General features: G+C 73.3%; 48 protein-coding genes and 1 tRNA gene (2 of these 49 running past the window's edge). 26 read left to right on the top strand and 23 right to left on the bottom strand.

Features of this window, described 5'->3' with window-relative positions; translation table 11 throughout:
- The 6 genes from WMF11_RS14460 to WMF11_RS14435 form a co-directional block, all read right to left on the bottom strand.
- A protein-coding gene (locus WMF11_RS14460) for a foldase protein PrsA (RefSeq protein WP_437977859.1) crosses the window boundary here: on the bottom strand, window positions 1-738 show its 5' portion. It extends 138 nt beyond the left edge of the window; only the first 738 of its 876 coding nucleotides appear in the window; its start codon is at window positions 736-738; its stop codon lies off the left edge, out of view.
- 104 nt (window positions 739-842) lie between these two features.
- Window positions 843-1025: a hypothetical protein gene (locus WMF11_RS14455; protein WP_157906650.1), complete on the bottom strand. Its 183-nt coding sequence runs from the start codon at window positions 1023-1025 to the stop codon at window positions 843-845.
- A 94-nt stretch (window positions 1026-1119) separates the two neighbouring features.
- Entirely contained in the window at window positions 1120-1962 is an 843-nt protein-coding gene (locus tag WMF11_RS14450; protein ID WP_437908968.1) for a hypothetical protein, read from the bottom strand.
- 9 nt (window positions 1963-1971) lie between these two features.
- Window positions 1972-2823, bottom strand: coding sequence for a tRNA 2-thiocytidine(32) synthetase TtcA (ttcA, locus tag WMF11_RS14445; protein WP_437908967.1), 852 nt, complete (start codon window positions 2821-2823; stop codon window positions 1972-1974).
- A gap of 3 nt (window positions 2824-2826) precedes the next feature.
- The gene (locus WMF11_RS14440) at window positions 2827-4311 is read right to left on the bottom strand and encodes a leucyl aminopeptidase (RefSeq protein WP_437908966.1); all 1485 of its coding nucleotides are present in this window, start codon (window positions 4309-4311) and stop codon (window positions 2827-2829) included.
- A gap of 280 nt (window positions 4312-4591) precedes the next feature.
- A complete protein-coding gene (locus tag WMF11_RS14435) occupies window positions 4592-5518 on the bottom strand; it encodes a class I fructose-bisphosphate aldolase (protein ID WP_437908965.1) in 927 nt (308 codons plus the stop codon).
- 309 nt (window positions 5519-5827) lie between these two features.
- Between WMF11_RS14435 and fbp the strand changes: the two genes are divergently transcribed.
- Window positions 5828-6871 (top strand): class 1 fructose-bisphosphatase, encoded by a 1044-nt coding sequence (gene fbp, locus WMF11_RS14430; RefSeq protein ID WP_437977858.1) that lies wholly within the window; start codon window positions 5828-5830, stop codon window positions 6869-6871.
- Window positions 6872-6933: 62 nt separating this feature from the next.
- Here the strand turns inward: fbp and WMF11_RS14425 are convergent, their stop codons facing one another.
- The 3 genes from WMF11_RS14425 to nadC form a co-directional block, all read right to left on the bottom strand.
- A complete protein-coding gene (locus WMF11_RS14425; protein ID WP_437552405.1) occupies window positions 6934-7587 on the bottom strand; it encodes a radical SAM protein in 654 nt (217 codons plus the stop codon).
- A gap of 119 nt (window positions 7588-7706) precedes the next feature.
- Window positions 7707-8528, bottom strand: coding sequence for a biotin--[acetyl-CoA-carboxylase] ligase (locus WMF11_RS14420; RefSeq protein WP_437908962.1), 822 nt, complete (start codon window positions 8526-8528; stop codon window positions 7707-7709).
- The gene (gene nadC, locus WMF11_RS14415) at window positions 8525-9376 is read right to left on the bottom strand and encodes a carboxylating nicotinate-nucleotide diphosphorylase (RefSeq protein ID WP_437910985.1); all 852 of its coding nucleotides are present in this window, start codon (window positions 9374-9376) and stop codon (window positions 8525-8527) included. Before nadC ends, WMF11_RS14420 begins: the two co-directional genes overlap by 4 nt.
- A gap of 326 nt (window positions 9377-9702) precedes the next feature.
- Between nadC and WMF11_RS14410 the strand changes: the two genes are divergently transcribed.
- Window positions 9703-11772 carry a protein kinase domain-containing protein gene (locus WMF11_RS14410; RefSeq protein WP_437977857.1) on the top strand — a complete coding sequence of 690 codons (2070 nt, stop codon included), beginning with the start codon at window positions 9703-9705 and terminating at the stop codon, window positions 11770-11772.
- 468 nt (window positions 11773-12240) lie between these two features.
- On the opposite strand, the gene WMF11_RS14405 is transcribed toward WMF11_RS14410, so the two are convergent.
- Complete coding sequence (locus WMF11_RS14405) at window positions 12241-12702, bottom strand: hypothetical protein (RefSeq protein ID WP_437977856.1); 462 nt, start codon at window positions 12700-12702, stop codon at window positions 12241-12243.
- Window positions 12703-12885: 183 nt separating this feature from the next.
- Between WMF11_RS14405 and WMF11_RS14400 the strand changes: the two genes are divergently transcribed.
- Window positions 12886-13089, top strand: coding sequence for a hypothetical protein (locus WMF11_RS14400; RefSeq protein ID WP_012235204.1), 204 nt, complete (start codon window positions 12886-12888; stop codon window positions 13087-13089).
- Window positions 13090-13134: 45 nt separating this feature from the next.
- On the opposite strand, the gene uvrA is transcribed toward WMF11_RS14400, so the two are convergent.
- The 4 genes from uvrA to WMF11_RS14380 form a co-directional block, all read right to left on the bottom strand.
- Window positions 13135-18480, bottom strand: coding sequence for an excinuclease ABC subunit UvrA (gene uvrA, locus WMF11_RS14395; protein ID WP_437977855.1), 5346 nt, complete (start codon window positions 18478-18480; stop codon window positions 13135-13137).
- An 84-nt stretch (window positions 18481-18564) separates the two neighbouring features.
- On the bottom strand, window positions 18565-19155 hold the full coding sequence (locus WMF11_RS14390; protein WP_437908958.1) for a hypothetical protein: 591 nt from the start codon (window positions 19153-19155) through the stop codon (window positions 18565-18567).
- Window positions 19149-20123 (bottom strand): hypothetical protein, encoded by a 975-nt coding sequence (locus tag WMF11_RS14385; protein WP_437977854.1) that lies wholly within the window; start codon window positions 20121-20123, stop codon window positions 19149-19151. Before WMF11_RS14385 ends, WMF11_RS14390 begins: the two co-directional genes overlap by 7 nt.
- 40 nt (window positions 20124-20163) lie before the next feature.
- On the bottom strand, window positions 20164-20556 hold the full coding sequence (locus tag WMF11_RS14380) for a hypothetical protein (RefSeq protein ID WP_437908956.1): 393 nt from the start codon (window positions 20554-20556) through the stop codon (window positions 20164-20166).
- Window positions 20557-20743: 187 nt separating this feature from the next.
- Here WMF11_RS14380 and smpB point away from each other — a divergent pair, with 187 nt between their 5' ends.
- The 3 genes from smpB (at window position 20744) to WMF11_RS14365 (ending at window position 23213) form a co-directional block, all read left to right on the top strand.
- On the top strand, window positions 20744-21268 hold the full coding sequence (smpB, locus tag WMF11_RS14375) for an SsrA-binding protein SmpB (RefSeq protein ID WP_044968393.1): 525 nt from the start codon (window positions 20744-20746) through the stop codon (window positions 21266-21268).
- The gene (locus WMF11_RS14370) at window positions 21265-21567 is read left to right on the top strand and encodes a hypothetical protein (protein ID WP_437908955.1); all 303 of its coding nucleotides are present in this window, start codon (window positions 21265-21267) and stop codon (window positions 21565-21567) included. Before smpB ends, WMF11_RS14370 begins: the two co-directional genes overlap by 4 nt.
- 170 nt (window positions 21568-21737) lie before the next feature.
- Complete coding sequence (locus tag WMF11_RS14365) at window positions 21738-23213, top strand: DUF362 domain-containing protein (RefSeq protein WP_437977853.1); 1476 nt, start codon at window positions 21738-21740, stop codon at window positions 23211-23213.
- Here WMF11_RS14365 and WMF11_RS14360 read toward each other — a convergent pair.
- The 7 genes from WMF11_RS14360 to WMF11_RS14330 all read right to left on the bottom strand — a co-directional run bounded on the left by WMF11_RS14360 (window position 23191) and on the right by WMF11_RS14330 (window position 30048).
- Window positions 23191-23733, bottom strand: coding sequence for a hypothetical protein (locus WMF11_RS14360; RefSeq protein WP_437908954.1), 543 nt, complete (start codon window positions 23731-23733; stop codon window positions 23191-23193). The two genes, WMF11_RS14365 and WMF11_RS14360, sit on opposite strands and share 23 nt — an antisense overlap.
- Before the next feature lie 41 nt (window positions 23734-23774).
- Window positions 23775-24194, bottom strand: coding sequence for a hypothetical protein (locus WMF11_RS14355; protein ID WP_437552393.1), 420 nt, complete (start codon window positions 24192-24194; stop codon window positions 23775-23777).
- A gap of 121 nt (window positions 24195-24315) precedes the next feature.
- Entirely contained in the window at window positions 24316-25080 is a 765-nt protein-coding gene (locus WMF11_RS14350) for a hypothetical protein (RefSeq protein WP_437908953.1), read from the bottom strand.
- Window positions 25070-26362, bottom strand: a complete 1293-nt coding sequence (locus tag WMF11_RS14345) for an ABC transporter ATP-binding protein (RefSeq protein ID WP_437977852.1) — start codon at window positions 26360-26362, stop codon at window positions 25070-25072. Before WMF11_RS14345 ends, WMF11_RS14350 begins: the two co-directional genes overlap by 11 nt.
- The gene (locus WMF11_RS14340; protein WP_437908951.1) at window positions 26359-27099 is read right to left on the bottom strand and encodes a hypothetical protein; all 741 of its coding nucleotides are present in this window, start codon (window positions 27097-27099) and stop codon (window positions 26359-26361) included. Before WMF11_RS14340 ends, WMF11_RS14345 begins: the two co-directional genes overlap by 4 nt.
- A 194-nt stretch (window positions 27100-27293) precedes the next feature.
- Window positions 27294-28598, bottom strand: coding sequence for a formylglycine-generating enzyme family protein (locus WMF11_RS14335; RefSeq protein ID WP_437977851.1), 1305 nt, complete (start codon window positions 28596-28598; stop codon window positions 27294-27296).
- Between the two features lie 4 nt (window positions 28599-28602).
- Window positions 28603-30048 (bottom strand): sigma-54-dependent transcriptional regulator, encoded by a 1446-nt coding sequence (locus WMF11_RS14330; RefSeq protein ID WP_437910984.1) that lies wholly within the window; start codon window positions 30046-30048, stop codon window positions 28603-28605.
- A 392-nt stretch (window positions 30049-30440) separates the two neighbouring features.
- Between WMF11_RS14330 and WMF11_RS14325 the strand changes: the two genes are divergently transcribed.
- The 12 genes from WMF11_RS14325 (at window position 30441) to cyaY (ending at window position 41511) form a co-directional block, all read left to right on the top strand.
- Window positions 30441-31220 (top strand): tetratricopeptide repeat protein, encoded by a 780-nt coding sequence (locus tag WMF11_RS14325; protein ID WP_437977850.1) that lies wholly within the window; start codon window positions 30441-30443, stop codon window positions 31218-31220.
- Window positions 31221-31374: 154 nt separating this feature from the next.
- On the top strand, window positions 31375-32589 hold the full coding sequence (locus tag WMF11_RS14320; protein WP_437977849.1) for a hypothetical protein: 1215 nt from the start codon (window positions 31375-31377) through the stop codon (window positions 32587-32589).
- Window positions 32586-33878 carry a hypothetical protein gene (locus WMF11_RS14315; RefSeq protein WP_437977848.1) on the top strand — a complete coding sequence of 431 codons (1293 nt, stop codon included), beginning with the start codon at window positions 32586-32588 and terminating at the stop codon, window positions 33876-33878. The genes WMF11_RS14320 and WMF11_RS14315 overlap by 4 nt, the downstream gene beginning before the upstream one ends.
- Window positions 33879-33889: 11 nt before the next feature.
- Window positions 33890-34477 (top strand): hypothetical protein, encoded by a 588-nt coding sequence (locus WMF11_RS14310; protein ID WP_437977847.1) that lies wholly within the window; start codon window positions 33890-33892, stop codon window positions 34475-34477.
- 115 nt (window positions 34478-34592) lie between these two features.
- Complete coding sequence (locus WMF11_RS14305) at window positions 34593-35294, top strand: winged helix-turn-helix domain-containing protein (RefSeq protein ID WP_437552381.1); 702 nt, start codon at window positions 34593-34595, stop codon at window positions 35292-35294.
- Between the two features lie 3 nt (window positions 35295-35297).
- Window positions 35298-36674 (top strand): histidine kinase dimerization/phospho-acceptor domain-containing protein, encoded by a 1377-nt coding sequence (locus WMF11_RS14300; RefSeq protein WP_437977846.1) that lies wholly within the window; start codon window positions 35298-35300, stop codon window positions 36672-36674.
- Between the two features lie 280 nt (window positions 36675-36954).
- Entirely contained in the window at window positions 36955-37695 is a 741-nt protein-coding gene (gene uppS / locus WMF11_RS14295; protein ID WP_437552379.1) for a polyprenyl diphosphate synthase, read from the top strand.
- A 121-nt stretch (window positions 37696-37816) separates the two neighbouring features.
- A tRNA-Arg gene (locus WMF11_RS14290) sits at window positions 37817-37890 on the top strand.
- Between the two features lie 64 nt (window positions 37891-37954).
- Entirely contained in the window at window positions 37955-38236 is a 282-nt protein-coding gene (locus tag WMF11_RS14285; protein ID WP_437977845.1) for a hypothetical protein, read from the top strand.
- A gap of 100 nt (window positions 38237-38336) precedes the next feature.
- Window positions 38337-39632, top strand: coding sequence for a phosphonoacetate hydrolase (gene phnA, locus WMF11_RS14280; RefSeq protein WP_437908945.1), 1296 nt, complete (start codon window positions 38337-38339; stop codon window positions 39630-39632).
- A gap of 34 nt (window positions 39633-39666) precedes the next feature.
- The gene (phnY, locus tag WMF11_RS14275) at window positions 39667-41115 is read left to right on the top strand and encodes a phosphonoacetaldehyde dehydrogenase (RefSeq protein ID WP_437977844.1); all 1449 of its coding nucleotides are present in this window, start codon (window positions 39667-39669) and stop codon (window positions 41113-41115) included.
- A 57-nt stretch (window positions 41116-41172) separates the two neighbouring features.
- Window positions 41173-41511, top strand: a complete 339-nt coding sequence (gene cyaY / locus WMF11_RS14270) for an iron donor protein CyaY (RefSeq protein ID WP_012235181.1) — start codon at window positions 41173-41175, stop codon at window positions 41509-41511.
- Window positions 41512-41538: 27 nt separating this feature from the next.
- On the opposite strand, the gene WMF11_RS14265 is transcribed toward cyaY, so the two are convergent.
- On the bottom strand, window positions 41539-43158 hold the full coding sequence (locus WMF11_RS14265) for a hypothetical protein (protein WP_437977843.1): 1620 nt from the start codon (window positions 43156-43158) through the stop codon (window positions 41539-41541).
- 430 nt (window positions 43159-43588) lie between these two features.
- Between WMF11_RS14265 and WMF11_RS14260 the strand changes: the two genes are divergently transcribed.
- The 8 genes from WMF11_RS14260 to WMF11_RS14225 all read left to right on the top strand — a co-directional run bounded on the left by WMF11_RS14260 (window position 43589) and on the right by WMF11_RS14225 (window position 57533).
- On the top strand, window positions 43589-45796 hold the full coding sequence (locus WMF11_RS14260; RefSeq protein WP_437908941.1) for a pseudouridine synthase: 2208 nt from the start codon (window positions 43589-43591) through the stop codon (window positions 45794-45796).
- Between the two features lie 115 nt (window positions 45797-45911).
- A complete protein-coding gene (locus WMF11_RS14255) occupies window positions 45912-47399 on the top strand; it encodes an HD domain-containing phosphohydrolase (protein ID WP_437908940.1) in 1488 nt (495 codons plus the stop codon).
- A gap of 2 nt (window positions 47400-47401) precedes the next feature.
- Window positions 47402-48250, top strand: coding sequence for a lipoyl(octanoyl) transferase LipB (gene lipB, locus WMF11_RS14250; protein ID WP_437908939.1), 849 nt, complete (start codon window positions 47402-47404; stop codon window positions 48248-48250).
- 144 nt (window positions 48251-48394) lie between these two features.
- Entirely contained in the window at window positions 48395-50653 is a 2259-nt protein-coding gene (locus tag WMF11_RS14245; protein ID WP_437977842.1) for a hypothetical protein, read from the top strand.
- Window positions 50654-50787: 134 nt separating this feature from the next.
- Complete coding sequence (locus WMF11_RS14240) at window positions 50788-51486, top strand: hypothetical protein (RefSeq protein WP_437977841.1); 699 nt, start codon at window positions 50788-50790, stop codon at window positions 51484-51486.
- 124 nt (window positions 51487-51610) lie between these two features.
- On the top strand, window positions 51611-52162 hold the full coding sequence (locus WMF11_RS14235; protein WP_437745986.1) for a hypothetical protein: 552 nt from the start codon (window positions 51611-51613) through the stop codon (window positions 52160-52162).
- A 161-nt stretch (window positions 52163-52323) separates the two neighbouring features.
- Window positions 52324-55377 (top strand): hypothetical protein, encoded by a 3054-nt coding sequence (locus WMF11_RS14230; protein ID WP_437977840.1) that lies wholly within the window; start codon window positions 52324-52326, stop codon window positions 55375-55377.
- A 65-nt stretch (window positions 55378-55442) separates the two neighbouring features.
- A complete protein-coding gene (locus WMF11_RS14225) occupies window positions 55443-57533 on the top strand; it encodes a S9 family peptidase (protein ID WP_437908935.1) in 2091 nt (696 codons plus the stop codon).
- Window positions 57534-57611: 78 nt separating this feature from the next.
- On the opposite strand, the gene WMF11_RS14220 is transcribed toward WMF11_RS14225, so the two are convergent.
- On the bottom strand, window positions 57612-57671 hold the end of the coding sequence (locus WMF11_RS14220; protein ID WP_437977839.1) for a hypothetical protein. The gene runs 666 nt beyond the window's last position; the window shows 60 of its 726 coding nt (coding positions 667-726); its start codon lies off the right edge, out of view; its stop codon occupies window positions 57612-57614.

Raw genomic sequence — 57671 nt, 5'->3', positions numbered from 1 at the left:
TCGCTCCTCGACAGGCACCACCTGCGCCGGGATGCGCTCGAGGAGCATGATGACATGCACGCCGAAGGCCGATGTGACCGGTGCGGTGAGATCTCCGCGCGCGACCAGGGACGCGGCCGCGCGGGAGAAGGTGGGGTCAAACTGCTGCGGCTCCGGCGTGAGCACGCGGCCCGCCTCCGTCACCGGCGCGAGCGCCTGCGCCACGACCTCGAGGCCGTCGGCAGGGACGCCCTTCGCGGCGCTGATGAACGCCTCTGCAGCCGGATCGGGGGGCGGTTGCGGCGTCCCCGCGGCGCGGGGCGGCTCGGTGCGCTGAGCGACCTCGCGCGAAGACAAGACGGCGGTCCGGATGGCGTCGGCGATCGCCTTCGCCTTGTCACGGGTGGCCTCGCCAGCGTCTTCCGAGAGCTTCACGACGGCGTGCACGGTGCGGTACCCCTCGGGACGATCGAGATCGAGCCAGTGGCGCTCGGTGGCGACGCGGAGCTCTTCGTCGGTCACCGGTCCTGCGTTCGCCGCCTCCTCTTTCAGGCGGTGGAGCATGCGACGGGCGAGCACCAGGCTGATCTCGCGCCGCACGTCGGGCTCCTGGTCGAGGCCGCGGGCTCGTGCCTCGGCGGCCCAGAGCGCGTCGCGGACCGCCGCGTCCCGGGCCTGCGCAGGCGGGATCTGCTGCGCCGCCGCGATGCGCGCTACCGAGTCGACGGCGACGTCGCTCGCGCCCACGCGAGCCGCCACGTCGGGAGGCAGCGGCGCCGCCCCCCTCGCGGACGTCGATAGAGCAGCCCAGGCCGCGCACGCGCACAGACACACGATGGCCGCGATCGTTCGGCGCCCAGGGCTCACGCGCTACCCCCGCGGGGACGAAGGATCTCCGTGGACGCCTTGAGCGAGAGGCCGCCGATCACGAGGAGGTAGATCGCCTTGAAATCCTGGCGATCACCGAGCGCGTGAACCCCGAAGGCAAAGGAGAACGCTGCGGCGACGAGGAGCAGAACCGCGAACACATCGACTGCGCGGGACACGCCCATGAGTGTAACGCGATTTGGTGAGGAACCGGCGGGGATGCGGGGACACCAGGGAGCGGCGGCAGCCGGGAGGCCACGGCCGCGCCGCCGCTCACCGCAGCGTCATCGCCACCGCCCCCAGGACCGCAAAGACGATGAGGACCACCAGGTGCCGAACGGCTCGGTGGGGGAGCCGCCGTCCGCCGCCCGTGTGCCGGCGGCCACGAGCCACCGCGACGCCGGACGCCGCCGTGATCAGCGCGACAGCGCAGGCCACCGCGACGGCCTGGGCCAAGAGGGCGCGCTCCGGGTCCCGGATGCGCCAGGCGAGCACGAGGATCGCGAGGCTCACGAGCGCCCCGAAGGCGACGATCGCCGTCGCGAGCGGAGGGAGGTGGGCTCGGGCCTGCAGGAGCGGGGCGTCTGGCTCCGGCTCCGGCTGGCGCCGCACATCCCAGCGATCGCGCCAGGAAAGCGCGAAGATACCCCAGGCGATCGCGCCGATCGCCGCGCGGACCGGGTCGAGGCGGGATGGCTGAAGGGAAGGAGAAGCCAGCAGCCAGGTCAGCGTGACCAGCGCGAGGAAGACGGAGATGCCGAGGTGCCGGGCGACCCGGCGGTGCGTGGGGGCGAGCAGCGGCGCAGCGACGCCGCACAGGAAGGCGAGCGTGGCGGCGATGCTAGCGAATACGGGCGCGCCACGACCGAAACCCGCGGGCGCGACCGTGATCATCCAGGCGACGACCGCGGCGAGCAACGCCTGCGGGGCGCGCCCGCCGCCCGGACCCAGGTCGAAGCGCGCCGCCCCCGGCAGCGGCGCCTCCGGGTGGTCCGAGCCTGACGCCCCGTCGACCCCGCGCGTCAACGCACCGCCGCGACCGACGGAGGCCGACGCGGTGGACTCCTCTTCGCGCGGAGCGCCGATCGAGATGGCGCCGGGGGCATCCGTGCTCATGAGCGAGCGCTAGGCCAGGTTTCTCAGGAGGTTGCCCACGGGCAGCACGTCCGGCGCTGGCGCACCCACGCCCGCCTCGTCGCCTGCGCTCCCCTCTTCCCGGGCGACCTCGAGCCCGAGCCGCTTCCAAAGGCCCGTGTCAAAGAGGTGGCTCGGGCGCACATTGCCGAGGGCTGCGAGCATGTTCTGCCGCGTTCCGGGGTGGCGCGCGTCGAGATCCGCGAGGAGCTGGCTCACCGCCTTGCGCTGGAGGTTGTCCTGGGACCCGCACAGGTCGCAGGGGATGATCGGGAACCGCTCCTCCGCGGCGAACGCGGCGAGCTCGGCCTCGGCGCAGTAGATCAGCGGACGGATCACGATGTTGTCGCCGTCGTCGGAGATGAGCTTCGGCGGCATCGATTTCAGCTGCCCCGCGAAGATTAGGTTCAGGAGCAGCGTCGTCACGGCGTCGTCACGGTGGTGGCCGAGGGCGATCTTCGAGCAGCCGAGCTCGCGCGCGATGCGGTACAGGATGCCCCGGCGCAGGCGGGAACAGAGGGAGCAGTACGTCTTGTTCTCGGGGATCTTCTCGGTGACGATCGAGTAGGTGTCCTCGGAGATCATCCGGAACTCGTGGCCGCCCGCCGCCATGTAGTCGGTGAGGAGGTGTCCCGGGTAGCCAGGGTGCCCCTGGTCGATGTTGACCGCGATCACGCTGAACCGGACCGGCGCGCGCCGCGCGAGGTCGACGAGCAGCGCGTGCATCGCGTAGCTGTCCTTGCCCCCCGAGACAGCACAGAGGATCCGATCGCCGTCGGCGATCATGTCGAAGTCGGTGATGGCGCGCCCCATGGCGCGCGCGAGCTTGCGGCGGAGTTGCACGGTTTAGCCGGTGAAGCCTTCGATGAGGCGGAGGAAGGTAAGCACGCCGTGGCCCGTCCCGCCCTTGGAGAAGATGCCGTACGGCTTGTTCGCCATGGATGGGCCAGCGATATCCACGTGGACCCAGGGGACATCCCCCACGAACTCGCGCAGGAACAAGGCCGCGGTGATGGCCCCTCCCCAGCGGTCGGCCGTGTGCTTGATGTCGGCCCAGTCGCTCTTGAGGCCGTCGCGGAGCTCTTCGATGAGGGGGAGCTGCCACATCGACTCGCCCGCGGCCTTCGCGGCGCTCCGCAGGCGCTCCGCGAGCTCCTCGCGGTTCGAGAAGAAGCCGGACACGGTCGGCCCGAGGGCCACGACGCACGCGCCCGTGAGGGTCGCGTTGTCGACGATGAGGTCCGGCTTCAGCGCGCGCGCATAGGCGAGGCAGTCGGCGAGGACCAGGCGCCCCTCTGCGTCGGTGTTGATGATCTCCACCGTCCTGCCGTCCAGAGAGCCGAAGATGTCGCCGGGCCGGTATGCCGCGCCGTCGGGCATGTTCTCTGCCGCGCCGATGACGCCGTGCACCTCGACGTTCGGCTTGGCGGCCGCGACGGCGGCCATCAGCGCGATCACGTTCGCGGCGCCGCCCATGTCGCCCTTCATTTCTTCCATGCCCGGAGCTGGCTTGATGCAGAGCCCGCCGCTGTCGAAGGTGAGCCCCTTGCCCACGAAGACCAGCTTCCCCTTCGGCTTCCCGGGAGGAGCGTAGATCATGTGGACCAGCCGGGGATCCCGCGCGCTCCCCTGCCCCACCGCCATGATGAGCTTCATGCCCCGCTTGGTGAGCGCGGCCTTGTCGAGCACCGTCACCTTGAGCCCGTGCTGCTTGCCCACGTCCACCGCGACACGCGCGAGCGCCTCCGGATAAACCTCGTTGGGCGGCTCGTTGACGAGGTCGCGCGCGACGCAGATCGCCTCGCCGACGTGCTGGCCGAGCGCGACGGCATCGCGCGCCGCCTTGCCCACCTTGCCCTCGATGACCACGGTGCCGCGGGAGAGCGCGACCTTGGGCAGACGATCGCCCGTGAAGTAGCGGGTGAACCGGTAGGCCCCGAGCACGAGCCCCTCCGCGGCGGCCCGCTCCGCGCGCTCGACGCCGGGAGGCACGACGACCGCGATGCTCTCGGCGCGCACGCCGTTCGCGAAGCGCGCCCCCCTCGCCGCGAGCAGCCTGCACTCGACGTCGGTGACCTTGCCCGACCCGAGCCCGAGCAAGAGCACCCGGCCGGGCTTCAACGCGCCGTGCGTCGCGAAATCGATGCTCTGATCCCTCTTCCCCGTGAAGTCGTCACGCTTGACCTGGTGAGTCACCGACTCGCCCAGCGCCGCCACGAGCCTCGCCAGCACGCCCTCACCCGTCGAAGCGCCTTCAGGCACGCCGATGACGACGACGTCGACGGCGATGCTCAGCGGGTCGGACGAGGCGAGGTTCACTTTGATCGGCATGCGGTCTCCTGAGCCCGGGATGTGGAGGGGTCCAGCGCGGCATCTAAACACGAAGGGCTAACCCCGTCGACGTGGACGATGCCCGCAGGCGGTCGGCCCGAGGTGCGGGCGGGAGAGCGCTCGCGCTCCCAGGCGCGCAGCCCCGCGCAGCCCTGCGCGGTTCCGCACGGCTCCGCGCAGGCTCCGCGCTCGGCGGCCCGCCGTCGGAGCGCCTCGCGCGACGCTGCCCACCGGACTGCGGGTCCGAGCCGGCCCGCCCCGAGCGCCGGATGGAGGGGCGTCAGCGCGCCGACCCGTAGATCTGGATCACGTCGGCGAGGAGCCGAAGCGCCTCGACGCGAGGGCGCTGGAACGCATTCCGCCCCATGATCGACCCGAAGGACCCGCCTGCGGCCATCTCGCGCACCTCCTCCAGGACGGCGTCGGTCGCCTTGGACTCGCCGCCAGAGAAGATCACCACGCGCTTGCCGCCGAACGTCGCCTGCACGACGTGCCGGGTCCGGTCGGCGAGCGTCTGGATGGGAATGTTGTATTTCTCGTACATCTTTCTCGCCTCCTCCTGCTCGATATGAGCGGTCGGCGGCTTGACCTTGATGATGTGTGCGCCGAGCTGGGCGGCAATCGTCGCCGCATAGGAGCAGACATCGATGGCCGTCTCGCCCTGCTTCGACAGTCCGGCGCCGCGCGGATAGCTCCAGACGATGACGACCAGGCCCCTGCGCTTGGCCTCGAGGGCGATCTCGCGAAGGTCCTCGTACATCCTGTTTCTCGCGCCGGACCCGGGGTAGATGGTGTAGCCGACGCCGACGCAGCCGAGGCGGAGCGCGTCCTCGACCGAGCCGGTCACCGCCGACACGGGCTGCTCCACCTTCGCCAGCGTGTCGCTGTTGTTCAGCTTCAGGATCAGGGGCACCTGCCCCGCGAACCTGGCCGCGCCAGCCTCCAGCGATCCGAGCGGCGCCGCGTAGGCGTTGCACCCGGCGTCGATCGCGAGCTGAAAGTGGTAATCGGGGTCGTAGGCCTCGGGGTTCGGAGCGAACGATCGCACTGGACCGTGCTCGAAGCCCTGGTCCACCGGCAGGATCACCATCTTTCCGGTGCCCGCGAGCGCGCCATGGGTGAGCAGCCGGACGAGGTTCGTCAGCGTGCCTGGGTTCTCGGAGGTGTACCAGGAGAGGATCTGCTCTACACGGGTGGTGAGCGCCATGAATCACTCCGTCGAAGGTGCTGCTGCGCCAGGAAGCGCGTGGCCCGCCCGGGGCGTGAACCCACCCCGTCATGCCCGCGGCGCCGTGTCAGGGTGCTCGGGCGAGCGGACTCGGGCCGCATCTTCAGGACTTGGACGAACGTATCGAGCCCAACGCGCGGGCGGTCCAGCGCCCCGAGGATGTTGTACGAAGCCATCGGATACGCAATTCTCGAAACTGCGCCGGTCCGCCCTCGGGGCCACAGCGGCGGACGCGAGCGCGAGCACGTGGCGGGGCGGTAACGTCCTCGCCGACAACGCGGAGGGATCATGTCGGACCAACGGGATCTGAGCTGGAAGCCGCCGGAGGCGCCGTCACGCATCGGGATCACGCTCGAGACATACATCCTCGAAGGAATGCTCGGGTTCCCCGCGGCGACAGGGGCGTTCACCTCCCTCCTGAACCAGCTCGGCCTGGTGGCGAAGCTCGTGACGTCCAAGGTCCGGCGGGCCGGCCTCGCCAACGTCCTCGGATACACGGGACAGACCAACGTCCAGGGCGAGGTCGTGCAGAAGCTCGACGAGGTCGCCAACGAGACGCTGCTCAGCGTGCTCGGAAGGCGCGGGCACTGCGCGGCCGTGGTGAGCGAGGAGCTCGGTGAAATGAGGCTCCTCTCCACGGACCCACGAGCGAAGTACATCGTCGTCGTGGACCCGCTCGACGGCTCGTCCAACATCGACGTGAACATCTCGATCGGCACGATCTTCGGTGTGCTCCGGAAGAGCGACGCCAAGATGGGCGCCGATCCCTCGGACTTCCTTCGCCCCGGCCGCGATCTGGTCGCGGCCGGCTACGTGCTCTACGGCTCGTCGACGCTGCTCGTCATCACGACCGGCCTCGGCGGCGTGCACGGCTTCACCTACGACCCGACCGTAGGAGAGTTCTTTCTCTCTCACGAGAACATCCGGATCCCCGAGCGCGGCTCGACGTACTCCATCAACGAAGGCCACAGCGCGCGATGGCCGGAGGACGTGCGCCGCTGGAACGCGTGGATCAAGGAGGACAGCAAGCACGAGGGGCGGCCGTACGGCGCGCGCTACGTGGGCTCGCTGGTCGCGGACGCACACCGGACGCTGCTCAAGGGCGGCATTTTCGCGTACCCCGCCGATCGAGGCGGCCAGGGCAAGCTTCGGCTGCTCTACGAGGCGAACCCGTTCGCGTTCATCTTCGAGGCCGCAGGCGGAAAGGCGAGCACCGGGGCCGAGCGCATCCTCGACAGGGTCCCGAGGTCGCTCCACGAGCGCGTGCCGCTCGTCCTCGGCTCGCCCCGCGACGTCGAAGATTTCGAGCAGTTTGCGCGCGGCGAGCGCTGAGGCTGCGAGAGAAGGGCGCCGCCCTCACCGGCACGAGCCGCAGCGCGGGGGCGACCCGCGGGTCAGACCCCCTGCGCGTCGGCTCCCCAGATCACCTTGTGGAGCTGGACCTGCACCCGGACGCGGAGGCCATCGTCGAGCACCCACTGGACGAGCTCCTTCGGCGACAGCTTGCCCCACACGCATGAGGCGAGCAGCGTCACGCCGCGCGCGTCGAGGCGCCGCTCGCGGATGGTGTCCCGCATCCACGCATAGTCCGCCCGATCGGCGAGCACGAACTTGATCTCGTCGCGCGGCGTCAGGTGATCCAGGTTCGACCAGCGGTTCCGGTGGGATTCCCCCGAGCCAGGCGCCTTCAGGTCCATGATCTTGTGCACGCGCGGATCGACGCGCGAGACGTCTGCCTCGCCGCTGGTCTCGACGAGGACCGTCCGGCCCGCGTCGCAGAGCTCCGCGAGGAGCGGGAACGACCCGGGCTGAAGGAGAGGCTCGCCCCCCGTGAGCTCGACGAGCGGCGTGCCGAGGGCGAGCGCGCGCTCCAGGACGTCGCCGCGGCGGATCCGCTTGCCGCCATAGAAGGCCTGCGACGTGTCGCACCAGGCGCAGCGCAGGTTGCACCCGGTGAGCCGGACGAAGGTGCACGGCAGCCCGGCGAACGTCGATTCGCCCTGCACGCTGGCGTAGATTTCGTGGACGACGAGGGTGTCTTCTTTCAAGGAAGCGACGCCTCCGAGGAGCCTCGGTCGGCCTCGGCGGCGCCACGCCGGCCGGCGACCGCGAGGTGGGGCGGGAGCTTTGGCCGCGCCGAGCGCGCAATGCAAGCGGCGCGGGGCGCTCAGCTGGAGATGACGCTGACCTCGCCCGCCGCCACCGCCCGGAGGATGCCGTCCGCGCCGCGGACCAGCAGGTGCCCCTCCGGATCGATCCCCGCCGCGACGCCGACCACGCCGGCGACCTCGACGCGGCGGCCGCGCAGCCAGTCCATCCGGGCGAGATCCTCCGCGAAGGGCGCGAGCTCTCCTGCCTCGAACCTCGCCGCCGCGTCGCCGATCGCCTGGAGCAGCTCCGCGGCGAGGCGCTCGCGCGGGACGTCGTCGATCCCGAGCATCGCGAGCGACGTGGCCCGCGCCGACAGATCCGGCGGGAAGCTCGACGCATGGACGTTGAGCCCGACGCCGACGATCACGCTGCTCACCGACTCGCCGCGCAGCTGGGCCTCGACGAGGATCCCCGCCAGCTTGCGGCCCCCGGCGAGCACGTCGTTGGGCCACTTGAGCCGCACCTCGACGACGGAGCCGCCGCCCGACGCGCCGCGGGGCGGAAGAGGCGCGAGCCGTCGCTCGATGACGGACGCGACGGCCAGCCCCATGACGAGCGCGATGGGGGCCACTCGGCTCGCCGGCAGGCTCGGGCGCAACACCACCGACAGGTAGAGGTTCTCGCCGGGCGGAGAGTGCCAGGAGCGCCCGCCGCGCCCCCGACCCTGGGTCTGCGCGTCGGCAAGGAACGCAGCCCCGTGCGGCGCGCCGTCCGCGGCCGCGCTCCGCGCGTCGTCGTTCGTCGACGCGGTCTCGGCCGCCACGGCGAGCGGCCGCCCGAACGACGCGCCCAGCCGCGAGAGCTCGCGCTCTATCGCCTCCCCGTCGAGCCGCCTCACAGCGAGAGATCGAGCGCGATGTCGGCCGCGCGCGCCGAATGCGTCAGCGCCCCGACGCTGATGACGTCGATGCCCGCCGCGACGAGCTCGGGGATGCGCTCCAGCGTGATGCCGCCGGAGACCTCGAGGAGAGGCCGGCCGTACGGCGCCGACCGCACGCGCGCGGACGCGGCCTTGACGTCGGCCAGCGTGAAGTTGTCGAGCATGATGATGTCGGCGCCGGCGGCCAGCGCCTGATCGAGCTCCTGCAGCGAGGCCACCTCGACCTCGACCTTCGTCGTGTGCGGGGCGCGCGCCCGCGCACGAGCGATGGCGGTCGCGATGCCGCCCGCCGCGACGATGTGGTTGTCCTTGATGAGCACGGCGCTCCCGAGGCTGTCGCGGTGGTTGTGCGCGCCGCCCACGCGCACCGCGTAGCGCTCCAGCCCGCGGAGACCGGGCGTCGTCTTGCGGGTGTCGGTGATGCGCACGCTCGACCCAGCCGGGATCGCCTCGGCGTAGCGACGCGCCTCGGAGGCGACGCCGCTCATCCGCTGCGCGAGGTTGAGCGCGGTGCGCTCCGCGCTGAGGAGCGAGCGCGCGCGACCGCGCACCGTCCACAGCACCGTGCCGACGCCGACCGCGGTGCCGTCCGCGACGAGCACCTCGCCCTCCACCTGCCGATCCAGGCGCTGAAAGACGCGCAGGAACACGTCGCCCCCGCACGCGACGAGCGGCTTGCGCGCGACCGCCTTCGCCGTCGCGCGCGCGGAGGCCTCGACACAAGCCTCGGTGGTGAGATCGCCTCCCGCGAGGTCTTCCTCCAGAGAGCGATCGATCAGGGCATCGAGCAACGGCGCAGCCAGCACGGGCATCTCCTCGGCGCCGCTCCCACGCGGCGCTCCCAGGTATACTCGGTCCCGCACGCGCGCATCAGCGCTGTCGCGCCCACACGAGCCACGACGACGCATCGCGTCATCGCACATCCTTGTGGTGGCACGTGCACCCCGGAGCGTGCGACCTCAGCCTTATGGGCGCCCTGGACGGGACGCCGGCGGAAATGGTTGGGGCTCGCTGCGCCGAAAAGCAGGGCGGATCGCGATCATCGCGACGCTGTGTCGCACAAATGGGGCTGACGTTCGTCTACCAGCCTGTGAGACTCTCCGAGCAACTCCAGCGCCCTCAACGGAGATCGATGCGTCCGCAGGCAGGCCAGGTCATCAACAACAAGTACCGACTCGTGCGCCTCATCGGCGATGGCGGCATGGGGAGCGTCTACGAAGCCCGCCACGAGGTGCTGGGGACGACGGTCGCCCTCAAGTTTCTCCACCCCGAGCTGTCCCGCCGCTCCGGCCTGGTGCAGCGCTTCCTTCAGGAGGCGCGCGTCTCCGCGCAGATCCAGAGCGCGCACGTGGTTCGCGTCAGCGACGTCGACCAGACGGCGTCCGGCCTGGCGTTCATCGTGATGGAGTACCTGGAGGGAAAGACGCTCCAGACCCTGTACGAGGAGCTCTACCGGGCAGGCATCCGCCTCGGGTACCCCGACGCGCTCGAGTACACGATGCAGATGCTCGAGGGCGTCGAGGCCGCCCATCGCGCGGGCGTCGTCCACCGGGACCTCAAGCCGGACAACGTGATCATCACGAAGTCCGCCAAGGGAGAGCCGCTCATCAAGCTGCTCGACTTCGGCATCGCCAAGCTGAAGGTCACGGGGGAGCTCGATCGCGGGTTGACGCGCCCCGGCGTGATCATGGGCACCCCCGAGTACATGGCGCCCGAGCAGGCCTACTCCGCGGACTCCGTGGACGCGCGCGCCGACATCTTCTCGCTGGGCGTCATCATCTTCGAGATGCTGGCTGGCCGCCGGCCGGTCGGCGGCGATGAGCCCCAGCAGATCGCGGGAGCCTACCTTTCGGGCCAGATCTCGCGGCTCTCCGACCTGGCGCCGGAGCTCGCGCCCGGCCTCTGCGCCGCCGTCCACCGCGCCATGGCGGCCTCGCCGCCGGATCGCTTCGCGACCACCGCCGAGTTCCGCAGCGCCCTGGAGCCGTTCGCCCGAGCCGCCCGCGCCCCGTCGGCGCTCACCCCCGCGCCGTCCGAGGTCAGCCTGGCGCGGTCATCCGGGGCCGCCCTGGCGGCAGCCCTCGCGGCGCCCGGGATGCTCGCGCCTTCCGCGGCGGCGCCCGCGACCAACGCGATGGGGGACGGTCGCGCCAGCTCCGTTCCCAAGACGATTCCGCCGGAGGACGGCGGCGCGCAGCACGCGTCCAGCGGCCCCCCGGGAGGCCTCGGGCCCTCGACCCCCATGGGCGGCTTCTCCTCGGATGCCCGAGGTCCCTCGGCGTCAGCGCCAGGGTTCACGCCGAGGCCGGAGCCCTCCTCCGGCCCGTACTTCGCCCAAGGGGGCTATCCCCAGATCGCGCAGCCGGCGACCGTGAGCGCCGCCCCCTACGCTCTCCCCCAGGGGGTGCCCGCCACGAGCCACGAGCCGGGGCCCTTCGATGCGTCGCCACGCCCGGGAGGGACGGCGGTCGGAGGCGCGCCGTTCATGGACCGGAGCGCGGCCCCGGGTGGCGGATTCAACGGCGGCCCAGCGCCCGGGTATGGCGGCGCGTATGGCGGCGGCGCGCAGGGCTACATCCCTGGGACGGCGCCGATGGATCCGCTGCCGAGGATCTCGCAGAGCGCCTCGGCGCACGGCGCGCAGCGACCCGCGCGAGGCGGGACTTCGCTGTTCGCCATCCTGCTGCTCGCCACGGGGATCACGGGGGCCGTCGTCGGCGGTCTGTACATCGCCAACGAGCTGAGCCGGAAGGAGCAGGCCGACGTGGCGCCGGCCCTGCCGACTTTCCAGCCGGCCAACACGGTGCCTTCGGATCCTAGCCCGCCCGCGACGACGCCCCCCGCCGTGACTCCCCCGGCGGTGACGCCACCTCCCGTCGAGCCGCCCGTGGTCGCCAAGCCGCAGCCCCGGCCGACCACGACGGCGAAGCCGCCGGCGACGCCGAGCACGACGGCGCCGCCGACCACGACGGCGCCGACGACACGCCCCAGCGGGACGACGATCATCCCCCAGCTTCCCTGGGTCATCCCGTCGACGCTGCCGCCGTTCCCGTTCCCCGCGCCGACCAGCGCACAGCCGCCGGCCAACCCCCAGCCGAACACGACGAGCCCGCCGACGACGAGCCCGCCGACGACGAGCCCGACCACCACCACGCCGTCGGACAGGCCTCGACGGCGCGTGATCATCGTACCCAACAACTGACGCGCCAGGCGCGTACGGTAGGTAGGATGCGATCTCGATGAGCAACCAGAATAGCGGTCCGCCGCCGGGATGGCCTGCGCCCCCGAGCGGCATGTACGGCCCTGGCAAGACCGTGCCCGGCGAGCCTCCGCTCGCAGGGCCCAACTCGCCGCAGGGCGCCTTTCCCGTGCCGCCCGGCACCGCGCCGCACGATCCGAGCGCCGCTGGCGCAGCCGTCCCGCGGACCCTCGTCGAAGGCGGGACCAACAGCGCGCCTCCCGGAATGCCCGGCCCGTACGGCGCTCCCGCTGGCCCGTACGGCGCGCCGCCACCTGGTGCACCGGGTCCGTACGGGCCCGGTGCGACAGCGAATTACGGCGGGCCACCTGGAGGAGGCGCTTACGGGCAGCCGCCCCAGCCTCCCAGCCCGTACGGCGGCGCGCCGTTCGGGGCCCCAGGTGGCCCCGGGGTCGCCGGAGCGCCGGGGTTTCACGCCGGCGGCGCTCCCCAGCCGCCGGGCAGCGGCGCGCTGTACCCGGCGCCGATCCCCGCGCGGCCTCGCGCGAAGAGCTCCGGCGCGACGCTCGCGCTGATCGGGATCGGCGCGTTCGTGGTCATCGGCGGGCTGACGACCGTCTTCTTCGTGATGCGCAGCCGAGGGTCATCCGAAGATGCTGCAGCGCTGACGCCCATCGAGGCGCCCCCGGCGCCCGCGTCGGTCGCCGGCGATCCGGCGCCTCCCCCTCCGACGGCCGCCACACCCGCGGCGACCGCACCGGAGCCGCCCGCGCCTGCCCCCGTGGCGGCCCCGAAGCCGACGGCGCAAGCGCAACCCAAGCCGACGGCGACGACCCCTGCGCCGACCGCCACGGGGACGACCCCTGCGCCGACCGCCACGGGGACGACCCCTGCGCCGACCGCCACGGGGACGACCCCTGCGCCGACCGCCACGGGGACGACCCCTGCGCCGGCCCCTTCTACGTCCTCGACGGGCCGTCGAAGGATCGTCCTACCAGGCAGCCGCTGAGCCCTCCTGCACCGCGCGCTGTGCCGCTGGCCGCGGCGCGGCGGGTCCATGCCCAGGTTCCCCCAGCCCGCTTGACAGGGCGGTCACGGTGATCAGGTTCCGATGCCATGAGCAAATCCGGGATCGCCGCAGTGCTTTCGTTCCTTATTCCGGGCGTTGGGCAGCTCTACAACGGCGCGTTCCTGCGCTGCATTTTCTGGCTGATCGTCACCCCAGGCCTGTGGATCGGCTCGGGCGGCTGGCTCGGCTGGATCTGCCACCTTATCTCCGCCTATACCGCGTACCAGTACGCAAAGCGCGCCGGCGGCTGAGCCACGCTCCCCGGGACGGCGCGCCGGTTCGCGCGGCGCGCCCGCTCACGTAGCCTTCGCGAAGATCCGCTTCAGCACCTCGCCCGTCGCCGTCGGCTGACGCGCCACCTCCCGCGGGGTGCCCTCCGCCACGATGCGCCCACCGCCGGCGCCGCCCTCCGGGCCGAGCTCGACCACGTGATCCGCGCACGCGATGACCGCCGGGTGGTGCTCGATGATCACCAGCGTGTCGCCGCGCTCGACGAGGCGATCGAGCACGCGGACCAGGCGCGTCACGTCCGCCAGATGCAGGCCGGTCGTGGGCTCATCGAGCACATAGAGCGTGGGCTTCGGCCGCGCGCCGGCCGTCAGCTCCGCCGCGAGCTTGAGCCGCTGCGCTTCGCCGCCCGAGAGCGTGTGCGACCCCTGGCCGATGTGGAGATAACCGACGCCGAGATCGCACATCGTCGAGAGCGGGGCGCGGATCTTCGGGTGGGACGCGAAGACCTCGACAGCCTCCTCCGCGGTGAGATCCAGGAGCTCGCCGACGGACAGACCGAGGTAGCGCACGTCGAGCGTCGCCGGCTCGAAGCGCGCGCCGCCGCACGCCTCGCAAGGCGTGGTCACGTCCGGCAAGAACGACATCTCGTGCGCGATGACGCCCTGCCCCTCGCACGCGGGGCACCGCCCGCCGGAGGCCGTGTTGAAGGAGAACCGCGCAGGGCCGTAGCCGCGCACCTGCGCGTCGGGGCAGGCAGCGTAGAGCTTGCGGACCTCGTCCCAGACGCCCAGGAACGTCGCGGGGATCGAGCGCGGCGTCCGGCCGATGGGCGACTGATCGACGGCCACCGCCCGCAGGATGCTCTTCGGCAGCCGCAGCGCCTTGTGCGGGCCCGGCTCGGGCGCCTCCAGCTTCAGCGCGCGGCGCGCGGCGGGGTAGAGCACCTTCTGGATCAGCGTGCTCTTCCCCGAGCCGGACACGCCGGCGACCACCGTCATCCGGCCCGCGGGGAGCCGGAGAGTGTCCCCCTGGAGGTTGTGCGCGCGGGCGCCGAGGAGCTCGATGTGCTCGCGCACGGGAGGGCGCGCCGGGCGCGCGCTGAGCAGCGCATCCTCGCCGGCGAGCGCCCGGGCGGTCGGCGAGTCGGGGTTCGCGAGCACCGCGCGCGACGGCCCCGCCGCGACGATCCGGCCGCCTTTGCGCCCGCCCGAGGGGCCGAGGTCGATCAGGTGATCCGCCGCGCGGATCGTGTCGGCGTCGTGCTCCACCATGAGCACGGTGCTGCCCATCCCGGCGAGCCGCCGGAGGTTGCCGAGCAGCCGGTCGGTGTCGCGCGGGTGCAGGCCGATGGTCGGCTCGTCGAGGACGTACAGCGCCCCGGTGAGGCCGCTGCCGAGCTGCGCCGCGAGCCGCAGGCGCTGCATCTCGCCGCCCGAGAGGGTGGCAGCGCGCCGATCGAGCGTGAGGTAGCCGAGGCCGACCTCGCAGACGAAGTCGAGCCGGCGGCAGAGCTCCTTGTGCGGCGCCTCGGCGATCAGCGCGCGGTCGCCCGTGAACTGTAGCCCCCTCGCCCACGCGGCCGCGGCCGCGACCGAGCGGCCCGACGCCTGGTGGTAACGCTCTCCCGCGAGCCGGACCGCCCGCGGGATCGGCGCGAGGCGCGAGCCGCCGCAGGCCTCGCACGGGTCGGGCGTCGCGAGCGCGTCGTCGTCGAAGTCCGAGGCGCCGGTCCCCTCGCATGACGCACACCGGCCCTGCTTCGTGTTGAAGGAGAACCAGCGGGGATCGAGCTCCGGGACACCGACGCCGCAGCGCGGGCAGGTGCGCGTCGTGGAGAGCAGCTGCTCACCGCCGCGGCCGCCGACGAGCTTGACCGCCCCCCGCCCGAACGCGAGGGCGCGATCGAAGACGGCGCGATCCAGGCCGTCCATGCGCCCCTCGTACATCACGAGGTCGATCGAGTGCTCGCGGCGCTTGTCGAGGCGAGGAGGGCTGTCGGTCGCGCACGGCTCGCCGTCGGCCAGCGCGCGGGTGATGCCGGCCCGGGCGGCGGCGGTGAACACGTCGAGGTACGTCCCCTTGCGCGCCACGACGGCGGGGGCGAGCAGCGTCCGCGCGCCGCGCGTCGAGACGAGCGAGCGGTAGACGTCGTCCGGCGAGCGCGCCTCGATCGGCACGTCGCAGTCCGGGCAGTGCGCCTCGCCGACCTTGGCGTAGAGCAGCCGCAGGTAGTGCGCGATCTCGGTCACGGTCGCGACGGTCGAGTTGGCGCCGGAGCGCGTGGTGCGCTGCTCGAGCGCGATCGAGGGGGGGACGCCGGTGACGCGATCGACGTCCGGCCGCGGCAGCGTGGGGAGGAACTGGCGCGCGTAGGGGGTCAGGGTCTCGAGGAAGCGCCGCTGGCCCTCGGCGAAGACCACGTCGAACGCGAGCGTGCTCTTGCCAGAGCCGCTCGGGCCGGTGATGACGACGATCTCGCCGTGCGGGATCACGGTCGAGACCTCGGCGAGGTTGTGCTCGCGGGCGCCCTCGACCTCGATCCGACCCCGGTCGAGCGACGCGCGCGCGACGCCGCCGCCGCGCTTGCCGGGCTTCGGGGCGGCAGGGGCCGATGCCGTGCCGCGACGCGGGCGCCGAGCGCCGCCGTCGCCCCGCTGCGCGAACCACTCGGCCAGCGAGACGCCGGTCCGCGTCGCCGTCCGGGCCACCTCCTCGGGCGTCCCCTCGGCGACGACGCTCCCGCCCTCGCTGCCCGCGCCCGGGCCGAGATCGACGACCCAGTCCGCCGCGGCGATGACGTCGAGGTCGTGATCGACGACGATCACGGAGGCGCCCTCGGCCACGAGCACGGAGAGCGCGGCGTTGAGGTGCGTCACCTCCGCGGGGTGCAGGCCAGCGCTCGGCTCGTCGAGGAGGAAGAGCGCGCCCGCGCAGGGCTCGCCGAGCGCGCGCGCGATCTTCAGCCGCTGCGCTTCGCCGCCGGAGAGCGTCGAGAGCGGCTGGCCGAGCGTGAGGTAGCCGAGGCCGAGCTGCTTGAGCGGCGCGAGCGCCCGCCGGATCGCGGGCTGCCCCACGAAGACATCGAACGCCTCGTCGATCGAGAGGTCGAGCACGTCGGCGACCGAGCGGCCGTCGAGCTTGACCTCGAGCACCTCGTCGCGGAACCGCTTGCCCTTGCAGGTCGGGCAGGTCAGCGACACGTCGGCGAGGAACTGCATCTCGATCGTCTCGCTCCCCTCGCCCGCGCACGCCTCGCAGCGCCCGAGCGCGACGTTGAACGAGAAGTGGCCGGGCCCGAGATCCCGCGCCGACGCCTCCGGCTGCTCGGCGAAGAGCGCGCGGATGCGGTTCCATGCGCCGGTGTAGGTCGCAGGGTTGCCCCGCGAGGTGCGCCCCAGCGGCGCCTGGTCGACGAGCGTGACGGTGCGGATGTCGGCCGTGCCCTCGATGCGCCTGTACAGGCCGGGCGCCTCGACGTCCTTGTAGCCGCGCGCCCTCGCGATGTGCCGGTAGAGCACGTCGTTCACCAGCGTGCTCTTGCCCGAGCCGCTCGGCCCCGTGATCGCCACGACGACGCCGAGCGGCACGGCGACCGTGACGTCGCGGAGGTTGTTCTCGCGCGCGCCGTGGATCGCGATCTTCCCGCTCGGCGCCCGGCGCTCCCCGCGCGCCGACGGCAGCGGGCCGCGCGCGGCGAGCCCGTCGGGCGGGCCGTCGAAGGTGACGCGCCCGCCCTGCTTGCCCGCGCCGGGGCCGAGCTCGACGACGCGATCGCTCGCCCGGATGACGAGCGGCTCGTGCTCGATGACGAGCACGGCGTTGCCGCGATCGGCGAGCTCGCGCATCGCCGCGATGAGCGGCGGGATGTCCGTCGGGTGCAGGCCGACCGTCGGCTCGTCGAGCACGAAGAGCGCGCCCGTCAGCGACGTGCCGAGCGCCGCGGTGAGCGCGACGCGCTGCGCCTCGCCGCCCGAGAGCGTGCGCGCCTGGCGGGCGAGCGAGAGGTAGCCCAGCCCGACCCGCTCGAGGTACCCGAGCCGCGCGATGAGCTCGCGGCGCGCCATCTCCCCCTGGCCCGTCTGCGGGCGCTCGGCCTCGAGGCGCGCGCGGGCGTCGCGGAGCTCGAGCTCGTGCCACGCGGCGAGATCCAGGCCGCCGACGCGGTAGAGGAGCGACTCGGGGGCGAGCCGCTTGCCGTTGCACGCGCCGCACACGTCGTAGGTGCGGTAGCGCGCGAGCAGCACGCGGACGTGCATCTTGTAAGTGCGCGTCTCGAGCCAGCGGAACCAGGCCTTCACGCCGGGGTACTTCCCCTGGGTCCATGAGCCCTCCCCCTCGAGCACGAGCGCGCGCTGCGCGTCGGAGAGGTCGCGCCACGGCTTGTCGGTGCGGATGCCTTTCCGCTCGCAGAACGCGCGGAGCAGCTTCCGCTCCCACGTCGTCGAGCGGCCGTTCCAGGGCCGGATCGCGCCGCCTGCGATCGACTTCGAGGGGTCCGGGATCACCTTGTCGTAGTCGATGCCGAGGGTGCGGCCGAAGCCGCGGCACGAGGGGCACGCGCCGGTGGGGGACTGGTACGAGAACAGCCCGGGGCGCGGCGGATCGAAGGCGCGCGCGCACGAGGGGCAGGCGAGCCCGCGCACGAGCCGGAGCCGCGTGGGCCCCGCCCCCTGGCCGCCCTGCTCGTCGGCCTTGCGCTGCAGGTGGAGCGAGGCGTCGCCCCCGCTGCCCTTCCATGCCTCCTCGATGGCGGCGCCGAGGCGCCGGCGCTCCCGGGGGGCGACCCGGACGCGATCGACGATGACCTCGACCTTGTCCGCGCCGCTCATCGCCTCGGACGGCGCCACGGTGTCGATGTCGCGCGCCTCGCCGCGGACGAGGAGGCGCCGGTAGCCGGCGGCGAGCAACGACTCGCGCACGTCGAGGAACCGCTCGGTCCCGGCGACCGCGATCGGGTACGTGACGAGCGCGGTCGCCCCCTCGTGCGCGCTCGCGGCGAGGTCGGCCGCGCGCGCCGGGTCGGTCCGCGCGGCCGGCGCCTCGCAGGACGGGCAGACAGGCACCGCCTCGCGCGCGAAGAGCGCGCAGAAATACGGTTCGAGGTCGGCCATCGTGGCGACGGTCGACCGCGAGCTCTTGACCGGCGCGCGTCGATCGACGGCGACGCCGGCCGCCACCGGCTCGAGCGCGTCGATCGGCGGCCGCTCGAGCCGCTCGAGGAACTGGCGAGCGTACGGGCTGAAGCTCTCGACGAACCGGCGCTGTCCCTCGGAATAGAGCGTGTCGAGCGCGAGCGACGATTTGCCAGCGCCCGAGACGCCGGCGATGGCCACGAGCTCGCCGGGCCGGAAATCGAGGTCGATGCCCTGGAGGTTGTGCGTGCGGGCGCCGCGGAGACAGATCGAGTGCATAGGACGCGCGGTAGGGTGAACCCGCGGGGACGCCGTCCGGAGTGGACACGGCCGCGTGTAAAACCGCGAGTGTTTAGCCCCCTTTCAGCCCATCGTCGCGAACGATCGTACGTGGGCGGCATGCCGACCCAGCGTGCTGCGGCATTGCGTTCTGCGTCGTCGAATTATCACGGTCCGTGGCGAGGGGTGCGCACGGCGCTCGGGCGACCCGGCAAGCCGAGCGCGGCGGGCGCGCCCGGCAGGCGCGGCGGCTAGCCGTTGACGAGGAGGATCGAGAGGTAGCCGTAAGTCGTTGCTGGTCCAGTTCGGGCTCAAGGTCTGGCCGCACATCCCGATGTTGTAGGTGCCCGCGGTGAGGCCGGTGATGACGGCGCTGAGCCCGAAGGGGACGCGGGTATCCGCGGGGACACGGCCGCCGGCCATACCAAGGCCGACCGCCTGGACCTCGTCGAGCACCGGGCCAGACGGCCCGGAACGAACCCGCTGGTAGCACATGTAGAGCTTGAGGCTGTCCGCAGGCGAGCCGTCCGTGCCCAGGTACCGATGCGCGGTCGCATAGATCGACTGGCTCGTCGATGAGATCGCCACCAATGCTGTCGGCCCGAAAAAGTCGACAGGCCTCCCGGCCGGCAGCGCGGTGTGCGGGCCGACACCCTGGACCGTCAGTGTCAGCACGACCCCCTGGGGCCCGGTCGGACCAGCAGGGCCGGTAAACCCACGTGGCCCCTGCGGACCGGTAGGGCCCACTGGTCCTGTCGGACCGGTAGAGCCCGCTGGCCCAATGGGACCGGTAGGGCCCGCTGGTCCCATGGGACCCTCCGGTCCGAGCGCGCCCACCGGGCCTTCTGGCCCCATCGGACCTTCTGGTCCCATCGGGCCCTCCGGTCCGATTGCGCCCACCGGGCCTTCTGGCCCCATGGGCCCTGCCGCCCCTGCGGGCCCTGCCGGGCCCTCCGGCCCCCTAGGTCCAGCCCCGCCTTCCGGCCCCGCGGGTCCGGTGGGGCCTGCGGCGCCCGTCGGCCCGATCTCCCCGATCGGTCCGGCCGGCCCTGTCGGACCAGCAGCACCCGCAGGCCCAGTCGCACCGACCCCCCCTCCGGCCCCGTCGGTCCAGGCAGCCCCTGCGGACCCTGAAGCCCCGTCGGCGAGCCGACCCACTCGCCGTTCTCGTCGATCACGAGGACGCCGTTCACGATGATCCCGCGCTCGCCGAGCACCAGCGTGTTGCCGCTCGTGGTGTTGACCGTGACCGAGGTCGGCGTGATGTCGCCGTTCACATTGCCGGCGAGCAGCGCGTACGGCACGCTCGCGACCGTCGCGCGCGGCTCCAGCTCGACATCGTCGCCCACGGTGATGCCGAGGTACCGCTCAGCACCGTCGAAGATCGCCTGCTCGAACGGGACGATCGCGCCGAGGCGCACCGAGAAGAAGCCGTCCTCGAACGTGATCGAGTGGACCTCGCTCCACAGGGGCGTCGAAGCGTCGCGCTCGTCGTAAAGGGCGAACACGACATCGAGCGTCGCGCTGATGGGCACATCGCGCTCGTCGTAGAGCCGGCCTTGGTGGGTGATGGTCGCCGGGACCGCCGCAGCCGCGGTCCCCGCGACCACGACCGCGCTCGCCGCCAGGGCGGATGCCGTCATGCATCGCGCGATCATCGACGTCCTCATCGCCAGCTCCTCGTCATGGCAAGCTCCCGTCGGCTCCGATGAGCCCTCCTCGCATCCGCACCTTGGGTGAGGTCGACGTCCCCTGGTTCTGCGTCGGCTGCCCGAGCGTGAACACCATGCGGTAGCGCGAGCTCCTCGCGACCTCGCCAGCCGTCACCGTCTCGGTCGCCCCGACGCGCCTGGGAGTCGGCGCGCCGCCGCCCTGCCCGCTGCCGCCCTGTCCCTCACCGCCCTGCCCGCCGCCGCCGTGCCCATCGCCGCCCTGCCCGCTGCCGCCCCACCCGCCATCGCCGTCCACGGTGCCGGAGTCCGTGGCGACGCCGCAGCTGCAGCTGCACCCGGGCATCAGCGCAGAGCTCACCACGATCGCCCCGAGCCAGGCCGAAAAGCGCAGTCCGCGATTCACTGAGTCCTCCAGGCTGACGGCACGTCGTGCGAAAGGACCATTGGACGAGCGGCGGCGATCGGCGTCAAGCGATGACGCCGCCACCGCAGCGGACGCGCCGCGCGAGCTGCGCCCAGCAGCGGCGCCGCGCGGGCGCAGCCCGGTGAAGCGGTGTGGACAGGCGGCGGCGCGCGCGCTATGCGGCCGCGTGAGCCGCGCTGGCAAAGAGAAGGAGCGAGAGGGGGAGAAGCTCATCGTGCGCAACAAGCGCGCGACGTTCGACTACACCCTCGACGATCGGTTCGAGGCAGGGTTGGTGCTGCTCGGCAGCGAGGTGAAGATGCTCCGCGACGGCGCGGCCGAGCTCACCGACAGCTGGTGCGCCATCGAGAACGGGGAGGCGTTCCTGAAAGGGGTCAACATCCCCGTGATGCCCGGCGCCGCCTTCGGGCACGAGGCGAAGCGCCCGCGCAAGCTGCTGCTGCACGAGAGCGAGATCGAGGCGATCCGCAAGAGCGTGGAGCGGGAGGGCATGACCGTGATCGCGACCCGCCTCTACTTCAAGAACGGGCGCGTGAAGGCCGAGATCGCCCTCGCGAAGGGGAAGAAGACCGTCGACAAGCGCGAGAGCCTGAAAGAGAAGGATGCCACCCGCGAAGCCCGCGCGGCGATGGAGCGGGCCCGCGGCGGCGCCGCCCGCGCGCGGAGCGCCGGGCTGCGGAGGCCGGAATGACGTCGCACCTCACCTGGTCCAAGGGCGGCGAGGCAGAGCTCGTCGAGATCGACGGCGATCGCGTGCGGCTCCACTCGACCGCCTCCTCGGCGCCAGGAGCGCGCGTGGAGGGCTCGCTCCAGCCGACAGGGACGGCGATCCGCGTGAAGGTCGCCCGGTGCCGCCTGCGCACACCCACCGAGCCCAACGACGCGGCGCCCGGTGAGCGCACCTACGAGATCGAAGGCCGGCTCATCGATGCGACGCGCGAGGTCCGCGCCGAGCTGGCGCGGCTCGTCGGCGGCGAACGCACGGGCTGAGCCGCGACGTTCCGTCCCGCAGCGAACGCCCAGGCTGTTCTACAGCGGCTGCGCGGCGCGGCTCGTCCGGCGGCGAGTGTTGCGATGGCCCGGCGCGGCCCATACGCTGTCATTCTATGAAAATTACGTCGCGCCCTCGTGTAATTCTGCGCCGCTGCTCGACGTATGACGTGGCGAAGATCCGCGGCATCGTGCGCAGCGGCCTCGAGGAGCTCTCGCTGCGCCCGCACGGCCGGACGCTCATCAAGCCCAACGTCGTCGCGTCGGGAGCGCACTTTCCGCACGCGTACACGCGGCCCGAGTTCGTCGAGGGGGTGATCGGCGCGCTCAAGGATCGCGACGACGGGCGCGTGAGAGAGCTCGCCGTCGGGGAGCGGTGCGGCATCACGCTCCCGACCCGCATGACGTACGAGAGCGCCGGCTACTACCCGATGTTCCGCAGGACCGGGGTCAAGCACTACCACTTCGAGGAAGAGCAGCAGGTCGAGATCCCGCTCACGCACGAGGGCCGGCTGCGCGACTACGTGTTCACGCCGGAGCCCGTCGCGAAGGCCGACTTCTTCGTGAACTGCCCCAAGTTCAAGTCGCACCCCTGGACCACCGTGACCTTCTCGATGAAGAACTACATCGGGATCCAGGACGATCGGCACAGGCTCATCGATCACGATCATCGGCTGAACGAGAAGGTCGCCGATCTCCAGTACATCGTGCAGCCGCAGTTCATCGCGATCGACGCCATCACCGCGGGCGAGGGGCGGATGCTCACGCCCTCGCCGTTCGACCTGGGCCTCATCATCATGGGGAACAACCAGGTCGCGTTCGACTCGGTCTGCTGCCAGATCATCGGCGTCGATCCGAGGAGCGTCGATCACATCCGCCTGGCGTCGGAGCGCGGCTTCGGCCCGATGGACCTCGGCGAGATCGAGATCACGGGCGACGTGACGCTCGAGGAGGCGAAGCACAAGGCCAAGGGGTTCAAGGTGGGCCTCGTCCGCGTCGAGAAGTACTTCGAGGGCACGAACATCACGGCCTACGCGGGCGCGCCGCCCGAGCCCGAGCACACCGACTACTGCTGGGGCGGCTGTCCAGGGGCCATCGAGGAGGCGATCGAGATCCTGCGTGAGTACGACAAGGAGTGCGACGCGAAGATGCCGCGGATGCACGTCGTGTTCGGCGCCTACGAGGGCCCCATCGACGCGAAGCCGGGCGAGAAGGTGATCTTCATCGGCGACTGCGCGACGTACAAAGGGAAGATCGGCGATCAGCTGGTCAGCGTCGAGAGCCTGTACCGGGAGCGGAGCGCGCGGGACCCCTACACCGCGAAGCACGATGACGTCCTCGCGAAGATGGTGAAGGTGACGACCAAGCTCGCGATGGCCCGGAACGAGACCACCCTCCGGCTCGAGGGCTGCCCCGTGAGCGTGGCGGAGCAGGTGCTCACGCTGGTCACGCTGGGCAAGACGAAGAACCCGTACTTCGCCCCCGACCAGCTGCTCGACTTCAACAAGGCGTACGTCGCCTGGCGCGGGGCTTCGCTCGCGAAGCGGCTCGCCGGCAAGCCCTACCAGGTCCACGGCGCCTGCTCGCGCGGCGACGCGGCGCCCGAGCTCCCGTCCGAGCCGCCTAGCTCGCAGGCCGCAGAGTGAGATCGAAGAGGACGTCGAGCTCGTCCCGCACCTTGAAGGCGCCGAGCGGCCCCTTGACCTCGCGCACGCCGAGCGCAGCCATCGACAGCTGACAGGTACCCGTCACCCCGATCGCGCCGTCGCCGCGATCGCGCGAGGAGAGCCGCGCCACCAGCGAGGCGCTCCCCGAGGCGACCTGGACGCGCACCTCGGCGCGGTCACGCGTGGCCCCCGAGGCGCGCACCGCCACGATCTCGGTCCCCGCGAGCACCTCGCCCCGCAGGCGCCGCTCGATGTCGCCGCGATCTCCCGCGGACAGCGCGTCGGGATCGACGCGATCGCCGCGCAGGACCCCCGCGACGGAGAGCTTGGCCACGGGGACCTCGAGCTCGGCGGTCCATGACTCGCCGTCGAGCCGCGCCCGACCGCGCAGCTCGGACGCCGTGATCTCGAGGTCGTGCGCCAGGCGCGCGAGCATGCCCACGGCTCGGGTGTGGATCGTCAGGCGGGACGCGTTCGGATCGAGGTGCAGCTCGCTCATCGGATGGAGCTCCTTTTCATCATCATGCAAGGGCGCGCCGGTCAGCGACGCTTGGAGCGGCGGGGGCCGTCGGGCACGAGCACGTAACGGCTCGACGACGGCTCGGGCTGCCGGAGGAGTTCGGCTCGGAGCAGCGCCTCCGCGAGCCGCGCCTCGATGACCTCGTCCGTGACGCCTGGCTCGAGGGTCACCACCGCGGCCTGGATGTCGCGCGCCAGGGCGTCGAACTCCGCGCTGTCGAAGGCGTAGATGTCGTCGGGGAACAGGAGCGCGAGCGGCTTCCGCTCCACCGCCGTGTTCGTCAGCGCCGCCAGGTCGCTCTCGACGATGAGCATGACGCGAGCGCGCAGGCACATCCCCCTGCAGCGCGCCGCCAGCGCCTCGGCCGAGCCGACGAGCAGGACCGATCGAGGCGCGTTGACCGCCTTGGTGGCCTCGTCGTCCCCGTGCTCCTGAGTCATTCCCTGAAGAGTACGTGAACGAGCGGATGAAGCCATCCCTCTTGCGCCGCTCACGCCATCACCGTGAACGTCAAGCAGCCGGTCGGGGCAAGGCGAGCCGAGCCGCCGCGGCCCAGGCGCGCTACTCCCTGCAGCGAGCCGCCGCGGCGAGCGCGAGGACGAGGGCGCTCGACGCGAGCAGGGCGGCGCTCGCGGGCTGCCCGAGCCCGAGCGGCGACGGGCCGCCGAGGAGGTTGACGGCGTTGCCCCGGGGCAACAGTGCGCCGATCACCCCGGCCGAGCCACCGAGCAGGAGATCGGCCGCGAGCGGCACGAAGCGGCCGAGGCCGCGCCGGAAAAAGGTCGCACCGAGCGAGAACCAGCCAGCGTAGGCGGCTCCGGTGAGCGCGCCGATCCACCCACTGACGAGCATGTCTCGGACGAATGGCGCAGCGCCGGGACCATGGGCGGCGGCGACGACGACGACGGCGAGCAGCGCTCCCACGAGGGCGGAAGCGAGGGCCGTGGCCAGGGCGATGCCGAGCGCGACATGGTGGGACGAGGCGCCGAAGCGGGCCACCGGCCAGGCCGCGTCGCGCAGCGTGGTGCGATCGGCGGCGTCGGCGGCGAGGGCGAAGATCGTGAGCGGCGTGGCGAGGCGGAACGTGGAGAGCAGCGCCCGGTCCACGGCCCCGGAAGACCCGAACGCTATCTCGATGACCGCTGCCGCGACCGCGAGCGCGGCGCCGAGCCCGAACGCCAGCAGCGGACGCCGCGCGCGGAGGCGGCTCAGGGTCATCTCCATCCCGAGGCGGACGCCCGTCAGCGCGCGCCCACCCCGCTCGGCCCCCCCTTCCGCGGGAGGAAGCGGCCGCGCCGCGGCGCTCGATGCGCTCTCACCCACCATCGTGGCGTCCTGTCTCCGCGGCGTGCGGCGAACCGTCGGCCCCCGCCGGGTCGGCCCCGATCCGTCCGCCGGCAGCGGCATCGCCGTGCGCCGACAGCGGCACACCAGCGGGCGGGGACGGGCCGTCCGACGGCCGGCTGAGCGGCGCTGCCTGGACGAGCGGCGCCGGTGCGTCGAACGCCGCCACCGCAAACGGCCCCTCGGGCGCGCCCGGCAGCGGGGCAGCACCCTCGACCGCAGGTGCGCCGAAGGGCCGGCGCGAGCGAACGGCGGCCAGGTGCAGCGCGGTCGCCGCCCGCACGTCGTGCATCGACGGGGGCGGCGAGGAGATCGCGATGAGCGTGACGTCCTCCCTCGCGGCCGCATCCAGGATCGCGAGCGCGGCCGCCTCCCTGTCCGCGGCCCGGATCCGCAGCGTCGACGACGCCTCCGCCGGCCCCTGCTCCCACGCGCCCGCGCGCACGGCGGGAGCGCTCGCGAGCGCCGCGGCGAGCGCGCGAGCGCCGGGCGCGTCGGGCGCCCGCTCGTGGACGAGCACGTGGATCTCGACCTCGGGCCGCCCAGCGCCCGGCGGGGTCGCGCCCGGCGGGGCCGCGGCGAGGCGGTCGCCGGCGCCGGGCTCGGTGCGCGCGATGACGCCGCGATCGAGCACGTGGATGCGATCGGCGAGGGCGCTCGCGTCGGCGGTCGAGGACGTGACGAGCACGACGCAGGCGCCAGCTGCAGCCAGGGCGCGCAGGCGCTCTCGGACCGGCTCCGGAGACGGCACGGCGACGTCGGCGAACGGCTCGACGAGGCAGAGCAGGAGCGGCCGCGGCACCCCGAGGGCGAGCGACAGCTCGACCGCCCGGGCCTCGGAGAAGCTCAGCGAGGCCGTGCTGCGGGCGAGGAGCGGCGCGACGCCGAGCGGCTCGAGGAGCGCCGCGGCGCCGCTCGCGGGCGCGCCGCGGGCCCGGAGCGCGACCGACATGAACGACGCCACCGACGCGCCGTCGGGCAGCTCCGGGGTGGCGGCCAGGACGCCGATCTGCGCCCGCGTCGCCGCGCTCCGGCACGGGTCGCGCCCCGCCACGAGGACGCGACCAGCGAGGGGGGCTGCGCGGCCTGCGAGCACCTCCGCGAGGGCGAGCGTCCCGTCCTCCGGGGCGCCGAGCACCGCGTGCACGCCCGAGCCGAGGGCCAAGGACAGGCCCGAGAGGCCCCCCCGAGGGCGCCCCTCTTCGCCGGCGCCGTCCCGCGCGCGCACGCCCTCGAGCACCACGACAGGAGCGCCCGGGCTCATCCCGCAGGGCCTCCCGCCGAGCGGGCCGCGAAGGAGAGGAACGCGCCGAGCGCTCCCGGGATCGACCACCTCGAGTCGCCGGCGAGATCGGCGAGCCCCCAGGGGACGAGGGTCAGCACCAGGAACAGGGCGCGCCCTCGCGCCCCGGCGACGCGGCCGCTCGCCGCCGCGAGGCCGCCGAGCGTCACACCGGAGACCGCGCCGAACAGGGCGAGCGCCGCGCCGTACGCGAGGTGCTGGAGGCCGAGCAGCAGCGAGCCGGAGAGGAGCGCCGCGAGCACCGAGAGCGCGGCGAGCGGGAGCGCGACGACGCGCGCGACCTCGAGCATCGCGGCGAGGCTGCGCACGCCGTGGAGCGAGGCCCGCGAGATCCCCCGGGCGGCGGCGAGCGCCTCGACGCCGTCGCGGCGATCGGCCCCCGGGCGATCGTGCGCCGCGGCGAGGGCGATGGGGCCGGCGGCCGCCCACGCGAGCCCGCGCGCCGCGGACCCGAGCAGCGCGTCCAGCGAGGTCGTCCCGTCGTCCAGCCCGAGCACGAGCGCCATGACGCCGCACCCGAGCGAGATGAGCGCCGCCATGGCGAGGCCGAGCCGCCCGCCGCGCGCGCCGCGGAGCCGCGCGCAGCCGAGCGCGACGGCTGCGCGCAGCGAGCGCCGCGCGGCCGCGCGCCGCCGCGCGGGATCGTCCGGGCGCTTGCTCGGCGCGTCGCGCGGTTCGGGGTCGTGCGGGCGGGTCATCGGAGGAGCGTGCGGACGGCGCGGCGGCGACGCGCGCTGCTAGCGCTGCCCTTCCAGGCGCCCGGGCGCAAGGTGAATGTGCCGCGGGCCGGAGCGCGCCGCCGGAATGTGGTGCCGCCGCGCGCCAGCGCCACCCGTTACGACGGCGTCGCGACCGCGAGCCCCGGCGCGCTCGTCGCGACGCCGAGGGGGCCTCAGTCGTACGAGAGCCCGCGGCGGCCCTTGTGCTTGCGCTTGCGCTCCTTGTCGGCGACGCCGATCTTGCCCCACTCGTAGGTGATTCGACGGCGGAAGGCGCCCAGCGCATCGCCGCCGTGCAGGAAGAGCTCGCGCGGCGAGTCCGTCTCGCCGATCGTGGGCTCCCAGAGATCCGACGGGACGAACGCGAGCAGCGCCGGTGCGCTCATGCGCATCCGGCTGATGAGGAGCCCGCACGTCGTTCCTTCGCCCGGGCGCGAGCGCTTCGCGCGCTTGGCGCGGCTGCGCGGCGCCCCGTTCACCCCGGCCGGCCGCGCGCAGCCGCCGCCGAGCACGAGCTCCTCGTTGCCCCGGGGGTGCCAGGTCCACATGCGCTCCACGCTGAACGCCCCCTCGGCCGACCCGGCCCGGGACGCGTTGCGCACCTCCTCCGGCGCGAGCGCCGCGAGCTGCGCCGCCGCGCGCGCGTCGACGAGCGGCTCCAGCCGGAGCGGGCGATCGCGCGTCACCTCGAGCACCACCTCGAAGCTGTTCACCTCGCCGGCACAGCAGCGGACGCCGACCTCGGGGCGGCGCGTGTCCGGCTTGACGCCGCGCCCGTGAGCGCATCGCCCCACGAGCTCGCCCGTCGGCCCGTTGCCTCCGCGCAGCGTGACGAGCCCCTGCTTGCCGCTGTCCCGCTGCCACTGGCTCGAGGTCCAGGTCCATACGCCGCCATGGAGATCGTGCACCCCGAACGCGCTCACGCACCCGGCGTTCACCCCGTTGGGCGTCAGGACCCGGCTCTGCCCGGTCGCGCAGACCGGCGCCTTGTACGTGTCGCCGTACTCGTACGTGGTGTTGTCCGGCCCCTTGCAGGCCCGCTCGATCTCGAGCTCCGTGCAGAGGCGCTTGCCCTGCGCCTCGCACAGCGCGCGCGCCTCGTCTTGCGCGATGTTCGTGGTCGGGATCGCGCCGACCTCGTTGGGGTACGAGAAGATGTCGATGTAGAAGCCGTGCATCACGACCTGCGCGCCCGCCATCTCCTCGTCGGCGATGCGCGGCAGCCGGTCCGGCGGCGTGCCCGCGATGAGCACGCCCTTCGGGATCCACGCCATGCCGGGGCGCGGCTCCGGCTCGGTCTGGCTCACGTCCCAGGGCGGGGCGGCGTCGAGATCGGCGTCCGTGCCCTGCGGGGCGCCGCCGCGATCGCAGCCGGGAGAGGCCGCGAGGAGGCCGGCGAGCGAGGCGGCGACGGCGAGGGCCTTCCCCCCCGGCGCGCGGCCCTGTGCGCGGACTGAGCGCTGCTCGCCGAGGCCCACGGGCTCACTCGGCGTCGCGCTCGCGGAGGTTCAGCTCCTTCATCTTGAGCTGGAGCCCCTTGCGCGAGATCTTGAGGAGCCGCGCGGCGTGGGTGACGTTGCCGTGCGTCTGCTTGAGGGCGCGCTCGATGAGGTCGCGCTCGAGCTTGCTCATCGCCGCCTTCACCTGCTCCTTGAGGCCGTCGGGCGTCGAGGGCGCGGCGGAGGTGTCCGCGGCGGCGGCCGCGAGCGGCAGCGTCGCGCCGGGCGACGACGTGGCGCCGCCGCGGATCTCCTCCGGCAGGTCGTCGAGGCGGATGCGCGCGCCGTCGGCGAAGAGCAGCGCCCGCTCGACGACGTTCTCGAGCTCGCGGATGTTCCCCGGCCAGGCGTGCGAGGCCAGGCGCTCGAGCGCCTCGGGCTCGATGCTCTCGATGCTCTTCTTGAGGCGCGCGTTGAACTTCGCGACGAAGTGGGTGCAGAGGTGGGGGATGTCGCTCCTCCGGTCGCGCAGCGCGGGGAGCGCGATCGGGACGACGTTGAGCCGGTAGAAGAGGTCTTCCCGGAACGTGCCCGCCGCGATCTCCCGCTTGAGGTCGCGGTTGGTGGCGGCGACGAGCCGGACGTCGACGTGGATGGTCTTGATGCCCCCGACCCGCTCGAACTCGCTCTCCTGCAGGACGCGCAGGAGCTTCACCTGCATCTCGTTCGGGATCTCGCCGATCTCGTCGAGGAAGAGCGTCCCGCCGGAGGCGAGCTCGAAGCGCCCCGGCTTGGAGGCGACCGCGCCGGTGAAGGCCCCGCGCTCGTAGCCGAAGAGCTCCGACTCCATGAGGTCCTTCGGGATGGCCGCGCAGTTGACCTTGATGAACGGCCGGTCGCGACGGCTGGAGTTCTCGTGCAGCGCCCGCGCGACGAGCTCCTTCCCGGTGCCGCTCTCGCCGCTGATGAGCACCGTGGTCGGCGTGTCGGCGACCCGCTCGAGGATCGCGTAGAGCTCCTGGATGGGCGGGCTCTCGCCGATGATGCCGAAGCGGTCGGAGCCCCCCCGGGGCTGCGCCGCGGAGACGTCCCGCGTCGCGTCCGCGCTCGCGAGATCGCGGGTGCGGAGCGCCTTCTTCACGACGACGCGCACCTCGTTCTGATCGAACGGCTTCGTGATGTAGTCGAACGCGCCCGTCTTGAGCGCCTCGACGGCGTTGTCGACGGTCCCGTGCGCCGTGAGCAGCACCACGGGCCGCGACGGGTCGTCGCGGAGCGCGGCGCGGAGCAGGTCCATGCCGTCGACCTTGGGCATCCGGAGATCGGTGATGACCAGATCGATGTGGTGCTCCTTCAGGAACGCGAGCCCCTCCTCGCCGTCTTCCGCGGTGTGGACCTCGTAGCCATCCCGGCCGAGCTGGGCGCTGAGGACCCGCCGGAGGTTCGCCTCGTCATCCACGACGAGGATCTGCTTCTTTTCGGGGAGCATCACCGGGCGAGACTAGCAGAACCGGAAACCAAGCAAGCGCCGGGACCGCCCCTCGACGCTCCGGCCGGTCGCCCTCGCGCCGCGCGGGCGCGCCGGCGGCGTTCCCGTCCCGCTCCCCGCGGCCGCCGCCTCGCTCGGCGCTCCCATGCCGTCCCCCGGCTGTCGCTTCGCTCGACGCTCCTGTCCCGCTCCCCTGGCCGCCGCTTCGCTCGGCGCTCGCCACGCCGGTCGGCAGGCCGAACGCATTGCCTCGAGGTCCGTAATAGTTCCTTTTTCTCGCTGCCGGCGAAGCGGATCAGTATGCTGCGGCCACTTCTCGGAGGGCGGCTCGGATGCGTGTGCTTCGGACTTGGCTGGTCGGTCTCGGCGCGGGGATATTCCTCGCCGCGGGGTTGGCCTTAGCAGGAGATCCGGCCATCGAATATCCCGAGTGCTACCGCACGGCGACCCCCGCCGACCTGGAAGGCGCCAAGGGGGCGCACAAGGCCGCCACCCAGTTCTACGAGCGCGCTGACTACGATCGCGCCATCCAGTACTGGAAGGACGCTTACCAGCTCGACTGCTCGGCGCACGGCGTGCTGATCAACATTGCCAACGCCTACGAGAAGAAGGGCGAGCGGGCCGAGGCGGTCACGGCGCTGGAGACCTACCTGGCTCGCACGCCGGACGCGAGCGACGCGCAGACGATCCAGGACAAGATCCAGAACCTCAAGAACGCCCTCCGGCCGGCGCCGAGCGCCAGCGCGAGCGCGTCCGCGTCGGCGCCGGCGGTGCTCCCGACGGCCCCCACCGCCTCGGCGATCCCGGAGCGCCCCAAGGAGGAGCCTCCGCCGCAGCCTCCTTACGGCTATTCACCGTGGGTCGCGACGGGCGCTGGGGTCGTCACGCTGCTGGTCGGCGGGATCTTGACCTCGAGCGGCTTCGCGGACATTGGCGCCGCCGAGGACCGTTGCCCGTCGCGCAAGGGCTGCACGGAAAAGGTGGCCGAGCGGGGCAATCAGGGGCGCACGCACGCGACGGTCGGCGGCGTGCTGCTCGGGTTGGGCGCCGCCGGCGTCGCCGGTGGCCTCATCTGGGAGCTCGGGTTCAACCAGCCCTGGCCCAGCAAGATCCAGCTGACCCCGGTCGCTGGACCGGGCGCGGCCGGGCTCGGCATGGCCGGCCGCTTCTGAGGGCCGGCTTCCTGACCACCCGCTGCCTTTCGCCGGGCGCGACGGCGACGTCGTCGGGCGCCCCGGCCGCACGGGACGGCGGGGCGGCAGAGGCTGGCAAGCGAGCGCCGCCTCGCGAGCGAGCGCTCACCGGCGCATCGTCTACTCTCCTGTCGTGCGTCTCAGCTCCTACGCCTGCTCGCCCCTGACACGGCGCCGCCTGCACAGGATCGCGCTCCCCTGCGCGCTGCTCGCCGCGCTCACGGGTACGATGACGGCTGTGCTCGCCCATGGCGACGCCCCTGCGCCCGCGATCTCGCGGGTCGGCCGTCTGCTCGTGCCCACGGCCGTCGCGGCGCCCGCCGATCCCTCCGCGCCACCCAGCGTCGCGATCCTCGCGACGCCTCCGGGGGCGGCCCGGACCACGCTCCACATCGCGCCGATCGGCGGAGCCAAGGCCGGTCCCGCGCTCGCCACGCTCCGGCACCTGAGCGACGCCGTGGTCCGCGCCCGCGTCGTCCCGAGAACGCGGCTCGTGGTCGCGACCGCCGAGACGAGCCCGTCCAGCGACCGCTCGTTCAACGCGAGCCTCTTCCGGATCCAGCCGGGCGCAGAGCCCGTCGCGCTCTGCGACGGCGTGGTCCACGCGAGCCGCCCGCTCGTCACCGCCGACGGGCGCGTCTTCGTCTCGCGCGGCGTCGCCGGCCCGGAGCCGCAGCCCGACAACGAGCCCGCGCAGCTCCGGGTCGACGCGCTCACCATCGACGAGGTCGACCTCGCCACCGGCGCGATCCGCACCGTGCACCGACACACCGGCCACCTCGCCTTCCTCGCCGGCGCGTGGAACGGCGAGCTCGTCCTCTACCGCGTCTCCCCGGCGTCGGCCGACATCGTCCTCGTGGACCCCGACTCCGGCGCGACGCGGGTGATCGCCCCGTCGATCCCGCCGTTCGCGCGCGATTTCTCGATCGACGCCGCGGTGGGCGCGCTCGTGTTCCAGGAGCGGCACGAGACCGACCCCGGCCTGTGGGTCATCGATCGGCTCGACCTCGCCCGGGGCAAGCGCACCCGGCTCGAGGCGAGCGCGAGCCACGCCCTCGCCCCGTACGCCTGGCCGGGCGGCGGGATCGCGTACACGCCCGAGCGCGCCACCGGCTTGTTCGTCGTCGGCGCGCGCGCCGCGGTCCGCAGCCCGCTCGGCCCCGGCATCGACGTCATCCAGGCCGTCTCGCAGGACGCGGCGTGGGTGGCGGCGCTGCACGCGAAGCCGTCCGCGTTCGCCGTCCCCTTCGCGATCCGGGTGGAGAGCGGCGAGGTCGCCGCGATCCCTGCGCCACCCGGAGCGCGCATCGCGGTCGCCGGCTTCACCGCCGCGAAGGAGGAGCCGTGACGGGCCGCCTTCTCCTGGTCCCGGCGGCGCTCTCCGCGGCCGCGCTGGTCGCGCCGGCCGCGCGCGCCGCGTACTGCCCCTGCTTCACCGCGTCGAGCGCGTACAACGATCGCGGCTGCGCGATCGAGGCCGTGCCCGGGATCAACCCCTCCGTCGCGGAGTGGAACGCCATCTTCGACCGCGTCTCGCGGGGCCCCGAGGCCTGGGGCGACGCCGGACCGCCGGCCTTCAACCTCGGTCAGGGCTGCGATCTGCCCGAGGCGCGGCGCGACGTTCCCGCCACGTTCCCCTGCGAGCTGCTCAAGGCGATCGCCATGCAGGAGTCGGGGTGGCAGCAGTTCTGCGCGCCGGACCGGCCCATGGATCAGGCGGGGGAGAGCTCGCGGACGATCATCTCCTTCGACTGCGGCTACGGCGCCTCGCAGATCACGAGCGGCATGCGGCGCGGCGACAGCCCGGATTTCGATCCGCGCCGCGTGGCCGCGGAGCCGACCTACAACGCGGCCACCGGCACCCAGATCCTGGCCTCGAAGTGGAGGGCCACGCGCTGCGTCGGCGACCGGCAACCCGCGTTCATCGAGCACTGGTACAGCGCCGTCTGGGCCTACAACGGGCTCGCGTACGTCAACAACCCGAACAACCCCAACTACGACGCGGGGCGCGGCGTCTACGACCCGGCGATCGGCGGCGCCGCTCCGTACCAGGAGCGGGTGTTCGGCTGGATGGAGCACACCGGGGGGCGCTGGGAGAGGACAGAGGCCGCCTACCCTGACCTCGGCGAGATCGGCGGCACAGGCGCGCCGCCCGCGCTCTCGGATCCCCGCTGCGCGTCGCCGACGGACTGCACGCGCAAACGTCCCCTCCATCTCACGCGCTGCGCGGACGAAGGCGGCGAGACGGGCGGCGGCGGCGCAGGCGGCGATGGCGGCGCTGGCAGCGGAGGCGGAAAAGACGGGAGCGGCGGTGAAGGCGGCGGCACGGGCGGCCGCGGCGGCACGGGCGGCCGCGGCGGCACGGGCGGCCGCGGCGGCGCAGGCGGGAACGGCGGCGACGCCGGAGACGCCGGCGGCGCGCCCATCACGACCGCAGGCCACGGAGGCGCTGGAGGCCCGCTGGGCAACGACGACGACCATGACGACGAGACGACGGTCGGCATCTACGGCCGATGCTCCTGCGACGCGCCCGGGAACGGCGCAGCCGCGGGTGCGGCGTCCTGGCTCTCGCTCGGCGCCGGGGCGCTCGCGGTCGCATCGCGCCGGAGGCTTCCGAGGCGACGCCGCGCCGACTAACCTCGCCATCCATGCCTCCTCCGCTGGGATCCGACGAGCACATCGCGGCGTGGGCTGCCCGGCGCGGCCTCGCCTTCACCGCGCGCCCTGACGAGGCCTGGTTCCGCCGCTGGGAGCCCTACGACACGATCGCGCCGCCCTCCGCGTACCTCTTCGCGTGCACGTGGACGGCGAACCCCGGGCACGCGGTGATCGCCGAGCCCTGGTACGCCGAGGGCGAAGCCGAGCCCCTCGAGCGGACGCTGCTCGGCTTCGCGGCGCACCCGGCGCTCCAGCGCCGCGCCTCGATGCGTGTCGGCGAGCATTTCCTGACGCGCGTCGCCTTCATCGAGAGCGCTCCCCCGCCCCGGGTCACCCTCGACGATGCGCTTTGGGACGCCCACGTGACGACCTTCGCCGCCTCCCAGCGCGAGGCCGCAGGCGCGTTCCATCCGCGGCTGCGCAAGCTCCTCGCCCGCCGCGGTTTCCAGGGGCACATCGAGCTCCGCCCCGGCGGCCTCGTGGTCCACTGCGCCGGCCTGCGGCCCATCGCGGAGCACTACGAGCGGCTGCTCGGCGTCGTGCGCGAGCTCGTCAACGCGGCGATCCCCAGCGCCTGAGCGCGCACGAACGCGGCGATCGGGACGCCCGCGAGCCCCCGCAGGGGCGGGGCCGGCCAGGCCCGCTGGCCAGCCCTGTCGACGCGTCCGCGGCGCCGTTCTAGGCTCACCGACCATGGCCAAGGTCCTGGTCGTCGAGGATGAGCCGGCCATCGCCGAGTCGATCGCCTACTTCCTGCGCCGCGACGGGTTCGCGGCCACCGTCGCCACCACGCTCGCGGCCGCGGAGCGGGAGATCGACAACGCCGACCTCATCATCCTCGATCTCATGCTCCCCGACGGCAGCGGCTTCGACCTGATCGGGCAGGCCCGGCGGAGCGCGGCGCGCGCCGCGATCATCGTCCTGTCGAGCCGCGACAGCGAGGCCGACCGCGTCGCCGCGCTCGAGACCGGCGCCGACGACTACGTGACCAAGCCGTTCTCCCCCCGGGAGATCGTGGCGCGGGTGCGGGCCGTCCTGCGCCGCGCCGCGCGGCCCTCGCCGTCCGCCGGCGCGCCGGCGCCGCTGCCGCTCGTTGTCGACGAGGCCACGCGGCGCGCGTACGTGAGCGGCCAGAAGGTCGACCTCACCCGCGTCGAGTTCGATCTGCTCGCCTGCATGCTCGCCGCGCCGGGCAGGGTCTTCACGCGCGCGCAGCTCATCGATCGCGTCTGGGGCGACGGGTTCGCGATCACCGACCGGACCATCGACTCGCACGTGAAGGGGCTCCGCAAGAAGGTCGTCGAGGCCGGCGGCGACGCCGACCTCATCGAGACGGTGCGCGGCGTCGGCTACCGCGTCGCGGACAAGCCGGGCCCCGCGGAAGGCGGAGGCTGACGGGTGCTGCGCCTCGTCGTCACCGCGGCGGCGGCGGTCTCGCTCATCCTGCTCGTCGCGCTGTTCGCCTCCCGCCTCGTCCGCGCCCGGACGGCGGGGATGAGCATCCGGATGCAGATCTTCATCGCGCTCGGCGGCATCGTCGGCGCGTTCGCGTTCGGGCTCGGGCTGCTCGTCATCGATCGCATCGAGGCGCGCGCGACCCTGCTCGCCGAGGGCAGCGCGCGCGACGAGGCGGCCGCGTTCGCCGCCGTGGCCGCGATGGAGATGGAGGTACGCGGCGTCGATCTCGCGGCGGTGCGCGCGCTCGACGGCGAGGCCGAGGGCCCGACCGCCCAGAGCATCGCGCTGCTCGATCCCGAGGGCCGCGTGCTCCGGGCGCGCGGCGCCTCGCCGGGCGAGCCCGGGACCGTCTTCGTGACCGCGCCCATCCAGGTCCGCGGCCAGCACGTCGGCAGCGTGCAGGTCGTGAAGCCGACCATCGTGGTGCAGCGGATGGTCGCCGATTTCGCCCCGCCGATCCTCGTGCTCAGCACGGTGCTCGGCGCCGCGGCGGCGATCTCGTCGTTCCTGATCGGCCGCACCATCGCGACGCCGATCGAGGCGCTCACCGAGTTCGCGGTGCGCGTGAGCGAGGGCGAGGTGCGCGCGGCGACGCCGCCGGCGCAGGGCCGCGAGGTCCAGCGGCTGACGCGCGCCATCGACTCGATGCGGCGCCAGATCGAGGGCCGCCCCTTCGTCGAGACGTTCGCCGCGGATCTCTCGCACGAGCTCAAGAACCCCGTCGCCGCGATCCGCGCGAGCGCCGAGGTGCTCTCCGAGGGCGCGCTCGACGACGCCGACGAGGCCGCCCGCTTCGTCGCGCGCATCCGCGAGGCGACCACGCGCATCGAGGCGCTCCTCGGGGAGCTGCTGTCGCTCGCGCGCCTCGAGGCGCGCGGCGTGGAGCACGCCGCGGTGGTCGATCTGGTCGCGATCGCAGAGGCCGCCGCGGCGCGGGCGCGAGAGCGCGGCAGCCGCGTCGAGCTCGACGCGCCGAGCTCGGCGACGGTGCGCGGCGACGAGCAGTGGCTCTCGCGCGCCCTCGACAACCTGCTCGACAACGCGCGCACGCACGGCGACGCCGCGGCCCCCGTCCAGATCGCCGTGTCTCGCATGGGCGGACAGGTCGCGATCTCGATCCGCAACCGCGGCGAGATCGGGCGGCACGTCGCGGGCCGCCTTTTCCGCCGTTTCGTGACGACCCGCGCCGACCGGGGCGGCACCGGCCTGGGCCTCGCGATCGTCAAGGCGATCGCCGAGGCCCACAGCGGCTCGGCCGAATGCACCCACCGCGGGCCGCCCGAGGTCGAGTTCAAGCTCTCGCTGCCGGGGGCCTGATCCTGTGAAAGGATGAGCTCTCTCGCCATGCCGCCCCGGCGACCCTCTTGGTTTCCGGGAGGTTTCCTCGGTTTGACAGCGCACTGGATCGGTGGTGCGAAGGCGCGGCGGCGGTCTTCGGCGAGCGGGCTGGAGAGCTCGCGCACCCGTCAGCGAGCAGAGCGTCTTGAGCTCTCCCGCGCCATCCTCCACAGAACCTCCACAATCGCATCACCGTCGGCCCCCCCACCGCGCCCATGCTCGGCGCAGAGTCTTTCGTCGTCCCCACCCAGGAAAGCCCATGACGTCCAGCAATCTCCCCAAGCACGTCGCGATCATCCTCGATGGCAATGGCCGCTGGGCGGCGGCGCGGGGGCTCCCCCGCATGCAGGGGCACCAGCACGGAGCGCAGGCCGTGCGCCTCTCGGTCCGTGCTTGCCGCGATCGCGGCATCCCGTACCTCACGCTCTACGCGTTCAGCGTGGCGAACTGGTCGAGGCCCAAGGACGAGATCGACGCGCTGATGCGCATCTGCCAGGAGTTCGCCGAGGGGGAGCACGACGAGCTGATCCGTCGAGGGATCGCGGTCCAGGTGGTCGGCGACCTCGAGGACATCCCGACGCCGACGCGGCGCGCGATGGAGAAGCTCGTGGAGGACACCGCCGGGGGCACCGAGATGACCCTGGCGCTCGCGCTGAGCTACGGCGGTCGCCGCGACATGGCGAACGCCATGCGCGCGCTCGCGGTCCGCGCGCGGGCCGGGCTGGTCATCCCGGAGGAGATCAACGAGAAGTCGCTCCGGAACTTCCTGACGACCAGCTCGATGCCGGATCCCGATCTCATCATCCGCACCGGCGGCGAGAAGCGCCTCAGCGACTTCCTGCTCTTCGAGGCCGCGTACGCGGAGCTGTTCTTCACCGACACGCTCTGGCCCGATTTCACCGAGGCGACCTTCGACGAGGCGGTCGCGACCTACTGCCGGCGACAGCGGCGTTACGGCCGGACCGGCGAGCAGGTCCGCCGCCTGGCCGCGTCGACCTGAGCGGACCTCGCCGGGGCGCTCCCCGCGCCCACGGCACCGGTGATGCCTGTAACGCTCGCAACGCTTGTAACGCTCGATTCCGCGTCCGCGATGCAGTACGAGAGATGCGCTTGTCGTCCAAGCGCCCGTAGCTCAGCTGGATAGAGCAGCGGCCTTCTAAGCCGCGGGTCGCAGGTTCGAATCCTGCCGGGCGTGCCCAACGTCCTCGGAGCGTCGCTTGACGGTGCTGCCCGGCGCGGACCACCATGTCCCTGACGCCATGGACAAGAGGGTCGTGCTCGTGCTGGGCGGTCTGGTGCTGGGCGCGGCCGTCGCGCTCGCGGCGGGGCGGGTGCGCGCCCAGGGGCTCACGCCGAGCGTCCCCCCACCGCGGTGGGATCAGGACTGCGAGCAGGCGCACGGCGTGGACGAGGCGCGCGCCATCGCGAAGGCGCGGGGCGAGGGCGGCTGGGAGCTCGTGGCGCTCGACGCCGGCGTGATGTGCTTCAAGCGACCGGTCCCGGCGCCTCCGAAGCCGGCAGACCCCTGGCCGGGCTACTGACGCACCGCCGCTCCCCTGCCCGCCGTTCGAGGCGGAGGAGCGCGCATGGCGGCGCAGCGACGGCCCTTCTCGGCCCGCGCGCTGCGTGTCAGCGTTCGGCATGATCGAACTCGGCGATCGGCGCTATGCGCTGCCCGCGCGCAAGACGGTGGTGTTCTGCGTCGACGGGTGCGGGCCGGAGTACCTCGACCAGGCGCTCGCGGACGGGCTGATGCCGCGGCTCGCGGGCACGCTCGCCGCCGGCGGCCTGTACGTGCGCGGTCGAGGCCAGGTCCCGAGCTTCACGAACCCGAACAACGTGTCGATCGTCACCGGCCAGCCGGCGCGCGTGCACGGCATCTCGGGCAACTATTACCTCGACGCCGCCACGGGGGAGGAGGTGCCGATGAACGATCCTCGGTTCCTGCGCGTCCCGACGCTCTTCGAGAAGATGGAGCAGGCGGGCGTCAGGACCCTCTGCGTCACGGCCAAGGACAAGCTCCGCGCGCTCCTCGGCGCCTGCCGCGAGGGGGGCCCTCGCCCGATCTCGCTGTCGGCGGAGAAGGCGCACGAGCAGGCGATCCCGGAGCACGGGATCGGCTCGATCACCGCCGCGGTAGGCCGCGAGAACCCGTCGATCTACGACTGGGACATCTCCCACTACGCCATGGAGATGGGCCTCGCGCTGCACGAGCGGCTCTCGGCCACGCTGCTCTACGTGTCGCTGACCGACTACGTGCAGCACAAGGAGCCGCCGCGCGGGCCGATGTCCGATCGGTTCTACGCCCGCTTCGACGCCCTCTTCGGCGAGTACCTCGACGCCGGCTTCGTCTGCGGCATCACCGCGGATCACGGCATGAACGACAAGACCGCGTCGGACGGCTCGCCGAACGTGCGCTACCTGGACGACGCGCTGCGCGAGGCCGGCCTCTCGGGCTTCCGCGTGCTCCTGCCGATCACCGACCCGTACGTCGTGCACCACGGCGCGCTCGGGTCGTACGCGACCGTGTACCTCGGCGCGCCGGACGACGGCGCGCGCGCCGCGCAGGTCCTCGATCGGCTCCCGGGCGTGGAGCTCGTCCTGACCCGGGAGGAGGCCGCGCGGCGCTTCGCGCTGCCGCCGGATCGGATCGGCGACCTCGTGGTCCTCGGCGATCGGAGCACGGTGCTCGGCAAGAGCGCGGCCTACCACGACCTCTCCGCCGTGCAGCGCGGGCTCAGGTCCCACGGCGGCCTGCACGAGGCGGAGGTGCCGATCCTCGCGAGCCACCCGCTCCGGCCCGGGGAGCGCGCCTGGCTCCTCGGCGCGGAAGCGGCCAAGGCGGACGCGGGCGCCGCGCACGGCCGGCCGAGCGCGCTGTCGAACGCGGACGTCTTCGATCTGGTGCTCAACCGACTCTCGACCGCCATGGCCTAGCGCCGACGATCGAGCGCCTGAAGGGGGGACAGGGATGGGCTCGATGCTCTCAATCGATCGACCAGCGTTCCATTTTCCGTGCCTGATCGGGGGAAGACCGGTGAGCCGGGACGAGGTCATCCTCGTGCGCTACCCGTTCACGGGCGAGGTGATCGGCAGCGTGCCGAGGCTCGACGAGGGGGCGGTGCTGGAGGCGCTCGCGAGCGTGTCCTCCGGCCCGCCGCGGCTCTCTCGCCACGAGCGCAGCGAGATCCTGCTCCGCGCCGCGGCGCACATCGAGGCGCAGGCGGGGGCGGTGGCGCGGCTCATCACGTGGGAGAGCGGGCTCTGCCTCAAGGACACGGCCTACGAGGTGCGGCGCGCGCTCGACGTGCTCCGCTTCTCCGCGTACGAGGCGCTCCGCGACGACGGCCAGTGCCTCGCGTTCGACATCTCGGCGAACGGCAAGCCCCGGCGGGGGTACACGCTGCGCGAGCCGCTCCGCCTGGTGACGGCGATCACCCCGTTCAACCACCCGCTCAACCAGGTCGCCCACAAGGTCGCGCCGAGCGTCGCGAGCGGCAGCTCCATGGTGCTCAAGCCGTCGGAGAAGACGCCCCTCTCCGCGATCTACCTCGCGTCGGTGCTGCACGAGTCGGGGCTGCCGCCGGGCATGCTCAGCGTCGTGACCGGCGATCCGGCGGAGATCGGGCGCGCGCTCGTGACCCACCCCGCCGTGGAGCTCGTGAGCTTCACCGGCGGGGTCGAGATCGGCAAGCGCATCGCCGGCCTGCTCGGCTACCGGCGCGCGGTGCTCGAGCTCGGCGGCAACGACCCGCTCATCGTGCTCGACGACGCGGATCTCGACGAGGCCGTGCGGCTCGCGGCGTACGGCTGTTACAGGAACTCGGGGCAGCGCTGCACGGCGGTGAAGCGGCTCATCGTGAGCGAGCGCGTCGCCGACGAGCTCGCCGGCCGCCTCGCCGCCGCGTCGGCGCAGATCAAGGTGGGCGATCCGCTCGATCCGGCGACGGACATGGGGACGGTGATCTCCGAGGCCGCGGCGCGGCAGCTCGAGGCCGCGGCCGAGGACACGCTCGCGCGCGGCGCCCGGCTGCTGTTCGGGAACGAGCGCCGCGGGGCCCTGTACGGCCCCACCGTGATGGATCATGTCCCGCGGGACGCCCCCTCCGTGCAGCACGAGACCTTCGGCCCGCACGCGCCCATCCTGCGGGTGAGGGACATCGACGAGGCGATCGCCGTGGCGAACGGGACGAGCTACGGCCTCTCCGCCGGCGTCTGCACGAACGACCTGCGGCGCGTCCACAGGCTCGTGCGGGAGCTCCGCTGCGGCACGGTGAACGTGCGCGAGGTGCCGGGGTACCGGTCCGAGCTGTCGCCGTTCGGGGGGATCAAGGACAGCGGCATCGGGGTCAAGGAGGGCGTCGTCGAGGCGATGAAGGCGATGACCAACGTGAAGCTCTACACGGTCCCCTGGGAGTGAGGGGGCGCCGGCGCTTCCCCGTACCGCCTCGGCGCGCGCCGTTGTAAGCGGATCGGCATGAGCGGAGAGCCCCTATCGGAGCGAGAGTTCGACGACGTGGCCGATCGGTCGCTGCGCGCGCTGGATCGAGCGATCAACGAGATCCCCGACGGCGTCGAGGCCGACCTGCAGAGCGGCATCCTCACCCTGGAGTTCGAGGACGGCATCAAGTACGTCGTCAACAGCCACCGCGCGGCGCGGCAGATCTGGATGGCCGCCGAGCGGGCCGCGTGGCACTTCGACTACCGGCCGTCCGAGGACCGCTGGGTGGCCCAGAAGTCGGGCGAAGAGCTCTGGAGCACGCTCGAGGCCGTGCTGTCCCGGAAGCTCGGCCGCGCCGTGAAGCTCGCTCGCTGAGCCGCGCGGCCCGCGGGGCGAGGTGCATCACAGGGCGAAGCGGACGCCGAGCCCTCCGAGCAGGCCGGTCACGGAGGCGCCGACCCGGAGGTCGAAGGCGACGCGGTCCCACGGGCGAAGGGCGAGCCCGATTTCGGGCAGGACGAGCCACGGATAGACGAGCGGCCGCAGGCCTTGAGGCCGCCCCTTGGGACGGGTGAACCAGCTCGGCTCGACGTAGCCAGGGTAGTGATCCGCGTCGTAATCGAGCTGGTTGCAGTACCGGAAGCTCCCGACCGGGTTGTTGGGTCCGCGGCATTTCACATAGCGGTACGGGTCCCCCGGCACGAACGAGCCCGGGTCGCCGGGCACCGCGTCGCCGGGATATGCCTGGGTCCGGTAGAGGTCGCCCATGAACGTCCAGCCCACGCCAAGGCCGGCCCCGACGCGGAAGGCGAACAGCTCGTCCCGATCGAGCGGGATGTTCCAGACCAGTCGGACGCCCGCCTGGAGCGCCTGGAGATCGCTCTCGACGATCTCGTAGTCGGTGTCCGGGTGTCCCTTCGGCTTGAACGGCGTCTCGTCCATCCAGAAGCGCGCGTAGGCGACCGAGAACACGAGATCGAACCGCCGCCCGAGCCGCGTGGACAGCGAGATGTCTCCGCCGGGGACGAGGACGTCCCGCCCCCCTTCTCCGAGGAGCCCGAACATGAGCTGAGGGATGAAGAAGCCCTGGAAGCCTGCGCCGAGCCACACGTCGCGCTGCCTGCGCGGGCTGGGCGGCGTGGGCTCGGGCATCTCGACGGCGGGCTTCGGCCTCTCGTCGGGGCCCGTCGCGACGCGCGGCGTGTCCTCGGCCGGCTTCTCGGCGGCGCGAGGCGGCTTCTTCTCCGGCGGCTTCTTCGCGACAGGCTTCTTCGGCGGCTTCTTCTCCGGCGGCTTCTTCGCGACAGGCTTCTTCGGCGGCTTCTTCTCCGGCGGCTTCTTCTCCGGCGGCTTCTTCTCCGGCGGCTTCTTCTCCGGCGGCTTCTTCGCGACAGGCTTCTCCGGCGGCTTCTTCTCCGGCGGCTTCTCCGCGACAGGCTTCTCCGGCGGCTTCTTCCCCCCGGGCTTCGGCTTGAGGCGGAGCTTGATCTCGCGCCGCTGCTTCTCCTTCAGCGTGACCTTCTGCGACGTCTCCTCGTGGCCCTCGGCCCTGACGACGATCACCAGCACCTCGCCCGGATCGAACCGGTGCGGCGCCGACGGCTCGCTGATCACCTCGCCGTCGATCTCGACCACCAGCCCTTCGTACGGCTCCGCCGGCGTGACGACGAGCGTCGGGATGCGCACATCGAGCTGAGCTGCCTTCTTCTTGGCCGATGTGATGGCCGCGACATCCCGCGCGTTGTAGCCGGGCGCCTTCTTCTCGCTCGCGACCTTGTGATAGATGTCGCTGGCCTTCAGCAGATCGCCCTGCTTGACGTAGCAGTCGGCGAGCGGAACCGCCGAGCTCGGGCGATGCCGCTGGCTCTCGGCGGACTCGAGCAGCGGGATCGCCCGCTTGCAGAAGCCGCCTCTGGCTGCGTTCATGCCCTGGTTCGCCTCCTTGTCGCCGGGTCCGGCGAACACCGGAGGGGCGAGCAGCACAGCCAGGAGGCCGAAGAGAGAAGCGATCGAAAGACGCAAGAGGCGCTCAGTCTACCACTGCCCCCGCGAGGCGCGCGGGACGGACCGGGCGCTGCGACGCTACGACCGCGGATGTCGCGAACGGCGCGGCCCGAGGTAAGGAACAGCGCCAGGGATCGCCCACATTGGCCCCTGCGTTGCCTGGCGGCTGGCTCGACGGAGCGAGCGGGGCCTGAACCGCCCACCGTCCGGGCAGATACCGCAGACCCCGGCGAAAGCGCGGGATCTCGTCAGGACCCAAGAGCGCTCCCCGGCGCGCCGAGCGCCGCAGACGAAAAGCTCGACGGATTCCGCTTTACACCTTCGACGCTGGCCGAGAGCCCCTGTAAGCTCCCCCGGAATGGCTTCCGGCGCAGGTATCGAAGGACCGCACGGGCTGGGCGAGAGCACCAGCGCAGAGGGATCGGGCGGCGGTGTTTTGTCCGGGCCCGTGCGACGCACATTGAAGGCAGGCGAGATCCCGAACACGCTGATCGAGTGCACGCACTCGGTCGAGTGCGCGGGCTGTCCGCTCATCGCGGGTGATTACGCGGAGCAGCTCGGCACCAAGCGTGCTCGGGTCGTGTCCGCAGCCGCGCACTACCCATCGCTCGGGCTGCTCCAGACGAGCTCGGTCATCCCGGCCGATCCGATCACCGGCTATCGCGGTCGAGCGAAGCTCATCGTCGCCCCCTCCGGCGCGATCGGGCTGTACGGCCGCACGGGACATCACGAGGTCGTCGACATCCCGGGCTGCCGGGTCCTCACCCCGGCCCTCGCCGCGGTCACCTCGCGGCTGCGCGAGCTGATCGCGTCGCCGCCGCCGGAGGTCCGGCCGCTGCTCCTCCCGTACGACCCGGCGAGGGGCGGCGTGCTCCGCGCCCTCGATCTGCGCGAGGTCCACCTCGCGCCCGGGACGCCGCTCTTCGCGGAGGTGGGAGCGACAGAGGACAACCCGGCGTTCGTGCTTGTCACGTTCGTCCTGCAGCGCGAGCGCGCGTGCACGCGCGACGAGCTGCGGGAGGCCGGCCGCGCCATCCGCCCGATGCTCCCGCGCGTCATCGGCGTCGCGGCGAACTTCCACGACGCGGAGGCGCCGCAGATCCTCGGGCCCGAGACGATCGTGCTCGACGGCACCGCGCACGCGGAGGACCGGATCGGGCAGACCTACCACATCGCCGCGTTCGGCTCGTTCGTGCAGGCGCACCGCGCGCAGGCCGCGCGCGTGCACGCCCTCCTGCTCCGCGAGATCGCGTCGCTCGAGAACGACGGGCCCGTCATCGAGGGGGAAGCCGCGCTCGGCCCCGCCTCCCGGCGCAAGGAGCCGCCGCGCATCCTCGATCTGTACGGCGGCTCGGGCGCGATCTCGCTCGCCCTCGCGCAGGGCGGCAACCGGGTCCTGATGGTCGAGTCCTTCGCGCCCGCGGCGGCGAACGCCCGCGCCGCGGCCGAGGCCCAGGGCCTCAGCCAGCGCGTGGAGGTGCGCACCGGCGACGTCGCGGAGATCGTCAGCTCCCTCGTCAACAGCTCGGAGAAGTTCGACGGCATCGTGGTGAACCCGCCGCGCCGCGGCGTCTCCCCGACGGCGCGCGAGGCGATCGCGCGCCTCGGCGCGCCGCTGCTCGTCTACGTCTCGTGTGATCCCGACACGCTCGCGCGCGACCTCGATCACTTCTGCCGCCTCGGGTACTCGTCGACGGAGCTCACGCCGCTCGACATGATCCCGCTCACGGAGGAGATCGAGACGATCGCCGCCCTCCGCCGGACGCCCCCGCCGGCGCCGAAGGTCATCTACGACGACGACGGCGTGCTGGTCGTCGAGAAGGGCCCCCACGAGCCGGTGGCCACGCAGCCGGAGTACCTCGGCTCGCTGCTCGCCCGGTGCGCCCGCATCCCGGGCAGCACGACGACGCCCATCATCGTGCACCCGCTGGATCCGGGCACGAGCGGCCTGGTCATGCTCGCGCGGAGCGAGGAGGCGGCCGCGCGCTGGGGCGAGGCGCTCGCGAAGACGGGGCGCCTCATCTACCTCGCCGCGGCCAAGGGCGTCACGCCGGGCAAGGGCGCGATCACCCGCGATCTCCGCGAAGGGACGCGCACCTACACGGCGCGCACGCGGTACCGCCGCCTCGCGGTCGCCTCGGGCCACTCGATCCTCCGCGTCATCCCGGACGGCGGGCGCACGCACCAGATCCGGCGGCACCTCGCCGCGATCGGGCACCCGATCCTCGGCGACGAGCGCTACGGTCACGTGCCCACGAACCGGTATTTCGAGGAGAAGCACGGGCTCGATCGCTCGTTCGTGCACCTCGTGCGCATCGAGATCGAGCACCCCCGCACCGGGGTGAAGATGATCATCGAGTCGACGCTGCCCGGCGATCTGCGCTCCGCGCTGGAGCGCTCGACCGGCCCCTCGGTCCTGCGCTTCCTCGAGCAGAAGCACGCCCTCGGCGAGCAGCGCGCCGTGCCCGTGCTGACGACCGCGAGCGACGAGCCCGCGCCGAGCAGCAGGATGATCCCGCTCCGCCCCGAGGACGCGGAGTCCGCGCCTCCTCCCTCCATCCGCAGCCCCGGGCCCATCTCGATCCGCGTCCCAGATCTGGACGAGTCGCCCCGGACCATGCGGCACCCCATCATCTCGACCGGCGACGAGGACTGAGCGGCGCGCGCGCCGTGTGGATCGGCCGCCCCGGCGAGGCGGGTCCGCTCCTGTGCCCGCCCCGCCCACCTTGGTGCGATGCGCTGCGAGCGGATCTGGTAGGCTTACCGGCCGCATGTCCACGTTTCCAGAAGACCGCCCTCGCATCCTCGTCGTGGACGACGAGAAGGTGATCCGCGACATGCTGGCCGACTTCCTCGGCATGGAGGGCTACTACGTCCGCACGGCGGAGGACGGCTCCAGCGCGCTGAACGAGCTCACGAAGGGTCACTACGATCTCGTGATCAGCGATCTCAAGATGCCGCGCATGGGCGGCATCGCGCTGCTGGACGAGATCGGCAAGACGGCGCCGAACGCGCTCACGGTCATCATGACGGGCTTCGGCACCGTCGAGACCGCGATCGACGCGATGAAGCGCGGCGCCTACGACTACGTGCTCAAGCCGTTCAAGCTGGACGAGGTGGTGCACGTCGTCCAGCGCGGGATCGAGAAGCAACGGATGGCCGCCGAGAACATCCGGCTGCGCGAGGCGGTGTCGCTCTACAAGGTGAGCGAGGCCATCGCGGCCAGCCTCTCGCTCGACCAGGTGCTGGAGACCGTCGCGGACAGCTGCCTCCACGAGGTGTGCGGCGATCTCATCTCGACCTGGCTCGACGACGGCGAGGGCGGCTTCTTCGAGCGCCAGCACCTCCGCGGCCCGTCCATGCCGGCGGGCGCCGACCTCGGGCGGCTCGACCCCGCGCTCGTGCTCGAGCACTTCCGCCCCGACGCGCAGCTGCTCGAGCAGGGAATGAAGGGGCTCAGGTTCTTCGCGGCGGAGCCGGCGCTCCCGCTCCAGTCGCTCGTCGCCGTGCCGCTCCGCATCCAGAAGCGGTTCATGGGCTTCCTCGCCGTCGCGTCGTTCACGCGGACGAGGCGCTTCGACGAGGGGCAGCGCAAGCTGCTCAGCATCATCGGCTCGCGCGCCGCCGCGGCGATCGAGAACGCGCGCCTTTACCAGGATCTCCAGGCGACGTTCCAGCAGACGATCGAGGGCCTCGCCAAGGCGATCGACAAGATGGACCGCTACACCTCGGGCCACTCGGATCGGGTCGCCGTCTACGCCGTGCTGCTGGCGCAGCGGCTCGGCCTCGGCCCGCACGAGATCGAGATCGTCCGGCAGAGCGCGCTCATGCACGACATCGGCAAGATCGGGTGCGTGCTCAACCTGAACAAGCCGGGCAAGCTCACGAACGACGAGTACGAGGTGTTCAAGCGGCACCCCGCCTACGGGCGCGACATCCTCGACCCGATCAAGTTCCTGCACCCGCTCATCCCCGGTGTGCACCTGCACCACGAGCGCTGGGACGGGCGCGGCTACCCGCTCCGGATGCGGGGCAACGAGATCCCGATCATCGCGCGCATCATCTCCGTGGCCGACACGTACGACGCCATGACGAGCGACCGCTCGTACCGCCGCGCGCTCCCCCACGAGGTCGCGGTGACCGAGATCGAGCGGTGCTCGGGCTCGCAGTTCGACCCCGAGGTCGCGGCCACCTTCACGACGCACATCGAGGCCTACCGCGAGGAGCGGCGGGCGCGGGGCGAGAAGGTCCCGGAGTAGCCATGCCGACCACCTCGCTCCGCGACCTCCTCCAGCCCGCGAACGGCCAGATGACGGCCGTCGAGGCGCCCCGGCCGAGGCGCGCGCGCGCCGTGTGGATCGGCCGGCGCCGCTACGCCCCGATCCACGATCTGCAGAAGCAGCTCGTCGAGGCGCGCGCGCAGGGGCGGATCGGCGACACGATCCTGCTCCTGGAGCACGATCCCGTGATCACGCTCGGCCCGCGAGCGAACCCCGAGAACGTGCTCCTCGACGCCCGCGCGCTGGACGAGCGCGACATCGACCTCGTCGCGACGGGGCGCGGGGGCGACGTCACCTACCACGGCCCCGGCCAGCTCGTGTGTTACCCGCTGCTCGATCTCAGGCCGGACCGCTGCGACGTGCGCAGGTACGTGCGCTCGCTCGCGGAGGTGATGATCCTGCTCGCGCGCGAGCACCACGTCGAGGGCGGCGTGGTCGACGGCATGATCGGCGTCTGGGTCGATCGCGCCGCCCCGGAGGCGTGGGGCGGCGCCGAGTGGGCGCGCGAGATCGCGAAGCTCGGCGCGATCGGCGTGCGCCTGTCGCGATGGCTCACGATGCACGGCTTCGCGTTCAACATCGCGGTGGACCTCAAGGCGTTCGAGCTGATCGTGCCCTGCGGCATCCGAGACCACGGCGTGACGTCGCTCCACCAGCTCACCGGGCGGAAGCTCACCGTCGCCGAGGTCGCCCTGGCCAGCGCGCCGCAGCTCGCCCGCGGGCTCGAGCTCGACGTCGCCTGCGTCGAGGATCTGTCGGCTGTCTCGGATCTCGCGGGCGCGCTCCTGGCCCCGGACGCCGGCGCCGCCGAGGGCCGGAGCGCGCCCTAGCCGCGCGCGCCGGCCTCCGGGGAGAGGAGCGCGCCGACGTCGCACGTCGCGCGCTCCGCGGGTGACGCCGGCTCCCGGGACGTGGGACACGCTGCGTCGCGGAGGCAGTGTCGCTCGGCCGTGCCGTGGGCTAAAAGCCGTCCCGTGTGCGCGCAGCCCACCCCACGGCCTCGTGAGCGCGACGGGAGCTCCCCGCTCCACCGCGACGCCTCGCCCGCGCGGCCGCCCTGGCGGCGGCCCCTCGCCCTGGCGCTCGCGGCGGCCGTGGCCTTGTCCGCGCTCGCTCTCCTTGGCCCTGTCGCGGCGGTCCTCGTGGGCACGCGCACCGCCGCCGCGTGCCTCGCCTCGATCGAGGCGCCGCGCGGCCCGGCGCTGCCCGACTGCAGGCCCGAGATCCGCTGGTTCGCGCTGCCCTCGCGGCTGCCCTGGACCTACAGGACGGCGAGCGCGCTGGCCGAGGAGCTCGGCGTGCGCGCAGCGGTCGCCGACTACACCGACGCCGCGGTCGGCCGGCCGGATGGCGCGGCGCTCGCCGGCGCGACCGAGGCGGTGGTGATGGCCCAGGCAACGGTCGCCGCCGGGACCGGGCGCGTCACGTTCGATGAGCTCGGGCCCGCCTGCGGCGTGCCGAGCCTCGGCCGCGAGGCGGCGAGGCTCGGCGATCGCCGCACGCTCCTCTCGCAGCCGGATCGCTGGACCGACTGGCACGTGCGCGTGCACACCCTCCGCGCGGCGCTCACCGAGGGCGACCTGCAGCGCGCGCTCGCGATCGCCAAGGGGTACGCGGCGATGGAGCCCCGCGACGAGGATCTGCGCACGACCACCGGCGCGATCCTCTGCCTCGGCGCGAGCGCCGAGGCGAAGCGCGGCATCGAGCTCCTGACGCTCACCCAGGACGACCGGGCATCGAGGCGCTACGCCGGCATGGCGCGCAACTGGGGCGAGGTCCGCGCCGTCCTCGTCGCCTGCGCCGCCCGGGTCGGCGTGGAGCCTCCGCCGATGCCAGGAGCCCCCGAGGCCGGCGTGGCCGACGCCGTGGAGGTGCGGCTCGCGCAGCGCGCCCGCCTCGCCGCCGCCCGGAAGGACGCCGCCGAGGCAACGCAGCGCGCGACGCGCGCGATCCGCGACCTGCTCGGCACCTCGGCCGCGCTCGATCCAGAGGCCCGCGGCGATCTGCTCGCCGTCGTGCTGGCGGAGGACGAGGCGCTCGACGCAGCCGAAGCCGCCGCGCTCGCGCGGCTGGACGACGATGGGGACGAGCCCGCGGCCGGAGAGGCAGGCCTCGACGGCGCCCCGGCGCGCTCGGGGCCCCGCGCGCCGACGGGGCTGCCTGCGAGCTCGCTGCGCGCGCTCGACTGGCTCCCGGAGCGCGGGCTCGCGAGGCCCGCGATCGCCGGGTCGTTGCGCGCGCGCGCCGCCGCGCGCGCCGCCGAGCTGGCCGCCGCCCCCCAGCTCTCGCCGTCCCAGGCCGACGCGCTGCGCGCCGCCGCGGGCGCGCTCGCGCTGCGCGCCGCCCGCGAGCTCGCGCTCGAAGGCGACGCGCCCCGGGCGGTCGACGCGCTGGATCGCCTTGGCCCGCTCGCCCCGGAGCTCGCGCCGGAGGCGGCCCGCGCGCTCGCGCGATCGAGCGCGTGGGCCCTCGTCGGCGAGCGCGATCGCGCGCTCGATCTCGTCGAGCGCGTCGACCTCGCCGCCGCGCCGCCCGCGCTCCGCGCGGCCGTGCTCCTGCAGCGCGCCGAGCTCCTCGCCTCGCGCGGGCGCCGGCGCGACGCCGCGCGCGCGGCCGTGCTCGCCGACGAGGAGGCCGCCGCCGCGCGCGCGGTGGACCCCGCCGGCGAGGCGATGCCTTCCCGCGCGGAGCTCGCCGAGCTCGACGCGCGATCGCGGTGGACCCGGCTCTCCCTCGCGCTCCCTCCGGGCGACTCGCCGCTCCGCCAGGGCAGCCCGCCCGCCCAGCTGCCCGCGGACCACGCCGCCGCCTGGCCGTGGGTCGGCTTCGCGAGCCTCGACGCGCCCTGGGCGCGCGACGGCCAGCCGGCGCTCTCGCGCGCGCTCGCCACCTGGAGCGCCGCGCGCGACGCGCCGCCGCCCGCGCGCCGCGCGCTCCGCTACGCCGCCCTCCGCCGGCGCGGCGACGCGCCGCCCGCGCTCGTCCCGTACGCCGCGCTGTCGGCCCAGCTGCTCGGCGACGGCGAGGGCGATCCCGAGGTGTGGCTCGACGCCTTCCTCGCGCTCGACGCCTCGCGCTTCTCGCTCCGGCGCTACGCCTTCGCCCGCGCCGAGGCGGCGCGATGGCGTGGAGATGAAGGCAGCGCGGCCGCATGGCAACGCCGGTACGACGCCCTGCGCGCCGTGGCCTCCGACCCGGACCGCGCCGAGATCGCGCGCTACCTCGGAATCTGACGCTGCTCGACGCTGCCCCGCGCGGCGTGCCCGCGAAAAACCTGGAGATCCCGCGGCCGCACACCTGGCGGCGGAGGGGCTTCATTCCTACGCTACAGCCTGGCTCGCGAAGATCTGCTCGCGGGGGAGTCCTCATGTGTCCTCATTGCGGAAAGAACGCGCCCGTCATCCACCGCGGGCTCGCCGCGTACTGCACCGCGTGCGGTCGAGAGCGCCTGCCGTTCGCGGGCAAATCGGTCAGCCTGGCGGGGCAGCCGTCCAGGGTCGGCGGCGTGGTCGCCGGCGTGCTCGGCTGGCTGGTCCTCGTCGGCGGGCTCGCGCTGGCGCTCCTCCTCGGGCTGGGCGCGGCCGCGCTGTTCCCGGGGTCGATCGCCGGCCTCGCGATCGGCCTGCCGATCGGCTTCGTCGCCCTCGCCTTCGGCCTGCTCCTCCTGCTGGGCGGACGGAAGCTCTCCCGCTCCGGGGCGAAGGCCTCGCGCGACGCCCAGGTTCAGGCGATCTTCTCGCTCGCGTCGCACCGCCGCCGCCCGCTCACGGCGCAGGAGGTCGGCGTCGCGCTCGACCTACCGGCCCCAGAGGCGGACGCCCTGCTCACGGAGCTCGCCAAGGAGCGCCCCGGCGACGTGGGCGTCGAGATCGGCGAGCGCGGCGAGATCCTCTACACCTTCCCCGGGATCCCGGGGGCGGCCGCCGTCCGCTTTCCCCAGCCGTCGCTCCGCATCGATCCGGGCGAGGGCACGGCCGATCCCGCGGCGCGCATCTACGCCGACGATCTCGAGGACGAGGACGCGGGGGCGTCGCGGGCCCCCCGTCGCCGCGAGCAGCTCCGCTGAACATGTCCTGCGGCGCGCGTGCTAGCCTCGCGCCGCGCGCCCTCATCGAGCGCCCGGCGCGCGCCGTCGCCCTCGATCCATGGTTCGTCGCGGGGGCGCTCCGGGCTGCTCGCCGCAACCGACCATGAGATGCTCCCCTGTCGCCCTGCTGACCTCCGCCGCGCTCGCGCTCCTCGCGCTCCTGGCCCCCTCGCGGGCCGACGCCTTTGAACGGCAATGGCATGCCGGCGCCGGCGTCGGGTACGCGCTCCTCGCGGACGGCGGGACGTACCCGGGGATCGGCGGCAGCCTGCACCTCGCCTACGGGCTCACGGACGCCTTCAACGCGGTCGCCGAGGTCAACACCGCGTCCCACCCGGGGGGCGATCTCATGCTCCTCGGCGCATCCGCCGGCGCCACGTACGTCATCGATATTCTGCAGTGGGTCCCCTACGTCGGCCTCATGACCGGCGCATACGACAGTGTGCGCCTCGCGCCCTGCGGCTCGTCTGGCCAGCCGGGCTGCCACCGGGGGCAGTTCGGGGTCTCCATCCCGTTCGGCATCGACTACGCGTTCAATCGCGAGTTCGCCGCCGGCTTCGCCGGCAAGTACACGCTGCTCCTCCCTGGCGCGGGCGACGGTCCGGGGAGCTATTTCACGGCGTTCGCCCGCGCGGAGTTCCTCTGGGGATACTAGAGCGGGGTGCAGGCTCGTAGGATACGGGCTCAGCCGCGAGGCAGGCGAGCGAGGCGCACGAAAGTACGCCGCAGCGAGCCGAACGACGCGGATGATCCCGTAGCGCACGACGATGCGCCCCGCTCTGGGCCGTGTGCGCCCGGAGAGAGGAGGAGCGGACCGTGGAACAGCTCTGGCAGCGCATTTCCGAGGGCCGGCACACGGCCTTGCTGAACATCGTCCCCGGGGATCCGCCGGCGCGGCTCGGGCTGCGGATCGTGCGCGTGCGCTGCGACGTCCCCGAGATGACGCTCGGGCCGCTGCGCGACGCGCGGACCCAGATCGAGCGCCTCGCCGGCGGCGCGCAGCCGACGCTCGATCAGGCGCGCAGCCGCGCCGCCTCGGGGCTCCGGCGCCGCCTCCTCGGCGACGTGCACGAGCTGATGGTGGACGCCGAGTTCATCGAGACCGCCAACCGCCTCGCGCAGCAGGCGGATCGCACGTGGGCCATCGTGTTCGACGCGGTCGAGCACGCCGATCCTGCCACGCTCGACGTGCTGCGCCGGGTGGTTTCCCGGCCCGACGCGCTCCGCGTCGCGCTGGTCCTCTCCTTCCGGCTGCACGCGCCGACCGGCCCCGCAGGCGGCCTGGTCGACGCGATGCGCGCCGCCTGCGGAGCCGACGCGCTCCTCCGGCCGGCCGACGGCGCGATCACGCTGACGAGCGCGACCACGCCCCCCCCGCCGCCGCCGCAGGTCGCGGTGCGCGAGCTGCCCGGCGAGGTGCTCCGGGTGCTCCGGGCCGGCGCGATCGTCGGCTCGGGGTTCGAGAGCGAGCTCGTCGCCGCGCTCCTCCGCGTCGACGCGCTCGACGTGCTCGAGGCGCTGCAGCGCGCCGCGGACGCGGGTGTTCCGGTCGAGGACCGCGGCGACGGGCGCTTCCATCTTCCGCAGGAGACCGTCGAGGCGCTCCGCGGCTCGATCCTCCCGTCGCTCGCCCGCGTGTGGCACCGGCGGCTCGCGACGCTGCTCATCGAGGAGCGGACCGAGCCGGACGCCCCGGCCGCGCGCGAGTCGGGCGTCGTCGCGGCCGATCACCAGGCGACCCATGCCGCAGCGGCGCCAGCTTATGCCGCGGCGGCGCCAGCCCATGCCGCGGCGGCGCCGGCCCATGCCGCGGCGGCAGCTCATGCCGCCGCGCCGCCGACGCAGAGCGCGGCCATCCTCACGTCGACCGTCGAGCGGCACGTCATCGCCGGAGCGAACCTCGGCGTGCCTCGCGGCGACGACCCGACCACGAGGGCCGCCGCCGCGCAGGCGAAGGCCGGGGCGCCGCCGCTCTCGACCGCGCCGCCGTCCGCGTCGTTGCCCGCCATGGCGACGCCGCGCACGATGGCCGCCGCGCCCCCGCCGGCGGGCCCGCCGGCGGCGACGGCGTCACCAGCGGCCGCGTCGCCCGGCGCGCCCGTCGCAGGCGGGCCGACCCCCGGAGCCGGCGGCGCGTCGAACGTGGACGAGTGGGAGAAGACCGCCGACCCCACGCTCTCGGTGGCGCGCGGCGGGGTGCCGCGGGCGGCCGAGACGCTGAGGCCGCCGCCGGCCGTGGCCCCTGCAGGCGGCGCGTCCATGAGCAACACGCGCCGCGCGCCTCCGCGCGTCACCCAGGACAGGCCCGCGCCGATGGCCCCCGCAGGGCCCGGCAATCCCGCGTGGTCCTACGCCGATCTGTTCCATCGCAGCCCCGAGAGCCGCCGCGTCTCGGAGCCGCCCGAATCCCTCATGTTCGACGCCCCGCCCGACTCGCTCGACGCGCCCATCCCGGGGCCGATGAGGGTGCCCCGCGATCTCGCGTCCCTCGGCGGCGCCTTCCCGGACGAGCCGAGCCGCTCGGCCCGCGGGGCCTCGCTGCGCGTCCCTGCCGCGCTGTCCGAGCGATCGTCTTCCGGCTCCCGCCACGCCTTCTCCTGGCCGGCGGCGGCCGACTCCGTCGCCGGGCGCACCGCGGCCGAGTCCCTGCGCGCCGCGGCGCCGCTCGGCGTGTCCATGTACCCGGCGCCCGCGGCGCCCGATCGCGCCGAGGCAGCGGGCGCGGCGGCGCACGGCGCTGGGCGCCACCTCCACGACGTGCGCGCGGCGGCGCACCTGACCGAGGCGGGCGAGCACGAGGAAGCGGCGCAGCGCTACTGCGCGGCCGCGGTCGAGGCGGCGGCCATGGGCGCGTACGCCCAGGCCCTGAGCTACGGGCGGAAGGCGCTCTCGCTGCTCGACGGCATGCCGGCCACGCCCGCGCGCCGCCGGCTCCGCATCGGCGCGCTCGCGGGCATCGCCCGGGTGCAATGGCACGCGGCCGGCCCGGACCCCGCCAGCACGCTCGCGGGCGCGCTCGAGGTGCTCGACGCCGCGCGCGCGCTCCTCGCGCAGGGCGACCCGCCGGAGCTGCACGCCGAGGTCGCCACCCTCATCGCCGGCGTCTGTTACGACATGGGCGACGCGCGCTCGCTGGAGCGCGCGCTGGAGGAGCTCGCGACCGCGAGCCGCCTGCTGCTCGACGCCGGGGACGCGCTCGGCGCGGCCCGGCTGCTCAACGATCAGGCGGCGGTCCACGTGCGCATGGGCGATCCCGTCCGCGCGACGCACCTCCTGATCGAGTCGCGCCGGACCTTCGAGGAGCGGGCCCGGGTCGATCCGTCGGCGCGCGTCGAGCTCGCCGAGACCGATCACCTCTTCGCGCGGATCCCGCTCCACGTCCCCGCCCGCCCCGGGCGCGAGTCCGACGCGCTGTCGATGGGCCTCGACCACGCGCTCGCCGCGGAGCGCGCCTACAAGCAGCTCGGCGACACCCGGGAGCTCGCCCGGGTGTGGGAGACGATCGGCCGGCTGGAGCTCCGCAACGGCCGCCTCGACCGCGCGACGCAGCGCCTGACCGCGGCGATCGAGGCCGAGGAGGCGCTCGGCGACCTGCTCGGCCTGGCCCGCTCGACGGCCGCGCTCGCGGAGGTGCTCTCGGCGAAGGGGTTGCACCGGGAGGCGCTGGCGGTGCTGGCCGAGTCGATGGTGATGAACCTCGAGAAGGGCTCGCCGCTCGGGCTCGCGTACAACCGCCGCGCCCTGAACGCGCTCGTCCCGAACATCTCGCTCCAGGGCGAGGAAGCCGAGGAGCTGCGGAAGCTCGCGGCGCAGCTGGCGGCGGCGGAAGCGGCCCTCGGCCGCGCGAAGCTCCCGGGCGAGCCGGACTGAGGCGGGCCCGCGCCGCGCGGCCTTTGACCTTGCCGGCGTGCGTCCGCTCCGGCGAAATGCGCCGCATGTCGTCCTCCTCGACGCGGCGCCGCCGCCATGGCGCCGCGCGGCGCTCCTTGCTCGGCTTGCTCGGCTCCCTCGTCCTCTCGGCGGCGTGCGCGCCGGCCCGGCCGGCGCCTCCGGCTGCGCCTCGGCCTGTCACGTCCGCGCCTCCGGCGCCGCCTTCACCCGCCGGACCGCCGCGGCCTGCGCCCGCGCCGGAGCGGCCCGGGTACGCGGGGCACGGCGCGGCGAGCGTCTCTCCGGAGATCCTGGCGCGCTACGCGCCGCCGCCGCTCCCGGACGACGTCTCGCGCCGGATCCAGGCCATGCTCGACGTGCGCGCTCCTTCCGGAGGCGTCCTCGGGCCGGATGGCAAGGCGCTCTACTTCACCTGGACGATCACGGGGACGAGGCAGGTCTTCCGGCTCGACGGGCCGCAGCGCTTCCCGCTGCAGCTGACGGGCGGCGAGGATCCGACGGTTGTTGCGGACGTCACGCCGGACGGCGCGCGCCTCGTCCTCTCGCGCGACCGCAAGGGCGAGGAGAACCCCGGGCTCTACCTACAGGACGCGAAGGGCGGCCCGCTCGTCGCCATCCAGCACATGCCCGGCGTGCAGACGCAGCTCCAGTTCATCTCAGACGACGGGCGGCACGTTTACTATCGGGCCAACGACGTCAAGAAGGACGCGTACGTCATCTACAGGTACGACATCGCGTCGAGGCAGCGAGAGGTCGTGTTCGATCGCGAGGGCATCTGGCGCGCCGTGGACGCCACGGGCGACGGTCGCCTGCTGCTCGCGAAGGACGTGGGCTCCAACATGAGCGAGCTCTTCGAGTGGGCGCCTCTCGCGAAGGCCGCTCCGGGCGCCGACGCGCTGACTCCCCTCTTCGGGCAGGGCGAGCGCGAGGACTACAGGGCCCTTTACGGCGCGGCCCCCGGCGAGGTCCTCGTGCTCACGCCGCGCCTCGGGGAATATCGCCGGCTCTACAGCTGGAAGGCGGGGAAGCTCACGCCGATCTCGCCGGAGATCCCGTTCGACGTCAGCGCGTTCTCCGTCGATCGGGCGAAGAAGAGGATCCTCTACACGGTGAACGAGCGGGGCTACACGCGGCTCCGCGCGCTCGACGCGAGATCGCACCGCGAGATCAAGCTGCCCGCGCTCCCGGCGGCGGATCACGTGACCCCGGTCTCGACGACGCGGGACGGCCGGTTCACGACGCTGCTCCTGGAGACGTCGACGTCGCCGGCGACGGCGCATGTCCTCGACTGGACGACTGGCAAGCTTTCGCAGTGGCACGCTCCGAGCATGCCCGAGGTGGCGCCGGGCGCGTTCTCCGCGGCCACGCTGGAGTCCTATCCGGCGCGCGACGGCGCGCAGATCCCGATGTTCGTGCGCCGCCCTGCGCGGTGCGAGCGGCCTTGTCCTGTGATCGTCCATTTCCACGGCGGCCCGGAGGTCCAGACCAGGGCTGGGTTCAGCGCGCGGGCGCAGATCTTCGTGGACGCCGGGTTCGTGTTCGTCGAGCCGAACGTCCGCGGGAGCGACGGTTACGGCAAGACATGGCTGCACGCCGACGACGGCGCGAAGCGGCTCGACGTCATCACGGACATCGAGGACGCCGCGAAGTTCGTCAAGGCGAGCTTCGGCCACGAGGGCCGGCCGCCGAAGGTCGGCATCTTCGGCGGCAGCTATGGCGGCTATTCTTCGCTGATCGGCATGACCATGTTCGCCGGCGCGTACGACGCGGGCGCCGCCGTCGTCGGGATGAGCAACCTCGTGACGTTCCTCCAGAACACGGCGCCTTACCGGCGCATCCTCCGGATCTCCGAGTACGGTGATCCCGAGAAGGATCGGGACGCGTTGCTCAAGCTCTCGCCGATCACCTACCTCGATCGGGTGAAGGCGCCTCTGCTGATCGTGCAGGGCGTGTCGGATCCGCGGGTCCCTGCGGGCGAGTCGGTGCAGATCCAGCAGGCGCTGGAGGCAAGGAAGATCCCGTCCGAGCTCATCCTGTTCGCCGACGAGGGGCACGGCGCGCAGAAGCGGGACAACCAGGTGCTCCAGTATGGGCACCTCGTGCGTTTCTTCCGGGCGCACCTCGGGGGCGGGTAGAAACGAGCGGATTCGGGGGGGCCCGGCCCGAAGCCACGTGTCGGCGCGGGTCGAGTTCCGGCGTGAGCAGCGGAATCGTCACGCGTGCGCGGGCGCGCTGGCCGGCGGGCGTCGCGCGGCGGCGGCCACCGCGGCGGC

The organism is Sorangium sp. So ce295, assembly GCF_051527405.1.
In the GTDB taxonomy this organism is placed as follows: Bacteria; Myxococcota_A; Polyangia; order Polyangiales; family Polyangiaceae; genus Sorangium; species Sorangium cellulosum_B.
This window is presented reverse-complemented; position numbering and strand designations above follow the sequence as displayed.

Excerpts from the sequence above, each read along its gene's own strand:
- WMF11_RS14330 (WP_437910984.1), bottom strand. The coding sequence starts at position 30,048 with ATGCTCCCCGAAAAGAAGCAGATCCTCGTCGTGGATGACGAGGCGAAC.
- WMF11_RS14235 (WP_437745986.1), top strand. The coding sequence starts at position 51,611 with ATGAGATGCTCCCCTGTCGCCCTGCTGACCTCCGCCGCGCTCGCGCTC.
- WMF11_RS14400 (WP_012235204.1), top strand. The coding sequence starts at position 12,886 with ATGAGCAAATCCGGGATCGCCGCAGTGCTTTCGTTCCTTATTCCGGGC.
- fbp (WP_437977858.1), top strand. The coding sequence starts at position 5,828 with ATGTCGGACCAACGGGATCTGAGCTGGAAGCCGCCGGAGGCGCCGTCA.
- lipB (WP_437908939.1), top strand. The coding sequence starts at position 47,402 with ATGCCGACCACCTCGCTCCGCGACCTCCTCCAGCCCGCGAACGGCCAG.
- phnY (WP_437977844.1), top strand. The coding sequence starts at position 39,667 with ATGGGCTCGATGCTCTCAATCGATCGACCAGCGTTCCATTTTCCGTGC.
- WMF11_RS14285 (WP_437977845.1), top strand. The coding sequence starts at position 37,955 with ATGGACAAGAGGGTCGTGCTCGTGCTGGGCGGTCTGGTGCTGGGCGCG.
- WMF11_RS14385 (WP_437977854.1), bottom strand. The coding sequence starts at position 20,123 with ATGACGGCATCCGCCCTGGCGGCGAGCGCGGTCGTGGTCGCGGGGACC.
- WMF11_RS14345 (WP_437977852.1), bottom strand. The coding sequence starts at position 26,362 with ATGAGCCCGGGCGCTCCTGTCGTGGTGCTCGAGGGCGTGCGCGCGCGG.
- uppS (WP_437552379.1), top strand. The coding sequence starts at position 36,955 with ATGACGTCCAGCAATCTCCCCAAGCACGTCGCGATCATCCTCGATGGC.
- WMF11_RS14435 (WP_437908965.1), bottom strand. The coding sequence starts at position 5,518 with ATGGCGCTCACCACCCGTGTAGAGCAGATCCTCTCCTGGTACACCTCC.
- WMF11_RS14360 (WP_437908954.1), bottom strand. The coding sequence starts at position 23,733 with ATGAGCGAGCTGCACCTCGATCCGAACGCGTCCCGCCTGACGATCCAC.
- WMF11_RS14370 (WP_437908955.1), top strand. The coding sequence starts at position 21,265 with ATGACGTCGCACCTCACCTGGTCCAAGGGCGGCGAGGCAGAGCTCGTC.
- WMF11_RS14225 (WP_437908935.1), top strand. The coding sequence starts at position 55,443 with ATGTCGTCCTCCTCGACGCGGCGCCGCCGCCATGGCGCCGCGCGGCGC.
- WMF11_RS14240 (WP_437977841.1), top strand. The coding sequence starts at position 50,788 with ATGTGTCCTCATTGCGGAAAGAACGCGCCCGTCATCCACCGCGGGCTC.
- WMF11_RS14255 (WP_437908940.1), top strand. The coding sequence starts at position 45,912 with ATGTCCACGTTTCCAGAAGACCGCCCTCGCATCCTCGTCGTGGACGAC.
- uvrA (WP_437977855.1), bottom strand. The coding sequence starts at position 18,480 with ATGCACTCGATCTGTCTCCGCGGCGCCCGCACGCACAACCTCCAGGGC.
- WMF11_RS14440 (WP_437908966.1), bottom strand. The coding sequence starts at position 4,311 with ATGCCGATCAAAGTGAACCTCGCCTCGTCCGACCCGCTGAGCATCGCC.
- WMF11_RS14350 (WP_437908953.1), bottom strand. The coding sequence starts at position 25,080 with ATGGTGGGTGAGAGCGCATCGAGCGCCGCGGCGCGGCCGCTTCCTCCC.
- WMF11_RS14305 (WP_437552381.1), top strand. The coding sequence starts at position 34,593 with ATGGCCAAGGTCCTGGTCGTCGAGGATGAGCCGGCCATCGCCGAGTCG.
- WMF11_RS14355 (WP_437552393.1), bottom strand. The coding sequence starts at position 24,194 with ATGACTCAGGAGCACGGGGACGACGAGGCCACCAAGGCGGTCAACGCG.
- phnA (WP_437908945.1), top strand. The coding sequence starts at position 38,337 with ATGATCGAACTCGGCGATCGGCGCTATGCGCTGCCCGCGCGCAAGACG.
- WMF11_RS14450 (WP_437908968.1), bottom strand. The coding sequence starts at position 1,962 with ATGAGCACGGATGCCCCCGGCGCCATCTCGATCGGCGCTCCGCGCGAA.
- WMF11_RS14310 (WP_437977847.1), top strand. The coding sequence starts at position 33,890 with ATGCCTCCTCCGCTGGGATCCGACGAGCACATCGCGGCGTGGGCTGCC.
- WMF11_RS14340 (WP_437908951.1), bottom strand. The coding sequence starts at position 27,099 with ATGACCCGCCCGCACGACCCCGAACCGCGCGACGCGCCGAGCAAGCGC.
- cyaY (WP_012235181.1), top strand. The coding sequence starts at position 41,173 with ATGAGCGGAGAGCCCCTATCGGAGCGAGAGTTCGACGACGTGGCCGAT.
- WMF11_RS14410 (WP_437977857.1), top strand. The coding sequence starts at position 9,703 with ATGCGTCCGCAGGCAGGCCAGGTCATCAACAACAAGTACCGACTCGTG.